At 57.7% G+C, this 57,671-nt stretch carries 45 protein-coding genes (2 of these 45 cut by a window edge); 18 read left to right on the top strand and 27 right to left on the bottom strand.

Annotated elements, in window-relative coordinates; all coding sequences use genetic code 11:
* From I5L79_RS15765 to I5L79_RS15810, 10 genes are all read right to left on the bottom strand, one after another.
* Positions 1–530, bottom strand: partial view of a DnaB-like helicase C-terminal domain-containing protein gene (locus tag I5L79_RS15765; RefSeq protein WP_196956030.1) — the 5' portion only. Its footprint begins 481 nt before the window's first position; only the first 530 of its 1,011 coding nucleotides appear in the window; it begins with the start codon at positions 528–530; its stop codon lies off the left edge, out of view.
* Between the two features lie 180 nt (positions 531–710).
* Entirely contained in the window at positions 711–1,565 is an 855-nt protein-coding gene (locus I5L79_RS15770) for a hypothetical protein (RefSeq protein WP_196956031.1), read from the bottom strand.
* A 55-nt stretch (positions 1,566–1,620) separates the two neighbouring features.
* Complete coding sequence (locus I5L79_RS15775) at positions 1,621–2,598, bottom strand: site-specific integrase (protein ID WP_196956032.1); 978 nt, start codon at positions 2,596–2,598, stop codon at positions 1,621–1,623.
* Positions 2,595–3,554: a hypothetical protein gene (locus I5L79_RS15780; RefSeq protein ID WP_196956033.1), complete on the bottom strand. Its 960-nt coding sequence runs from the start codon at positions 3,552–3,554 to the stop codon at positions 2,595–2,597. Before I5L79_RS15780 ends, I5L79_RS15775 begins: the two co-directional genes overlap by 4 nt.
* A gap of 138 nt (positions 3,555–3,692) precedes the next feature.
* A complete protein-coding gene (locus tag I5L79_RS15785) occupies positions 3,693–4,235 on the bottom strand; it encodes a hypothetical protein (RefSeq protein WP_196956034.1) in 543 nt (180 codons plus the stop codon).
* Positions 4,236–4,508: 273 nt separating this feature from the next.
* Positions 4,509–4,982: a hypothetical protein gene (locus I5L79_RS15790; protein WP_196956035.1), complete on the bottom strand. Its 474-nt coding sequence runs from the start codon at positions 4,980–4,982 to the stop codon at positions 4,509–4,511.
* A gap of 14 nt (positions 4,983–4,996) precedes the next feature.
* A complete protein-coding gene (locus I5L79_RS15795) occupies positions 4,997–5,908 on the bottom strand; it encodes a hypothetical protein (protein WP_196956036.1) in 912 nt (303 codons plus the stop codon).
* A gap of 134 nt (positions 5,909–6,042) precedes the next feature.
* The gene (locus I5L79_RS15800) at positions 6,043–6,342 is read right to left on the bottom strand and encodes a hypothetical protein (protein WP_196956037.1); all 300 of its coding nucleotides are present in this window, start codon (positions 6,340–6,342) and stop codon (positions 6,043–6,045) included.
* Between the two features lie 28 nt (positions 6,343–6,370).
* Positions 6,371–6,670, bottom strand: coding sequence for a hypothetical protein (locus tag I5L79_RS15805; RefSeq protein ID WP_196956038.1), 300 nt, complete (start codon positions 6,668–6,670; stop codon positions 6,371–6,373).
* 64 nt (positions 6,671–6,734) lie between these two features.
* Positions 6,735–7,319, bottom strand: a complete 585-nt coding sequence (locus tag I5L79_RS15810) for a hypothetical protein (protein ID WP_196956039.1) — start codon at positions 7,317–7,319, stop codon at positions 6,735–6,737.
* Positions 7,320–7,629: 310 nt separating this feature from the next.
* Between I5L79_RS15810 and I5L79_RS15815 the strand changes: the two genes are divergently transcribed.
* From I5L79_RS15815 to I5L79_RS15825, 3 genes are read left to right on the top strand one after another with little or no spacing between them, the layout of a single operon-like run.
* Positions 7,630–8,664 carry an alpha/beta hydrolase gene (locus I5L79_RS15815; RefSeq protein WP_196956040.1) on the top strand — a complete coding sequence of 345 codons (1,035 nt, stop codon included), beginning with the start codon at positions 7,630–7,632 and terminating at the stop codon, positions 8,662–8,664.
* 3 nt (positions 8,665–8,667) lie between these two features.
* Positions 8,668–9,177 carry an RNA polymerase sigma factor gene (locus I5L79_RS15820; RefSeq protein ID WP_196956041.1) on the top strand — a complete coding sequence of 170 codons (510 nt, stop codon included), beginning with the start codon at positions 8,668–8,670 and terminating at the stop codon, positions 9,175–9,177.
* A 5-nt stretch (positions 9,178–9,182) separates the two neighbouring features.
* Positions 9,183–9,851: a hypothetical protein gene (locus tag I5L79_RS15825; RefSeq protein ID WP_196956042.1), complete on the top strand. Its 669-nt coding sequence runs from the start codon at positions 9,183–9,185 to the stop codon at positions 9,849–9,851.
* Between the two features lie 112 nt (positions 9,852–9,963).
* Here the strand turns inward: I5L79_RS15825 and I5L79_RS15830 are convergent, their stop codons facing one another.
* The 4 genes from I5L79_RS15830 to I5L79_RS15845 form a co-directional block, all read right to left on the bottom strand.
* On the bottom strand, positions 9,964–11,469 hold the full coding sequence (locus tag I5L79_RS15830; protein WP_196956043.1) for a Tn3 family transposase: 1,506 nt from the start codon (positions 11,467–11,469) through the stop codon (positions 9,964–9,966).
* Positions 11,470–11,487: 18 nt separating this feature from the next.
* Positions 11,488–12,564: a hypothetical protein gene (locus I5L79_RS15835; protein ID WP_196956044.1), complete on the bottom strand. Its 1,077-nt coding sequence runs from the start codon at positions 12,562–12,564 to the stop codon at positions 11,488–11,490.
* Positions 12,565–12,767: 203 nt separating this feature from the next.
* Entirely contained in the window at positions 12,768–13,016 is a 249-nt protein-coding gene (locus I5L79_RS15840; protein WP_394368812.1) for a transposase, read from the bottom strand.
* 878 nt (positions 13,017–13,894) lie between these two features.
* Positions 13,895–15,772: a hypothetical protein gene (locus I5L79_RS15845; protein WP_196956046.1), complete on the bottom strand. Its 1,878-nt coding sequence runs from the start codon at positions 15,770–15,772 to the stop codon at positions 13,895–13,897.
* 135 nt (positions 15,773–15,907) lie between these two features.
* Here I5L79_RS15845 and I5L79_RS15850 point away from each other — a divergent pair, with 135 nt between their 5' ends.
* Positions 15,908–16,060 (top strand): hypothetical protein, encoded by a 153-nt coding sequence (locus I5L79_RS15850; protein WP_196956047.1) that lies wholly within the window; start codon positions 15,908–15,910, stop codon positions 16,058–16,060.
* Between the two features lie 837 nt (positions 16,061–16,897).
* On the opposite strand, the gene I5L79_RS15855 is transcribed toward I5L79_RS15850, so the two are convergent.
* The 4 genes from I5L79_RS15855 to I5L79_RS15870 form a co-directional block, all read right to left on the bottom strand.
* A complete protein-coding gene (locus I5L79_RS15855) occupies positions 16,898–19,945 on the bottom strand; it encodes an ABC transporter permease/M1 family aminopeptidase (RefSeq protein WP_231403144.1) in 3,048 nt (1,015 codons plus the stop codon).
* 696 nt (positions 19,946–20,641) lie between these two features.
* Positions 20,642–21,574, bottom strand: coding sequence for a carboxypeptidase-like regulatory domain-containing protein (locus I5L79_RS15860; protein ID WP_196956049.1), 933 nt, complete (start codon positions 21,572–21,574; stop codon positions 20,642–20,644).
* Between the two features lie 16 nt (positions 21,575–21,590).
* Positions 21,591–25,205 (bottom strand): ABC transporter permease/M1 family aminopeptidase, encoded by a 3,615-nt coding sequence (locus I5L79_RS15865; protein WP_196956050.1) that lies wholly within the window; start codon positions 25,203–25,205, stop codon positions 21,591–21,593.
* Complete coding sequence (locus I5L79_RS15870) at positions 25,202–26,113, bottom strand: ABC transporter ATP-binding protein (protein WP_196956141.1); 912 nt, start codon at positions 26,111–26,113, stop codon at positions 25,202–25,204. The genes I5L79_RS15865 and I5L79_RS15870 overlap by 4 nt, the downstream gene beginning before the upstream one ends.
* 277 nt (positions 26,114–26,390) lie before the next feature.
* Here I5L79_RS15870 and I5L79_RS15875 point away from each other — a divergent pair, with 277 nt between their 5' ends.
* The 6 genes from I5L79_RS15875 (at position 26,391) to I5L79_RS15900 (ending at position 36,932) form a co-directional block, all read left to right on the top strand.
* The gene (locus tag I5L79_RS15875; protein WP_196956142.1) at positions 26,391–27,416 is read left to right on the top strand and encodes a sensor histidine kinase; all 1,026 of its coding nucleotides are present in this window, start codon (positions 26,391–26,393) and stop codon (positions 27,414–27,416) included.
* 123 nt (positions 27,417–27,539) lie between these two features.
* Positions 27,540–27,836: a transposase gene (locus tag I5L79_RS15880; protein WP_196956051.1), complete on the top strand. Its 297-nt coding sequence runs from the start codon at positions 27,540–27,542 to the stop codon at positions 27,834–27,836.
* Positions 27,837–27,863: 27 nt separating this feature from the next.
* Complete coding sequence (locus tag I5L79_RS15885; protein WP_196956052.1) at positions 27,864–28,763, top strand: IS3 family transposase; 900 nt, start codon at positions 27,864–27,866, stop codon at positions 28,761–28,763.
* 472 nt (positions 28,764–29,235) lie between these two features.
* Positions 29,236–30,345: a tail fiber domain-containing protein gene (locus I5L79_RS15890; protein WP_196956053.1), complete on the top strand. Its 1,110-nt coding sequence runs from the start codon at positions 29,236–29,238 to the stop codon at positions 30,343–30,345.
* Between the two features lie 474 nt (positions 30,346–30,819).
* Positions 30,820–34,626: a T9SS type A sorting domain-containing protein gene (locus I5L79_RS15895; protein WP_196956054.1), complete on the top strand. Its 3,807-nt coding sequence runs from the start codon at positions 30,820–30,822 to the stop codon at positions 34,624–34,626.
* 107 nt (positions 34,627–34,733) lie between these two features.
* A complete protein-coding gene (locus I5L79_RS15900) occupies positions 34,734–36,932 on the top strand; it encodes a CARDB domain-containing protein (protein WP_196956055.1) in 2,199 nt (732 codons plus the stop codon).
* 1,116 nt (positions 36,933–38,048) lie between these two features.
* Here the strand turns inward: I5L79_RS15900 and I5L79_RS15905 are convergent.
* From I5L79_RS15905 to I5L79_RS15920, 4 genes are all read right to left on the bottom strand, one after another.
* Positions 38,049–39,323, bottom strand: a complete 1,275-nt coding sequence (locus I5L79_RS15905) for a HEPN-associated N-terminal domain-containing protein (RefSeq protein WP_196956056.1) — start codon at positions 39,321–39,323, stop codon at positions 38,049–38,051.
* Positions 39,324–39,603: 280 nt separating this feature from the next.
* Complete coding sequence (locus I5L79_RS15910; RefSeq protein ID WP_317191388.1) at positions 39,604–40,284, bottom strand: recombinase family protein; 681 nt, start codon at positions 40,282–40,284, stop codon at positions 39,604–39,606.
* 201 nt (positions 40,285–40,485) lie between these two features.
* A complete protein-coding gene (locus tag I5L79_RS15915; protein ID WP_196956057.1) occupies positions 40,486–42,300 on the bottom strand; it encodes a WG repeat-containing protein in 1,815 nt (604 codons plus the stop codon).
* A 79-nt stretch (positions 42,301–42,379) separates the two neighbouring features.
* Positions 42,380–43,516, bottom strand: coding sequence for an energy transducer TonB (locus I5L79_RS15920; RefSeq protein WP_196956058.1), 1,137 nt, complete (start codon positions 43,514–43,516; stop codon positions 42,380–42,382).
* Positions 43,517–44,027: 511 nt separating this feature from the next.
* Between I5L79_RS15920 and I5L79_RS15925 the strand changes: the two genes are divergently transcribed.
* The 5 genes from I5L79_RS15925 to I5L79_RS15945 all read left to right on the top strand — a co-directional run bounded on the left by I5L79_RS15925 (position 44,028) and on the right by I5L79_RS15945 (position 49,240).
* Positions 44,028–44,732 carry a formylglycine-generating enzyme family protein gene (locus I5L79_RS15925; protein WP_196956059.1) on the top strand — a complete coding sequence of 235 codons (705 nt, stop codon included), beginning with the start codon at positions 44,028–44,030 and terminating at the stop codon, positions 44,730–44,732.
* A gap of 1,274 nt (positions 44,733–46,006) precedes the next feature.
* Entirely contained in the window at positions 46,007–46,915 is a 909-nt protein-coding gene (locus tag I5L79_RS15930) for a TIGR04255 family protein (protein ID WP_196956060.1), read from the top strand.
* 31 nt (positions 46,916–46,946) lie between these two features.
* Positions 46,947–47,588, top strand: a complete 642-nt coding sequence (locus tag I5L79_RS15935; RefSeq protein ID WP_196956061.1) for a hypothetical protein — start codon at positions 46,947–46,949, stop codon at positions 47,586–47,588.
* Complete coding sequence (locus I5L79_RS15940) at positions 47,585–48,247, top strand: hypothetical protein (RefSeq protein ID WP_196956062.1); 663 nt, start codon at positions 47,585–47,587, stop codon at positions 48,245–48,247. Before I5L79_RS15935 ends, I5L79_RS15940 begins: the two co-directional genes overlap by 4 nt.
* A 252-nt stretch (positions 48,248–48,499) precedes the next feature.
* Complete coding sequence (locus I5L79_RS15945) at positions 48,500–49,240, top strand: hypothetical protein (protein WP_196956063.1); 741 nt, start codon at positions 48,500–48,502, stop codon at positions 49,238–49,240.
* Positions 49,241–49,257: 17 nt separating this feature from the next.
* Here I5L79_RS15945 and I5L79_RS15950 read toward each other — a convergent pair whose 3' ends face one another.
* Complete coding sequence (locus I5L79_RS15950; RefSeq protein WP_196956064.1) at positions 49,258–50,127, bottom strand: IS3 family transposase; 870 nt, start codon at positions 50,125–50,127, stop codon at positions 49,258–49,260.
* Entirely contained in the window at positions 50,124–50,426 is a 303-nt protein-coding gene (locus I5L79_RS15955) for a transposase (protein ID WP_196956065.1), read from the bottom strand. The genes I5L79_RS15950 and I5L79_RS15955 overlap by 4 nt, the downstream gene beginning before the upstream one ends.
* Before the next feature lie 719 nt (positions 50,427–51,145).
* Here I5L79_RS15955 and I5L79_RS15960 point away from each other — a divergent pair.
* The 3 genes from I5L79_RS15960 (at position 51,146) to I5L79_RS15970 (ending at position 54,315) form a co-directional block, all read left to right on the top strand.
* Positions 51,146–51,529, top strand: coding sequence for a hypothetical protein (locus I5L79_RS15960; protein WP_196956066.1), 384 nt, complete (start codon positions 51,146–51,148; stop codon positions 51,527–51,529).
* Positions 51,530–52,149: 620 nt separating this feature from the next.
* Positions 52,150–52,626, top strand: coding sequence for a hypothetical protein (locus I5L79_RS15965; RefSeq protein ID WP_196956067.1), 477 nt, complete (start codon positions 52,150–52,152; stop codon positions 52,624–52,626).
* A gap of 489 nt (positions 52,627–53,115) precedes the next feature.
* Entirely contained in the window at positions 53,116–54,315 is a 1,200-nt protein-coding gene (locus I5L79_RS15970; RefSeq protein ID WP_196956068.1) for an alpha/beta hydrolase, read from the top strand.
* On the opposite strand, the gene I5L79_RS15975 is transcribed toward I5L79_RS15970, so the two are convergent.
* The 3 genes from I5L79_RS15975 to I5L79_RS15985 form a co-directional block, all read right to left on the bottom strand.
* Complete coding sequence (locus I5L79_RS15975) at positions 54,310–55,872, bottom strand: hypothetical protein (protein ID WP_196956069.1); 1,563 nt, start codon at positions 55,870–55,872, stop codon at positions 54,310–54,312. The two genes, I5L79_RS15970 and I5L79_RS15975, sit on opposite strands and share 6 nt — an antisense overlap.
* 202 nt (positions 55,873–56,074) lie before the next feature.
* Complete coding sequence (locus I5L79_RS15980) at positions 56,075–57,001, bottom strand: YecA family protein (protein ID WP_196956070.1); 927 nt, start codon at positions 56,999–57,001, stop codon at positions 56,075–56,077.
* 39 nt (positions 57,002–57,040) lie between these two features.
* A protein-coding gene (locus I5L79_RS15985; RefSeq protein WP_196956071.1) for a hypothetical protein crosses the window boundary here: on the bottom strand, positions 57,041–57,671 show its 3' portion. The gene runs 230 nt beyond the window's last position; the window shows 631 of its 861 coding nt (coding positions 231–861); its start codon lies beyond the right edge, outside the window; the stop codon is at positions 57,041–57,043.

Below are 57,671 nucleotides of genomic sequence, written 5' to 3' on the forward strand. Positions count from 1 at the left end.
ACCTTTGCGGGCACCTTCAACCGGTGCAGATTGTCAATCAGAATCAAGGACACTCCTCGCCCACAGAGCTGCCGCGCCTGGGCGCGAATCTGGTTTAAGGAGGGGGCCGGTTCGTCTAGGATGTAGAGCTTATCAGCTGCTATGCGGTCCCACTGTTGCACCTTGTTTGCCAGCTCAGCAAAGGTGTAGTCGGGCAAACCGCTCAGCAGCTTTTCATACGCCACCTCTCCGAGTGCACATAAGCACTTGCGGATAATCTGCTCCTTGGAATGTTGCAAGGAGAAGAGGGCGACTTGCTCGCCAAAATACACTGCTGCCTCATTCATGCAGCTTACTAAAAAGGATGTGCAGCCCATGGAAGGAGCTGCTGCAACAACCGTCAACGTACCCGGCTGCCAGCCCCTTGTTACGCGGTCCAGCGCAGCTAGGCCGGATGGCACCCCATGCCCCTTGCCTTGGGCCGTGTACCTATCCTCCTCTAATTGAAAAAACATTGGCCCCCGGCCGGTATGGGAAGTGTTTTCCATCATGTACTACAATTTTCAGTAAAGCCCTTCGCTAGGCTGGCTCCGTGCGTGGAGTGCCTTTTCAGCTTCACACGCCGCCCAATCTTCGGTGCGTAGCACCGATTGAATATAGGCGTAATTATGGGGCAAAATGCAGATGAGCATTTTGCCTCAGCATATCTGGGGTGCGAGCGAAGTAACAAGTTACGTGGTGGCAGCCCGCTTTTTCAACTTACTGAGTAAGTGCGTACGGCTATCATACATCTTGGCTAGCTCGAATTTGACATTATCCTTAATGCTGCTGTCTCCCCCTGGTCTGCTTTCCATTTTTCTCCTGGAGAAGGAGGGGGAATAAGCCCTATCGTGGGCAAATGTCAGCAGTAGATGATCGTCTTTGACATACAGGGATTCACAATTCTTCCGTAAGCCGTCCAAGATGATCTTTTGCAAATACGGGTCATTCGTTACTGCCCGTACCTCAGCTTCCTCCCAAAAGAAATTATCCTTCCCCACCACATTCCGACTGTTTTCAAAGAACTCGAACTGTAACGAATTGATCGCTCTTAACAGCGTAGATCGATCATCCTCACGCGGTTCATATTGGGTAAAAGCATCCAGGTTCAGTTGCTCCAAGGGGTTACCAGCATCTACATACAGGTTAATTAGATTGAAAATGCGATTGAACTGCATGTAATCTAATCCGGTAGAGCCAGTGTTAGTCAGCACTAGCCGATGGCTTATATGATTAGCTAGGCTCTGGTCATATACTTCTATCTGAGCTTCTACGCTTGTTCTGCGGGTGTAACCTTCTCCACTTTGCTGCTGGGTAATCTGGTACAGCTTCATATACATGATGCGCAGTGGACAGGGGTAAAAAATATCCTTATCCAAATAGCCAGGCAGCAGCAAGAAGCCCTCATTTTTGCCCTCTACGCTCTTCACTTTGAGCACTGGTTTAAGCATCACATCGTAAAACCGCCTACTGCCATAGTGAGCTGTATACTCACCTAGCGTATCAACTTTTTCGATGGTTAAATAGTCAACTCTGTTCAGAGACATGGTTCTCGAATTTTGGCTACTAAGCAACTGATTGATTAGGCGTGCAGGTAATTGCTCACAGGCCTAAATCGTTGACAGCGTTGTGCTGGCGCACATTATCGATGCGGGTATAGCGCCGGATCATGCCCGTGGTCTTGTGCTTGGTCTGGTTCATGATTTTGGAGTCGTCCGCCCCCCCCAGCTTGGCAATGGTCACAAAGGACGCCCGCAGGGAGTGAGCGGAATACGCCGCGCCCAGGTAGCGCTGGACCAGCTCATTGATCCAGACGCCGCTCAGGCGCTTGCGGCCCAACCGCTGACCTTTGTTAAAGGACAGGAACACCGGGCCGCTGTGGCGCCCGTTGGTTTCCAGCACCTGCAGCCAGTCTTTCAGGGCGCGCACGGGGCAGGTCCGCCGGTCCGAGGAGTACACCACGGCCTTTTCCTCGGCCTGGCCCTGCTGGTTGGTTTTGCTCTCGCGCAGCGTGATCAGCAGCCCGTCGTCGTCGAAGGTCAGATCCTCTACCAGCAGCTTCACCAGCTCGTCCCGGCGGAAGGCACCAGCAAAGCCCAGCAGCAGCAGCGCCCGGTCGCGCACGCCGTCGGGCCGCTCCTGGGGAATGGCCTGCACCACCCGCTTGAAATGCGCCAGGGTAAAGGCCTGGGCCTGCTTGGGGCGCACTTTCTTTTCCAGGGCAATGCCTTTGAGCAGGTCCTTCACCGTCTCGTCGGCCGCCGGGTTCGGCAGCTTAGCCAGCCTGTGGGCCTTGCTGATGGCGGCCAGGTGTCGCTGCACCGTGGACACTTTTTTCTCGCGAGCCAGGTGCACCAGGAAGGCCCCCACGGTAGCCGGCTCCGCCGGCAGGCTTATTCGATCGTAGGCCCGGCACCAGGTTGTGAACCGCTGCCAGTCGCCGGCGTAGGCCCGCTGGGTGTTCACGGCCCCTTGCTGGCTGCGGATCAGGTAGTCAGCCGCTTCCTGGGTGAATTCGTTGACGCTGCGCGCCGGGCCGACCTGGTGCGCGGCGGCTGGCTGGGGGAATTGCGTACTCATGCTAGGGAGGGATCAGACTGGGGAAGCTCGTCCGTGAAGCGCTCCAGGAGGTTGGCCAGCAGTTCGGGTTCGGCCCGGGTAAAGTCCGGGCCGGGGTAATATTCCATCTCAGCCAGCGGGCCTAGTTCCAGGGTAATCGTCTTCTTGCGCGTATTTAGCCAGCCAGTGTAGGCGTAGCGGGTGCCCGGGACCAGGTGCACCGGCGCCGCGACAACAAACGCGCCGGCGAAGTCCGGCAGGTAGTGCGCATGCTTGCTGGGCACCGGCACTATTTCCAGGCGCAGCTGTTGCCCGGTCCGCGGGTCGGGCTTGAGGGCGGGGTCCGGTGTCCAAAGCGATTCCAACTCCGGCGCATACCGAAATCCAGTAATGGTTCGGTCATAGGCTCGTTCCGTGGTCACCAGGTGACGCGCCTCCAGACTATTGATCAGGGACCATACCTGTTGCGGGTTCTGTTGCAGCTGCGGCTGCAGGTGCGCAAAGATGGCCCGCTTGGTTTTCAGCTGAACGATCGTCCGGAGCAGGGCCAGCTCGGGCTCCGGCAGCTGCTCCCACCGCCGCAGGGCCTGGGCATTTTCCCCCAGCGGATTGCCCACGTGACCGGCGGCCAGCCGGCGCTCAAATTCCTGCCGTCGTTCCCAGCGGGCCTGACACTCGGCGCAGCGCCGGGGGGCGAACTCCTGCAGGGCCTGTTGCAGCTGGTGGCGGGAGTGCATGGCCTGCACCAGGTCGTCCCCGCAGCCCAGGCAGTTGCCCAGAAATACGCGTACGTGGGCATACTGCCGGCTCACTTTCTGCAGTTCATGGAGGGTCATGCCATGAGCCGCTGCCAGCTCGCCGACTTTGTGCACGAACGCCCCGTTGTCCAGGGACCAATAGGCTTCGACCAGGGGCCGTTGCTCGGCCGGGGCGTCATCGGCCAGCAATAAGGTAAAGTAGATGGGCTGACTCATCATTGAGGTGGAGCCTGGCGCTCCTTAGATGCCACTAGGTACGCTCGTACGACAGCAAGGCGGGCTAACGGCGAACCAGGCGGTTTCGTGTACGCTAGGGTGAAAGTGCAACAGCGCCGACAACAAGCAGCGCGCGTACCGCTACGTTGTTGCCCATTGATAGCCGCGGCGGTACGCCCACAGCACCGTATTCGGCGCAACGTCTTCCGTTAAACGATAACGCGAATAGGTGTAGAGCGCAAACAGGGCCGGCACCACCCAGACCAGTACCAGGTGCGTCACGTGGGCAGTATGCACCACGAACAAATGCAGCAGCCAGGCCGGCACGAGGCAGGCCACCAGCAGGCAGATGGTGAACGGCAGCAGCCACAGCCGGCTACCGCGCTGGCGCAGGCCGATGGCCACGCCCTTGACCAGGTAGAGCAGCGCGTAGAAGCTGTAGGCCAGCACCCCGATGCAGAGCAGCCGAGCGAAGCCGAAGCCGGGCCCGAGAAATTCCAGCTCCATGGCCAGGACCAGCCCCAGCACCAGGAAGGGCGCCAGGACCAGCACCTCGACCAGCAGGCGCAAGCCCAAACCCAGCACGGTGGCCAGGCCCTTGCCGATTGCCTGACCGTTCTGGATGGATTGGCGGATGTTCGGCGCATTGCGGCCGGCTTCGTAGCCCTCGTCGTAATCAGACATAGTATTCGGTCAGGGTAAATGGAGCGATACGAAACGAACGAATGATTAGGCCGGCAAGGTAGACAATTGGTTACGATAAGTAAACGTTATCATAACTAATGACCGGAAAAAACTACTTTTACCAATTAAACACAATTAATATTTATAGTGCAGTAATTACCTATATAAGTACAATTTATTAGAGAACTCACTGAACCATCTCGGTCTTGGCTACCTAGGCCCCTCCGCGCAAGGGTACTTAACGTAAAATCCTCCCGTTGGGAAGAGTCCACGTTAGACAAGCCGCACAAACCAGTTTCGGCCGACCCGAGCAACCAGGTTGCGGCAGTCGTTTACTTGCTGCCGGTACTGGGCAGCCCGTTGCTCACCGAGCGCTGTTGCCGGCTGGATTTGCGCCAACGTAGATTCCACCCAATCCGTTGAGGCAGCCAGCAGGCGCTCCACGTCCAAAGGTGCTACCGCTGTGGGTTCACTGGTGCGGTACTGGTGAAGGGACGGATAGGCGTGCAGCATTCTGTCCAGGGTAGTGGCGTTTTCCTTTTTGCTTACCCGATAACAGTCCCCGATTGCACGGTCACGGAAGCTCAGATACCAAATCCCCCAATAAAGGTCTCTGCAATAGCATTCACTATTTGGGTCTAATACTTCACTATCCAAATCAAAGTCACGAAGCAGCCGATAATGTGCCTGCACCAGCTCAGCCAGGGAAGTACCAGCATAAACAAACTGGCCTTTATGTTCAGACATAGTATGCAAGTGGGTTAAGGCGTAGCCACGCGGTAGCTTAGCGCGAGCTTGAATGCCGGGCCATTATTGATGTGAGGGTTCACCGGCGTGGGCTCCTGACCCAGGCCGATGTAGTCGATGGTCGCGGGCCACTGGTCGTTCTGCTCGAATACATCGAGGCGGCGGGTCACGGCGTAGGCCGCCGTGGCCCGCAGCGCCCAGTGCGAGCTGAGGTAGGTTTCCGCGAACAGGCCGTAGTGCCCTTGCTGGTACTGGAAATAGCGGTTGCTCGCCTGCAGGCGGTAGGCCGTGTTGATGCCGTTGAGGTTGAAGCCGACGGCTACCCGCGGCGAAGCCGCGTAGCTCAGGGTAAAGGTCGTGGGCAAGTCGCCAAAGGCCCGCCAGCGCCGGCCGAGTTGCCAGTCCAGACCGAGCAGCACCACATACTGGGGGCCATAGAATTGCTGCCGGTATCCCAGGGTAAGGCGGTACGCTCGGCGGGCATTGCGGCGGTAGCCGGCCCGCACCACGCCGCCCCAGGTAAGGTCGGCCGCGCGCACGTGGCGCAGGTCCGAGTTCAGCGCCGGCAGCGCCAGGGCCGTCAGCTCCAGCTGCGGCGACACGCGGTACCGGTAGCCAACCAAGGGCAACAGGCCGGTTACGCTGGCCACGGGGAAGCCAGGGCGTTCCCCGCTGAAGCGCAGGTGCTCCAGACTCAGGCCGACCAACATACTCCGGCTGCTGTCGGCCGACGCCAGCACCGGCAGTATCAGGTTGGCCCGGTACACGTCGGCACGGAAGGAGCGAGGGGCATCGCCGGCCAGCTGAAGTGGCAACACTTCATAACTCAGGCCCAGGCCTTCGGCGTAACCTTGCGCCTGGCTTGCCAGGGGCAGCAGGGAGCAAAAGGCGGCGCTCAGGCAACCCGCAAATCGAGCTACAGTCATGGAAAGATTAGACACCTTATTATAAGGAGTAGTGACGGAGGTAACGGCCCATCCCGGGCGTTTGGATTCTGAGCAAAGGTAATGGCAGCCTACCTATCTCCCAGGCGGGACCAACCCGCCTGGGAAAGCCCGCGCTAGGACTCGTCGATATAAAAAAGGTGATTCGTACCAGGCAGAAAAGCCCGGCCCGGCCGGGTCTTTACCCGAAACAGGTCAATGGCGCCGGCGCCGGCTTTTCGGGCGGCGTGGTAGAACTTCTCGTAGTCCCACCCTGCGGCGGCATCGTGCAGCACCGGGTTGTGCATGCGCACCTGGCTGTTCATGATGCGAAACGCCTGGCTTTCTTCCCACGCCGTGAGCTGGCGCAGCGGCTCAAATGTGAAGCCACGAAAGCGAAACGGCAAAGGCTGCTGTACTGGTTGGTTGCTATCCATATTTGAGAAATAAGGAAACTGGCCGGCTTTAGGCGTTGGGGTTGCGTTGCTTACGGGCCTGCATGAGGTCCTTCATCATTGCTTCGAGTTCGTTGGTACCGCTGAATAATGCCAGGTGAAAGAACGTGGGCTTCAGCCCATACAGATGCTGCATTTCCTTGAATAGGGCCTTGGCTTTGCGCGGGCCAGCCTTGAACTGGTGAGCTACATCCTCGGCAGTGATGTACTGCCCGGACGCAATGATGAGCGCGTTCTGGCTCAGACCCGTAGCCGTTGGCTGCTGGGTGGTAGCCGGGTTTAGCTTCTGGTTTTTTACACTAGATGGCATACTGAACGTGTTGGTTTACTGTTTGTTGGTATATGTAGCCTGCTGCCTGCTACTTGCGCCATAGCTAGTCTTCTGCTTGGACTACTTCCTCCTGCGGGTATTCCGGTATCCAATCGGTTGGGTCTAATATTCCGCCCAGTAGCTCCTGTACCCGGGCCTGTCCTTGCTCCTGGCCCAGGTCATCGAAATCGACAATTTCCACCTGCACCCCCGGCCGAGTCGATACCACTTCTGCCGCGCCCCCAGATACGGCAATCACTACATCGGGCTGCCGGGCCACCAGGTCGAAAGCTTCCACGGTTTCACTGCTTACCTCTACGGCCGGGTCACTGGGACGCCAGAAAATGGGCAGCGGGGAGAAATCAAGAAGCCACGTCGGCTCGACTTCTTCGGTAGCGTCCTCGCCCAGGGTATCGAGCTTTTCCAGGTAAGGCGTCACCAGCTCGCCCAGCAAGTCGGCTACGCTGTCGAGGTGGTCGATGAGAAACGCCGGGGCGGCCTGCGTCTCCAGCGTGGCGCTCAGCTGACGCAGCAATTGCTGCTGGCGGCGCACCAGGGCCAAATCGTACAGACTGCGGGCCTGAGGAACTAGCGGCGGCATTTGCTTGGCCCAGGCCGGCATGGAGGCTGGCAGGGTGTGGGGTCGCACAATAGTAGGAACGGAAAACAACGGTAGGGAAATTCAACGAGCTATTTTTAGGCTCTTTACATCAGCGGGGGCTAAAACTGCTTTAAGCCCTTTGCGGCCCGCTGTGTTAGTTGAGCGGTTGCTCAGACGTGGTTTCTCGCCGTATTGCACATTGTATTGACGAAGCGATGACCCTGCGCACTACCGCGGGTGCCGCGTCGTGGCCTAGTGTCAAGCCGCAGCCTGCTGGAAAACATTTTTTGCGGGCTGGTGTGATATAGCGACCGGGAGCGCGAACAATTAGGCAGAACACACCAACCTGCCTGCCCTTATGATGTCGTCCAAATTCGTCGCCACCTTGCTGCTGGGCTTGGGCCTTAGCACGGCTGCCCAGGCCCAGGATTTCCTGGCTTACTTCCACGGCAACCGTGACAGTCTGGTGGCCGCCGCCACCCGCATGGTGCACACCCCGCCCCCAGCGTTTACCGCCCCGCCGCCCCCCGCCGCCCTGGCACCGGCAGCCGCCTACCCACTGCGGCACCGCTACTTCAAGGCCCGCGACGGGGGGCGTTTGCACACCGCCCGGTACGGCCGCCGCTCTCCCCACACCATCCTGTTGCTGCACGGCGTGGGGGCCAGTGGTGCCGCGCTGCACGAGGCCGCCGGTCGACTGCAGCAAGCGACCGGTGCCGAAGTGTACGCCCTCGACCTGCGCGGGCATGGCCGCTCGACCGGCCGGGCCGGCGATGTGGACTACATCGGGCAGTACGCCGATGACGTAGCCGACGTGGTGGCGGCCCTCCGGCGCGACAAGCCCCAGGGCAAGCTCGTGCTGGCCGGGCACAGCATGGGCGGGGGCATTGCCCTGCGTTACGGGCAGCAGGCCGGCCCCCGGGTAGACGGCCTGCTGCTGCTGGCCCCGCTGCTGGGCCACGACTCGCCGGCCTTGGCCGCCGCGCCCCGGCCGGCCGGCCCCGCCACCGCCAGCGGCCCCGATTTCATGCGCGTGCATATCGGGCGTATCATTGGGCTGAAAATGCTGAACAGCGTGCAACTGCACCAGCACGATAGCCTGCCCGTGCTCTTCCTCAACGTCCCGCCCGCCGCGCCGCTGCGGCACTATTCGTATCGCGCCAACGCCAGCATGGCCCCCGAGCACTACGCCGCCGGCCTGCGGGCCGTGACCGGGCCCCTGCTGGTGCTGGTGGGCGGGCAGGACGAGGTGTTTGCCGCCGCGGCCCAGCGCCGGGCCGTGCAGGCACACAGCCGCGGACAGGTGGAAGTGGTGGCCGGGGCCAGCCACAACGGCCTTTGCCGCGAGGCCCGCACGTTCCAGGTGGTCCGGGAGTGGTTTGCCCGCCTGTAGCCCATGACAGCTGCCCCCACTCCGCAGCAGTTCCCGGCCTGGCTGGCGCAGCACCGCGGCATCTTGCACAAAGTAGCCCGCGCCTACTGCCGGGACGAAGACGACCGGCAGGACTTATTACAGGAAATGCTGCTGCGGCTGTGGCAGGCGCTGCCGCGCTACAACCCGGCCCAAGCGGCCGCCTCCACCTGGGTGTACCGGGTGGCGCTGAACACGGCCATCTCGTTCTACCGCCAGCACGCCGCCCGCCACGCCGCCCGCGCCCCCCTGCCCGCCGAGGTGCCTCAGCCCCCCGAGGCGGAGGCCCCCGAGCGGGAGCAGCAGCTGCGCCAGCTGGAGCAGTTCATCGACGAGTTGCGCGAGCTGGACAAGGCGCTGATGCTGCTGTACCTGGAAAGCAAGAGCCACGCTGACATTGCCGACATCCTGGGCATTTCGGTAAGCAACGTGGCCACCAAAGTGAGCCGAATCAAAGAGCACCTGCGCCAACGCTTCGCGCGCCAACCCGCCTGACGACCATGCAAAACGACGATTTTCAACACCTCTGGCAGCAAACTCAGGCCGCTGCCGATGCTCCGCTGCCCGCCCTGCCCCCGTCAGCAGCGGTCCTGCCGCCTCTGGCCCGCGTGCTGGGGCCGCTACGGCCGGCCAAGCTGGTGGGCGTGCTGCTGGGCCTGGTCTGGGTGGCCGCCGTTGACCTGCTGCTCTACCGCGTCTGGGCCGTCGCCAGCCCATTTTTCCTGACATCAGCCGCCGTGCAGGTGCTGCTGACCAAGCTGATGATGGGCCTCTATTTGTATCAACTGGTGCTTGTGCAGCGCGTCGATGCGGGGCAGTCGGTGATGACGGCGCAGCGGCGGGTGGCCCGACTGCAAGCCTCCACGCTGTGGGTGGTGCGCCTGGGCTTTCTGCAGCTGCCCGCCTGGACGACGTTCTTCTGGACCGAGGGGCTGCTACGGGCGGCTGCCCCCTGGCAACTGGCGCTGCTGCTGGGCACCACGCTGCTGTTCACCCTGGCCGCCGGCTGGCTGTTCGTCAACGTGCGCTACCAAAACCGTCACCGGCGCTGGTTCCGGCTGCTGTTCCGTGGCCCTGAGTGGGACCCACTCGTACGGGCCATGCACCTGCTCGAACAAACCGAAGATTACCCAGCGGACCCTTCGGCCAACCCCAGCCGCCAGGGCTGACGGGCAGGGAGCGCCCTGGAGCTGACATCGGAGGCTGGCGTGTTGGGACCGGGTAGTGCCCGTTGCCACCGGATACGGGGACGCACAATAATAGTAGGAACGGAAAACAACGTTAGGGAAATTCGACCAGCTGTTCCTGCCAGTTGGCCAGGTTGCGGAGCGGCCGTAGCTCGCCGGCGGCCACGCGTTCGGGCAGCGTGAAGTCGTAGCGGCCGAGCATGTTGACGTGTTCGTGCAGCAGGGGTGAGAGCCGGGCCACGTCGCCGGGTTCCGGGGCTTCTTCTGTGGCTTGGTGCTCTTCCAGGGCTTGTTGCAGATACCGGGTGTTCCACAGCACCACGGCGTTGACGACCAAGCCGAGCGCCCCCAGCTGGTCCTCCATGCCCTCGCGGTAGCGTTGGCGCAGTTCGCCCTTCTTGCCGTGAAAGACGGCCCGGGCCACGGCGTGCCGCCCCTCGCCCCGGTTGAGCTGCACCAGGATGCGCCGGCGGTAGGCCTCGTCCTGCACGTAGGCCAGCAGGTACAGCGTTTTCTCCACCCGGCCCAGTTCCGCGACGGCCCGCCCGAGGCCCGAGAGGGCACCCGCCCGCTGCAGGGTACGCATGACGGCGGTGGCTTTGACCTTGCCGAGTTTGAGCGAGCCGGCCAGGCGCAGCATGTCGTCCCAGTGCTCGGCGATGAGCCGGGCATTGACCACGTGGCGGCCCAACTCGTTGAGGGGGCCGTAATCGTCTTCCTTTTCCAACCGCCAGAAGCGCTGGTCCGCCAGGTCGGCCAGGCGGGGGCTGAAGCGGTAGCCCAGCAGCGCAAACAAGCCGAACACCACTTCGCTAAAGCCGTGCGTGTCGGTCATGATTTCGCGCGGGTCCAGGCTCGTTTGCTGTTCCAGGAGCCCGGCCAGCAAGAACAGGGAGTCGCGCAGGGTGCCGGGAATGACGATGCCGTGGAAGCCGGAGAACTGGTCGCTGGTGAAATTGTAGTAGGTGATGCCGCGCTCGGCCGCGTAGTATTTGCGGTTCCAGCCCGCGTGAATCGTGCGCACGGGCACCACGAAGCGCATGCCGTCGGCGGAAGCCACTTCCCCGCCGCCCCAGTGCTGCGCCAGGGGCAGCTGCGCCTGGGCGTCGACCAGCCGGGCGTTGGCGGCCGTGAGCGTTTCCACCCGCAGGTAGTTGTGCTGCACCCAGACCAAGTGCGGCAGTGTCAGGGCCGGCACCTCGGGCCGGGCGACGCTTTTCAGGCCAATGTTGCAGGCCTGCGCCAGCAGGACCGCGCAGAGGCTGAGCGGCAGGTCGGCCGTGGCCGGCTGGCCATCTGCCAGGTGCGTAAAGGCTCCTGTAAAGTCGGTGAAGGCCGCCACTTCCAGCAGCAGGGCCGCCAGCTCGACGGGCGGCAGGCGGGCACTCAGTTGCTGGCGCAGGCGCGTGAGGCCGGCCGATTCGGCTTGCGCGGCCAGGGGGGTGAGCACGATGTAGGGTTGCCCGTCTTCTTCCAGCACCTGCAAGGCGGTGTTGTCGGCCAGGTTCGCCCCCACTTCTTGGTAAGCGGCGCGCACCTGCTGGCGAAGGCGGTCCAATTCCACGGCCGGGTCGGTGGAGCGGTCCAGGGCGCGGGCCACGGCCTCGCGGGCGGATTCCTAGGCCTCGCCGCGCAGCAATTCGGCCCGCGGGTCCCCATACCGCTCACTCGCGGGCGCAAAGACCTCGCGACGGCGCAGGGCCTGGTGCAGTCGGTCGAGTACGCACAGGGTATATGCCTGCGGATTCACCTCGCCTTTGGCCGAAAAGACCCGCCGCGCCCAACTTTTGGGCACCACCGCACGCGGGGCCGCGGCCCACTTGGGCCGGCACCGGCCCCCGGCTTCCTGGGCTTGCAGAAAGTGCCAGGCCGCGAGCAGGGACTGGGCCGAGGGCGTTCCCTGCAGGGAAATGCCAGCCAGCAGCGCCGGCAGAAAGCGCCGGACCGAGGCGTAGCTGCCGCTGAGCACTTGCAGGGCGGGGTCCTCGTCGCTGGCCAGGTGTTGCACGACCTCGGCGGCGGCCCGCAATTGGGCTTCGCCCACGGTGTCCAGCACCTGCTGGCGCAGGGACGCGGCCGGCACCCCGTCGTCGAGCAGCAGCTGCACGGCCTGCTGCAAGACCAGCGCCGCCGCGTCCAGGTCTTTGAGCGTGCGCAGCCGCTCGCGCCGGCGGCGGGTCTCCCCGCGCAGGGCCAGCGTGGTCATCAAGTTGTCGAACAGGTCGAGCACGTCGTCGGTGGCTGTGCGCTCCAGGGTTTGCACAAACACGAGCAAGGTGGCGTGGCGGCGCTCTTCGCCCAGGCGTCCCAGCGGCTGCGCCCAGGCCAGTTGGGCGTGCCGGGCCAGGCGCGCCAACCGCGCTTCCGGCAAATCCTGGACCGGCACCGTGCTAACGCCCACCGCCCGAATCTGGTCCAGGCGCCGCAGGGCGGCCACCAGGGCCGGGGCCGACACGCGGGTGGGCGAAGTGCGCAGCACCTCCAACGGGGTCAGCCGCTCCCCGGGCGAGGCAACCAGCAGCGCATCCAACTGGTCGCGCTGCGCACCGCTGAGGCGCGCCTGCAGCTGACGGTAGAGCGACCGGCCCGTGCTCTCCCGCACCCGCGCAATGAGCCGGGCCAGCAACGAGACGCCCGGCAACACCACGGCCTTCTTATAGCAGCCGGGGGATAAATTTACTGTAAGCAATTTCAAGCCAGGTTCAAAAAGCCGTAACTTATTGGTCCTTTAGAAATTAGAGCCTGTCAATCTAATAACTCAAAAAAATGAGGTTCAGAAAGGCAGTTCAAAAACAAACAGCTCTTTGGGTTATTGGGCCTAACTTTTTGACCCACACTAGAACAGCAAATGTTTTATATTGAGCCACATGCAATATAGGATATATCCTTAGAGTAAATTTATCCCCCGGCTGCTATAAGAAGGCCATCATAGCGGGTGGCTACGCGGCGAAACTGCTTGAGGCGGCTGGTGAGCTGCTCGACAGGATGGCGCTGGGCATAGCGGACCGCGTCGTAGGCGCGTGGGTGGAGACGCTTGCGCCGGGGCGTAATTAAGGTGCATGTCCTGTGGGTGGCCAGGGCCGCGACAAGCGGGTCAGAATCATAGCCGCGGTCAGCCACGAAAAGGCCCGGGTAATACGCGACCACTGGCCTTGGTTAAAAGTTTGGTACAAAGGTTAAACGGCCGAGCTTTGAGTGGAATGGGTGCCGCTACAGGAAGCGTTCCTGTTTTACATAAAAGCACGTATCGGACCGCTGATAGTCGACTCCTTCCAGCTTGTCCGCTTAGGTAGTGCCGGACTCCGGGTGGGGTAGGGAAGAGGCCGCCGATTCAACCCGAATGAAAGCAACTGTTTAAATCTCCTTCTTCAACCAGCAGTCTTGTCGTCGAAGAAAGGGAATCGGTGTAGCTTCCGATCTAATACGCCTCTTCCTGTCTTGTATGCTGTGCACACTCACTGCGTGTATCGCCGCGGCCACACATAGTTCCGCCCCGCCGCCATCAACTTGCCATGTATTGCTCGCGAAGGGCCTGAGCGTCTACACCGCAGCAGCTAGTACGCCCGACTACGCTGCCCTACAGGACTTCGCCCGGGAGGTGGGCACGCCTTACGCCTACCGACGAGCAGGGCAGGTGGATAGCTCGACCTTTACTAACCCGGCGCTGGCCAGCCTGCTGAGGACGCCAGCTGGACACTTCAGCACCCTATGCACAGATTACAGCTCTGTAGACCATAACCAAATGCTCTGGGTCAAGCAAGGATCCAACACCGCGTTAAGCTTGGCTAGCTAGTTCGCGGACTTGAAGCGATCACTCTCACCGGCCCAGCCCTGCAGCAAGACAGCATGAAGGTATCCGATGCTTGCAATCTACCGACAGGGTCCTACTTTAACCTGCGTTAGACCTTTTGCATGAGGTAGAACGCATAAAGTGGTGGTAATCTAAAAAACGCAGGACTATACTGAATTTACCCATAGCTCACAAGAAAAAGGCCTGTGTTGATGCGGGAAGGTAGGAGACGCCCTTATCGTACTATGTTGAACCGACCTATATACTCCCGTGACATCTGCCCCGGCGTTATGTTTTCGAGCCAAAAAGTATAAGGCCCAGCTGGCAAGTTTGGAATCCAATCGTTTTTATAGTCCCGGTTATCATAGGTAATGCCATTGCCGAATTGAAATGGAATTGTCAGGCGCCACTTACCGTCCCTGAGGTTATTGAAAACCAATTTGTCGTCGATGCCATCGCCGTTAGGTGTAATAATAGATGCGTCCAATGACACGTCTTCGTATTCAGTTTCCACCCAGACCTGGTTGCCCACGGCTGAAAGTTCGCTCATTGCGCGTGGTGATAATCGCATAGTAATGCCAGCCTTCTTATCTTCAGTTGAAACTGGGCCAATGATGTAAACACGCACCATGCCTCCGTTAGCAACATTGCGCACATACAAAATTGATCCACTTGGTGCTGTTGCATGGCGTCCGCTGTATATTTCTGGCGGGGTAGGTTCATCCACTAAGGCCGCCAGTTCAAGAGGCGGTAATCCCACCAGGCCTGTCCCATTCATACCCGAAGGCAGAGGGCTTCCTGGCCTATTGCTGGCGGGCACCGATAACCCGTTGTTTCCGCCTTGTGGCTGCGGGCGTTGTATAGCTCCTTGCTGTGAGGCAATAGTTTCTGCAATCTGTTTAGTTAACGCAGCATCGGTGCCCGTGTAGGTAAGCACGATGGCTGGGAAAATAGTGGCTTTGTTGGCGGCAGCGCTCATCCCCCAGCTTACAACCCATTTGTCATGGAACAGACCCATCGCGTTCATACCCGGCACCTTTGCAACGGCGCGCATAAGTGTCGATTGGTCTGATGCCATGGGTATTGATGTGCCAAATTGTGGTGGGTTATTGGGGTCTGAACCTATACCCACGAAGGAAGCATTGCGATTGAGGCGCGAGGGGTCAAACTGAAGTTTGCCGTCTGGGTCCCTAAAATATGCATTCTTTAATGAGGCACACGACGGATCGCTGGGCGACATACAGTAGGGATCGCCCGTCGCTGGCGAAGTATCCAATGGTTGATTCGTATAATTCAAATAGGCGTCCTGCACCAATACCATCCCCCCACCTTTTATAAAGCCATCGCGTATGTCGTCGGCATCACCGCCACTTGCTGCGATGGCAAAGCCCCCAATGGAGCCGGCTAAAACTGCTTTCTTGGTAGCATCAACAGGCATTGCGCCTACACCTTGCATGCTGTTGCTGGTTAGGCCCGCAATAATACCCGCGCGCAAAGCGAGTTCCGCGTTGCCACCAGTTGCTTTGTAAGTCTGCCACGATGCATAAGCGGCTGCTCCGGCAGGCCCGCCGTACGCACTTGCAGCTGTAGCCCCTGCCGTGTTCAACCAACCGCTTTGCTGCGTAGCTAGAAAAGCAGCCTCCTCCTGTTTCGTTAGTGGATCGAGGGCAACATGAAACATGGCGTCCAAAATTTTACCCTCACGAAGTCTATTTTCTGCATCACTCAGGGTTTCAACAGTGCCGCTAACGTTGCGCTCCACGTACATGCCCACTGCTTCCCCCAAGTCGATTGTATGGTGCCCCACCCTGCCAGTCTCAGCAACTATGTCCTTGCCCGCTTTGCCTGCAGTTCTGGTTGCGTCTTGAAGCCCATTTTCAACCGTTCTAGTTGCGACGGCTGCGGCTTGACCTGTTGCTCTTCCTACTTGGTTGATGGCAACGCCAGCTGTGTTTTTGACGTCACGCACCCCTTTCTCTACAGTTTTACCTATATTCTTTCCCCCTCTCTTAAGCTCTCTAACGACATTGTTAACAAACTGCGCTTGCACCGGGCAGCTGTTTATAATAACTAACCCGATCAAAGGAATAGTAATTCGCCAGTGGTTTTTCATAGTGGAATTAGCATGATATTACATACTGAAAGCCGCTCAAAATGAGTTATAAATCCAAATTAAGCAATGACTTTGTACATAAATATTAGCACTTTGCTCTGTTGATTAATCCTGAATCAATAGCTAGAGCGTGTTATGAACTTTCCAGCCAATGAAGGCACATTCTTCGCCTGTTTTTGCAGCTATGGAATGATTCAACAGGCCAACCTGTCGGCGAAAGTGCCACAGCGGGTTTCCTTTGGCGTTAGCCGTTTGGCCGATGCCGCAATTTTTCCTTTAAGTGCATAACACGCTCTAGGTGGATGGAGGCGTGTAGAAACCTGTATGCTCGCACGGGGAAGCGGTCGTTTCAGACGTTCTGAGCACCACTACTGGAACCGGTTGCGGCTCGGTAGCGACTTGGCGCCGAACGGAGGCGCGCGCGCCCGCGCGAGTAGCCTGCCTAAATTGGATTTTAGACGTACTAGCCAGAGGTAATCACGGCAAGTTCCAGCTAATTTTCGTCCCTTATCATAATTGAAGGTACAGGACTGGCCTTGGAATATGTGCAGTTTATCACCACATGGGCGCTAACCTGAATTTGTAGGACTTAGGCAGGAAAGATATCATCGTTCTTCAGCTGACAGAGCAGATACAGTAATACCCCCTTACTGGTCAGCGACAGGATGGCATGTAAACGACTTAATTCGTATAATATGTGCAGCTCATTGAACCCGTAATGCTCTCCTACTTTCCGATCCCATGCCCAGCTAGGGTAGGTGCACTCCTAGGTTAATTCATCCGAGTCAAAGACCTGGCGAAAGTCGTCGCTGCCAGGGTATACACAGTAGCCGGAATATGGTAATACACGGCTGTTCCCGCCAGCAAGTCGGCTGCTGACACCTTATCTCACTCAACCTGGTCGTAGTCGATTTCCTCCCCTACGAACGTTGTCGGCTCGAATAACTGCAATAGCAACGCGACTACCGCTGCTGGATCTCCTTTGGAGAGCACATACCGCAAGCCCTCGTAGGTTTTGTTAAATCCTTCGGAGATCACGGCAACCGACTGGTAGGTAAAAGAGGCGGGGGCGCCGCCAAGGAGGAAAACTTCAGTAGATCAGCGAGCCAACACTGCTTCAGAATATCAGGGCTTTACATCTACTGTATTATTCCCCAGTTCTAGGTCAATGAGCAACATGCGTGGGTCGATGCCGGCCAGGACCGGCTTGCGCGGCACCGTCACAGTGATTCGTTGCGGGCCGGATTGGAGGTGATGCTTCCGCACATAAATCGGCGAGCTCAGCCGGTCGTGGCCTTCCTTGGCAGCAGCATATACTCCCACTTCGACCCAGTCGTTGGTCGGTACCTCGGTTTCGACGCCCGCATGGTCGTACACCCGCTTGCGGGCCTGCACGTCGAGTGTTACCCGCCAAGTGCCTGCGCCGGCAGGGGTGGCTACAACCCGCTCCGTCTTCAGGTTCCAGTAGGTATTCACTTCGAACAGGTCGTGGAGCAAGTACTGCAGCGAGTCGGGCGTCGCGGCCTGCAACTCTCGGTACAAATCGTGCGTCGTCGCCGGGGGCGCTCCAGCCGAATTGTGCTGCGCAATCAGGCGCCGTAAAGCCCCGTTCACCCGGTCCGTACCGATGTACTCGCTCAGGGCGTAGAACGCAAAGGGTCCCCGACGGTATGCCAGGTACGGGTCGAGCGCCTGCAGCAAGGATTCGCCGCGACGAATCGGTTGGAACGGGTAAGGCTGCCGCATGAACGCCAGCAACTGCCGCAGCTGGTCCGTTCCGCGCGAGGCTCGCACTACCTGCAGGGCGCTGTACCAAGCAAAACTCTCACTCAGCAAGGGCGCGCCCTCGGCAAAGGCGTAGCAGGGCTGAAACTGGTGGCCCATCTCGTGGGCCATCACCGCGTAGGGCTGGTCTAGGTCCCGCTCTTCGTCCTGCGGCTTCCAGAAGGGAAAACCCTGCCCGTGCCAAATCATGCCGGCCTCGGCATGCAGCGATGAGCCGGGACGCTCGGGGTGCTCGATGATACTCAGGTGTCGATACGGGTAGGCCCCGAACTGCCGGCTGTTGTAGTCCAGCGATGCCTGCACGCTGCGCAGGGTGCGGGCCAGGTGCGCAGTGTGTGCCGGGTGGTGAAAGATGCGGATGGCTACGTCGTGCCACTGGCCTTTGTACACCGCGTATTGGGCGGAGAAGAAGGCCCACTCGCCCCCAATGGGGGCCGAAGTTACGTAGTGGAAATAGCGGCGTTTCCCCTGGGTCCAGGTCCGGCGCAGGGCTCCCGGCGCCACTGCTACCTGATCCGCGTCCGTCCCCACGACGGCTTCGAAGGCGGTCCCGCCGCCACTCGCCGCGGACTCGCCGCTTTCCGGGTCGTCGAGCGATGGAACGACCGGGCGCGGCGCGAGTCCATACGCCCGCCGGTCGGCCGCGCCCACCAATTCCCGACTCGGCTGATAGCCGACCATGGGAAACCAGGCCGCACTAGTGAAGGCGCTGCCATTGGCTACCACCGAGGAAATAATGCCCCGGTTGGTAAACCCCTGCGGCGCGGCTCTCATTTCGAAGTCGAGTTGCAGCGTGTCGCCGGGCGGCAGCGGGCGCGCCAACGTGTACAGTCGGTAACCGTACGCGTCGTCGCGGACGGCCAGCGTGGCCTGGCGGTCGAAGCGCAGCGCCCGGGTGTCCACGCCGGTCGTGCCCGTGGCCACGTGGATGGAGTCGATAGGATAGGTGCTACTGTTCACCAAGCGGTAGGAGCCGCGCACTTCCACTGCTAGCCGTGCCGGATAGATTTCCACGCGCAAGGTGGTGGCCACTAGCCGCGGTTGCGGGCGGTGCTCGTAGCGGCGGTAGCGTCGCTCGTACTCGGCGCGCCGGGCCGTGGTTTCAGTAGCAGAACGGTACGGGTTCAGCACGTTCGTGTTGTAGAAGATGAAGCCCCCAATCGCCAGCACGAGCCCCACGGCTGCGGCCGCCACCCATGAGGTGGAATGCGTGAGCCGTCGGCGCGCCATCTGCATGCGCGCGACGAGGCCGGCTTCCCGGCTGCGTACCCAGAGCAGCCGCGCCCCCACGGCGAGCAGTAACGCCCACGCGGTCCAGTAGAGCTTGAACCACAGCCATGGACCCAGCGACGCCCCAAAGCCTTGCATAGGGGTGTAGGACCAGTTCGGGCCAGCCCCGTAGACGAGTAGGTGGTGCTCAATGTCCAGCATCGTGGCCAGCACGGCAATGAACGCGTAGGCCAGCATCGTCACCAGGTGTCCGAGGTACTTCTGGTGCACCAGCACGTGTACCACCAAGGCGAGCAGGGCAAAGAGCAGGTATTCGGGCAACTGCAGCCCAAACAGCACTTTCACGTATAACCCGGGCTCAAAGTCCTGATAACCCAGCACCAGCTGGGCCACCATGCCGGCCGCCATCTGAAGCGCCGTGAAGACGACGAGCATCAGGCCGAGCCCCGCGAACTTGCCCAGCAGCGGGGCCCAATCCGACCCGGGCAAGGTGTCGGTCAGCTCGCCCAGCCGGGCGTCGCGCTCCCGCCAGATCAGCTCGCCGGCGAAAAATATGAGGAGCAGCGGGACAATCACCCACCGGCTCAGCTCGGCCGACAGCGGGGCGGTTAGTTCGCTCAGCACACGGGTGGTCGTGGGGGCCAGCGGGGTACCCATGGCTTCCATTTGGTCGACCACAATGGCTACCGTCAGCATCGGCACGACCAGCAGCAGCGCCAGGCCGGCCCCGCTCGTGGCCATCGTGCGGAAAGAGGTGCCGGCGATAGCTAGCGCCTGCCGCGCATGGAAGGCGAGACCAAACGTGCGGGCAAACAGCGGAATGACGATGGGCTCGTCCCGCAGCACGTCGCTGTCCACTTCCGCTGGAGCGGGCGCCGGGCGCCGGCGCAGCGGGCGCCACCACCACATGCGCTCCTGGCGATGGGCAAAGCCGAAGCGCAGATAGCTGAGGGCGAGGGTTATCAGGCCGACTCCCAGCCAGAGCAGACGGTTCAGGAGGACATTGCCCTCTAGGGCCAGCAGGCGATATTTCCGCTCGGTCGTCGTCCATAGATGCGCCAAATCTTCTACGACGAAGTTGATGCCGACTGGGTCCAGCAGCATCCCCAGCCGCTCCAGGAACACGAAGCGCACGAAGGTGGAAACGAACCAGCCCATGAAGACGAGCAAGAGGCTGCCCAGATAGGCGGCCATCGGCCGGCCGCTGCGCAGCGCCAGCGCGAACTGTAGGGCCGTGCCAACGAAGGCGTTCGGCAGCGCGATGAAGGCATAGGCCGTCAGGTAGGCCGCCGGCCGGAAAGGTGCCACGGCGGCGGCATTCATGTCGGGCGAATAGACCGCTAGCAGGACGCCCGCTGGCACGGCGAGCAACACCAGCGAATTGAGTAACAGCGCAGCCAGAAATCGTCCTCCAAGGTAGTCAGCTTTGCGAATGGGGGCGGTATAGGTCAGCGGATACATGCCGGTGGCCACGTCCCGCGCCCCCGCTTCGCCGGCGATGACCGGGGCCAGCACCAGCCAAAATAAGGTCCCGATGACCGTGGTCGTCGCGATGGCAAACGGCGAATTGACAAAAAAGTCTTCGTAGAGCGCGTCGGCCAGGGCGGAGTCCCGCGTCGTCAGGAAATTGAAGGCAAGCAGGATACCGAAGGCCAACCAGGGCCAGGGACGGCGTACTTGGTAGGCCAATTCGAAGCAAAGAATGGTCCGGAACTTCATGCCTGTAGTGGTTTACGTGGTTGCTGCCCTGTTTGCATTATTGCTACCCTAGGCACTTGGTATGCTTGGCATGTCTTCGTCTTCCACGATAGGGGTTGAGAGAATGACCAGGCTGGGCTCGCAATGCGGCGACTCTTATTTTTCGCACTGTACCACCACGTTCATCCCCATGCCCATGGGGGGCAGTTTTCGCCAATTCCCCTGGCTCGTGTCTTTGTGGTAGATAGCGTGGAAGCCAGGCAATGCACCGGGAATAGTCAGGGATAAGCTTTCTTCCTTGGGCAGGCAGTCTATCCATTCCAACGCAAGCACGAAGTCCTGCTCGACATACAGGTTGTAGGGCGCCAGGTCGACCGCAATCCAGCCCTGTTGCTTGTTTTGCACCGTGACGTAGATGTCTCGGGGGGAGACGTTCTCGAAAGGCACACCCGCGTTGACCGAGTACACGTTGACCCGGAATTTAACCATCTCATACGGATTGCTCGATAAACAGAAATTCAACTGCTGAAGGAAAGCAAGCCGGCGGCCGCTGTTCATCCGGATACCCATTTCATTGCCGAAATTCTCCTGAAGGGGCAACTGAGAAAGAGCGAAATCATGGTGAATCATGGCCCTTTGGCCGGCATGGCCCCCCAGGTTCTTCGTCTTCCACTTAGTGGCTTTTATGTTTACCTCCGCCAATTGCACCGCTTGGGGCACCAGGGCGATGCGAACGGCCTTTTGGGCAGCCATCGCGGTCAGTAGTTCCCCTACCTTCAACTCTTGGGGCTGGTAGCCCAGCGCGGAGCACCGCACCGTTTTGCTTTGCAGTGAAGCAGGAACCCTAAACGAAAACTTCCCGGCTTCGCTGCTGACAGTACCGGGTACTTCCCCAACAATACCAATACTGGCATAAGCAATGGCTTGCCCGGTACGCTGGTCTACTACCTCCCCGGCAATGATGTGAGTTTCGGGAGCCTGCCGGAGAACAGAAGCCGCAGGGGAAAGCATTGGAATGCACAGCCCAAACAGCAGGCAAACCGAGCGTAGTGCACGTCTAAAACGGTTCTTAACAGTAAATTCCTTCATAAACGTTTTCGGTGGCTTACCGGGACTGAACTTGACTTGTCATCTTCACCGCTTTGTCGTTGTCAAGCGTGTTCCAGTCAATTAGGAGGTAGTTGGGGTCAATGGCTGCCTGGGCAGGTTTTCCCGGTACCGTCACGGTTAAGGACTGCTGGCCGGATGTGATGAGGTGCTTCTGCAGGTATAGCAGCTTCCCTTTTTCCTCGCTCTCCGGTGCCGCCGCGAAAACGCCGATTTCTACCCACTCTTTCATCGGTTGCTTTGTCTCGGTGCCGGCGCTGTCCACCACCAGTTTGCTGGCCTGCACGGTGAGCGTTACCTGCCAGCGGGTTCCTGTGAGCGGTTTGGCGGTGGCGGTTTCCGTCTTCAACTCCCAGAAGGTGTTGGTCCGAAATAGGTCGTGCAGCAGCGGCTGGAGCGAGTCCGGCGTGGCCGTTTGCAGTTCCTGGTAGAGGTCCAGCGACGTGGCGAAGGGGCGCGTGCCGGGGCGGTGATGGGCCAACAACTGCCGGAGTGCGCCGTTGACCCGGTCCCGGCCGATGTATTGGCTCAGCGCGTACAGCGCCAGGGGGCCTTTGCGGTAGTTCTGGTAAAAGTCGTCGGCCTGCAGCAGGGGCTTGGCGGCGCGGGAGCGCGGGGTCTCGTTTTCTTCCCGCAGGAAACTCAGCAGCCGCCGTAGGGGCTCCGGGCCATACTTGTTCTCTACCACGCCCATGGCCGAGTACCAGGCCAGACTTTCGGAAATCAGACCGGCACCCTCCACGTAGGCCTGCTTGAGTTGGTTTCCCCACCACTGGTGCGCCACCTCATGCGCCACCACGGCCGTCACCAGGTCGAAGCCCCGCTTATCTTTCTTCGGGTTTAGGAGGAAAAAGCCCTCGTTCGCCGTGATGTCGATGGGCGAGGCGTGGTGGCCGAAGCCGTAGCTGGGCTGGGCCACAAAGCGCAGCTGCCGGTGCGGGTAGGGCCCGAACTGCTTCGAATAATAGTCCAGCGACGCCTGGGCGCTCCGGACCATGCGCACCGGGTTTTCGGTGAGCCCCGGGGGATAGTAAATCTGTATGGCCACGTCCTGCTTCTGCTCAGGGCCGCGCCATGTCCCTTCCTGCACGGCGTAGTGGGCCGAGAAAAAGGTGTACTCATTGCGGATGGGCGCGTCGGTGGCGTAGTGAAAGTAGCGGCGGCCCGCGTTGGTCCAGGTCCTGCGCAAGGTGCCCGGCGCTACCGCTGTCTGGCCGGCATCCGTGCCCACAATGGCTTCGAAGCGGATTAGCCCGGGAAAGGGGGCGTAGCGGCGCGCCGCCGTATCGTAAAGGGAGTAGGTGGCGGGCCGGGGGGCCAGACCGTACGCTTTGCGGGCGCTGGCCTCGTCCAGCTCCCGGTATTGTTGGTACCCGATGACCGGCAGCCACTCCCTATTCCCGAAGCTGGTGCCGTTGGCCAGCACCAACGCGTCAGCGCCGTCGTTGGAAAAGCCCCGCGCCCGGTGCGTGATCCGAAAGCGCAGGCGCAGCGAGTCGCCGGGGGGCAGGGGCCGGGCCAGAGCGTAGATGCGGTAGCCTTGCTCCGCGTCCACGAGCACGGCTTTGGCCGGCTGGTCGAAGGCAAGGGCGGCGGTTTCTACCCCCATTTCCGTCCCCGTCGCCACATGCACCGAGTCAATGGGCACGGGGCTGTGGTTTACCAGCAGGTAGGTGCCCTGTATCGCCGCGGCCCGCTGCGTCGGATAGATTTCCACGTGCAACTTGACGGCGGTCAATTGCGGCTGGGGCCTATTCCGGTACCGGCGGTAGCGCAGCTCGTAGGCGGCCCGCTGCTTCGCGGTTTTGGCGGCGGGCGTATAATCGTGCAACACGTTGGTATTGTAGAAGATAAATCCACCGAATAACAGAATACCTGCCCCAGCCACCCCCGCAAACAGGACGGTAGAACGCGTAAGGCGCCGCCGCGCGAGCTGCAGCCGCGCCGCCGGACGCTCCTCCCGGCCCCGCACCCAGAACAGCCGCGCCCCCACCGCCAGCAGCAGCGCCCAGGCCACCCAGTAGGCTTTAAACCACGGCCACGGCGCCAATGTCGACCCAAAGCCAGCCATGTCGGTATAGGTCCAGAGCGGACTGGCGCCAAAGAGCAGCAACTTATGCTCAATGCCCAATTTCGGAGCGAAGACGATGAAGCCATAGGCCAGCAGCGCCACCAGGTGCCCCACGAATTTCTGATTGACCAGCACATGCACCAGCAAAGCCAGCAGGGCGAAAAGCAGGCAGTCCACCAATTGCAGCCCAAAGAGCATTTGCAGGTACAGCCCGATTTCTGGAGTGCCCCCCAGGGCCACCTGCGCCACCACGCCGGCTACCATCAGCAAGGCCAGCCACACCACCAGCACCAGCCCCAGGGCCAGAAACCGGCCGCAGAAGAGCACCCATTCCGGCACCGGCGCCGCGCCTCCAATGTCGCTGAGGCGGGCTTCCCGTTCCCGCCACACCAGCTCGCCGGCGTAGAAGATGGTGAGCAGAGCCACGAGCATCCACAGAGGCTCTACGTCCGTCAGGGGAACCGTTAGCTGATGCAGCACAACGTCGGTGCGGGGCAGCAAGGGCGTGCCCCGGCCCTTCAGATTGCCGCGCAACGTCAACCCGAACACCAGGGCCAGGCCGGCCAGCAGGGGCAAGCCCGCCTTACTTGTCACGAGCTGCTGAAAGGCTTGCCCCGTGAGAAAGCGTAACTGGTGCAGCTGCGTGGCCCAACCGTACGTCCGCCGCACCAATGGCCGCGCCTCCCCGGTGCCTCCGCTCAGGCTTGCCTGGAGCGTCACCGGTGATTTCGGCTCGCTTGCCGGCTCCTGTTGCCTGGATTCGGGCAGCGCGAACCGAAACCGGAAATACGTAAGCGCCAGCAGGCCCAGCGAAGTGGAGAGCCACAGGAGGCGGTTGAGAAGGAAGGAACCTTCCAGCATAACTAGGCGCGTGTTCCGCTCCAGCGTACTCCACTTCGTCATCGGGGTAAACCCCATGACGTCCACCAGATGACGCCGTTCCCCGGCCTCGGGCAGCACGTAGCCGAGCAGGTGAGTCGCCGCCAGGAGGATGATGGTGCCCAGATAAGCGCCCATGGCCCGGCGGCCGAGCGCCGCTACCGAGAACTGAATGGCCGTCCCGAATAGGGCGTTAGGCAACAGGAAAAAACAACAGGTGGTCAGGTAAGTCGCCAGCCGGAACGGACCCAGGACTTCGTCCTCCACTCCGGCGCAGTACACGGCCAGCATAACGCCGAGCGGCACTGCCAGCAGCAGCAGGCTATTAAGGGCCAGCGCGGCCCCGAACCGTCCGCCCAGGTAGGCGGCCTTGCTGGTAGGGGCCGGGTAGGTGAGCAGGTGCATGCGGGTCTGCACGTCGCGCGCGGCCGCCTCGCCCGCCACGGAGGCCCCAATCACCAGCCAAAACCCGCTGCAGACCACCGCCACCGACGCGATGACGACGGGCGCATTCGCTAAATAGTAGCCGTCGCGCGCATCGGGAACATAATTGGCCACGATAATCAGAAATGCGAGGACCAGCAGGGCCCCGAAATAGAGCCAGGTCGTGGCCCGGCGCAGCTGGTAGCGGAATTCCAGCGCAAAAATTGTTTGGAGCTTCATCGCGCTTGTCCCTCCGCTTGCTGCTGGCCAGTCGGGCCGAAGCAGCCCGCCATGGTGCTGAAATAGACATCTTCTAGGTCTGGCTCTACCGCATCGAACCCATTGCCGGGCCTTTCCGGGCTGTAGGCATGCACCAAGGTGCGGCCGCTGAGCAGTTTGGCCGAAATAATCTGGTGCTCTTGCTCCAGGGCCGGCAGAGCGCTTTTGTCGGTCAGCTTGCGCCAGATGTAGCCCTTCAGCGCGGCCACAGCCTCCAGTGGCTGGGCCTCCAACAGAATCTGTCCTTTGTTGATGATGGCCATGCGGGTACACAGTTCCGCCACATCTTCCACGATATGGGTGGAGAGGATGACCACGCTGTTTTCGCCCAATTCGCTCAACAGGTTGAGGAAACGAACTCGCTCGGCTGGGTCTAGGCCCGCCGTGGGCTCGTCTACAATCAGGAGTTGCGGGTTGCCCAGCAAGGCCACGGCCACCCCGAAGCGCTGCTTCATGCCGCCTGAGTAGCCGCCGAGTTTCTGCTTGCGTTTGTCCCAGAGGTTGGTTTGCCGGAGCAGGGCCTCGGTGGTGGCGCGGCGCTCGGCCCGGTTGGTAAGGCCTTTCAGTACCGCGAAGTAGTCCAGCAGCTCCTCCGCGCTTGCTTTGGGGTACACGCCGAACTCCTGAGGCAGATAGCCAAGCGTCTGGCGCACGGCTTCCTTTTGGTTGACCACGTCGATGTCGCCCAAGTGAATTTCGCCCGCGTCTGGCTCCTGCAAGGTGGCCAACGTGCGCATCAGTGTGGATTTGCCGGCGCCGTTCGGCCCGAGAAGGCCGTACATGCCCGGCGGAATGTCCAATGACACATTATGCAGGGCTTGCACGCCATTCGCATACTTTTTGGAGACGTTGCGGATAAAGAGGCCCAAAGGATGCTTTCCCATTTTATCGGTTTTGCTTCGGTGAATTTTAGATAGTAGAAAAGTCAAGCACCGTAACTGGCACCGCTTCCTCTATTTCTACACGAAGCACCTGTTGCCAAATCGGAATGCGAAAACGGATATACTGATGCGCTAAACCAATCTACCAGACAGGGATTTGCTTCCATCAAAGCACTGGCAGGCTCCTTTTGCTATCTCGTAGATTAGCCTTCGAAGCTGGTCGAAACAGTGGCCCAGGCCGCAGTCTAAAAGCCACCTTTGTGTGATGGAGCGCGTCAAAAAAATCTTCTGGTTGATTCACCTGGTCGTCTGGGTCTTGTTCACCTTGCTGGTGGTCTTGCAACTAGGGGGGAAAGGGGATGTCCACTGGCGTAGCACCACTGCGGGGTTTATCGCGAATTGCCTGTATGTCTTTTACAGTCACTTCTATCTTCTAACCCGCTATGCTGGCAAGAGGAAAGGAGGAGGCTACTGGCTGCAACTGGCGGGAATCGTATTAACTGGGCCTCTTCTCTTTTTGCTTTTCCACCACGGGCCGTTTGAATTCGACTATTATGCCATGCACTTGGTTACTTCCGTGCCCATCTTTCTCGTCCTGGGCTTGCTGGCCCGCGTCACCGAGACATTAGTGCTGAATACTATCCGGAAAGAGCAACTGGAAAAACAGGCAGTGGAGACCGAACTCAATTACCTGAAGTCACAGATCAACCCGCATTTTCTGTTCAATACCCTCAACAACATCCATACGCTGGTTTACAAGCAAGCACCCGCCGCCCCGGAAGCCGTTATGCAGCTGGCCTCTTTGATGCGCTATATGATTTATGAGTCGAACGCGGCTACAGTACCGCTGGCCCGGGAGCTGGACTATTTACGGGATTATGTGAGCTTGCAGCAGCTGCGCTACAAGAACAGTCCGGTGGTCGACCTGCAGATAGCGGGGGAGACAGCAGCCTGCTCTATTGCCCCTTTGCTGTTTATCCACCTACTGGAAAACGCCTACAAGCACAGCCCCGCACGGCTGGAACCTGGCGACCTGAAGGTTAGGGTGGAGATACAAGAAGATACGCTGGCCTTCAGCGTACACAACCCCATCGGCAGAAAACCTGATGTTGTGCTGGAAGCGCCCGGCGGTATTGGGTTGCCTAACGTCCGAAAAAGGTTGACGCTATTATACCCAGGCCAGCATACGCTGGACATTCACAGCACCGGCGACATTTTTACGGTCACGCTTACCATCCACGGTCTTCACGCTCCGGCGCATGAAAGACAAGCTCAGCTGCTACATTATTGAGGAAGAGCATCTGGTCCAGGAAACCCTATAATAATACACCTGAATTGCACCGAAAATAACTAAGAGTACGCATGAGGTGGTCGGGTAAATGTGGACAGAATAGGGCCTTATCTTTCGAACGTCATGAAAGACAGCCCCCAACCTAGCAAACGCCGGCGCTACGATGCCGCCTTCCGGGCCGAGGCCCTGCGCCTGGCCAGTGAAAGCCGCTCGACCCAGGCCGCGGCACGCGCCCTGGGTATTGACCCTAAACGCATTTATAAGTGGCAGAAGGAAGCGCTGACCCCAGTGGCCGCCGCTCGTGGGGCGGAACTGGACCCGGCCACCGCCGCCGAATTGCGCCAACTGCGGGCCGCCAATCGGCGGCAGGCGCAGGAACTGGAAATTTTAAAAAAAGCCATTGCCAGTTGCCTGCTATAAGCGCAGGCTCTCACAGACACCGGACCAATGAGCCGCTACCGTTTCATCGAGGCGCAGCGGGACCAGCACCCGGTGCGGCTACTCTGCCAGCTGGTGGAAGTGCCGGCCAGCGGCTACTATGCGTGGCAACGGGCTCAACAACAGGTTGTAACTCGGCCGGAGCCGGCCTGGGAAACGGCGCTGGTCAAGGTCTTCGGGGTTCACAAGCGCTGTTATGGCACGCGCCGCCTCCAGGTAGCGCTGCGCAAAAACGGGCACCGGGTGGGGCGTCAGCGCCTGCGGGCGGCCATGCGCCGCCGGGGCCTGCACGCGCTCCAGCCGAAAGCCTTTACGCCGCGCACCACCGATTCGACCCACGGGCTGCGGTGCGCGCCGAACCGACTGCTGGACCAGCCCAAACCCACGCAGGCCAACCGGGTCTGGGTCAGCGACATCACCTACCTGCCCTTGGCCAACGGCGAGTGGGCTTACCTGTGCGCTTTTCAAGACATGGCCAGCAAGCAGGTAGTCGGCTGGCGGGTCGGAGCCACCATGCCCGAGGAACTGGTGACCAGCGCCTTACAACGGGCTTTTTGGTCCCAGCCGCCCACACCCGGCTTGCTCGTCCACTCGGACCGTGGCGGGCAGTACTGCGGCAACGCCTACCGCCAACTACTGCACGACCACCAGGCCCTGCGCTCGCAAAGCCGCCGCGGCGACTGCTACGACAACGCCCAGGCCGAAAGTCTGTGGTCGCGCCTCAAAACGGAGGTCCTGGAAGTCCGTGAGCGGCCCGTTTTTGCTGACCTGGCCGACGCGCAGACCAGCGTCGCCGACTATTTTGACTATTACAATCATGAGCGCCTGCACTCCAGCATTGACTACCAGACGCCGTATCACGCTCACCAACAGCTTCTTCAATTTAGTGCCCTAAACTGTCCAGCCTAACTGGACCACCTCAGCATTGTATACTTAGTAATGCACTCTGTTCCCGGCTCATTTCCCGGCGTTTTCTCCAGCCAACACCCCGGCCGATAGCCACTAGTACTCCGGTCGCGCTCCGGAGGGGCTCCGGCCAAATTTCCCTGTAACCAGCAAAATCGACAAAGCTGCCTTTGCAGCGAATTAGCCGGAGCGCGTCCATAGAACAAGGCACCGGTGGCGCTCCTAAAAAAGGTCATTTTCAGCCAACTAGCATACAGAAGGATAGTAACCTACATGCCGGTAGATACTAGCCGTATAGCACCTCTGCAAATGAAAATCTATGTAAACTGACCCAAGCTACCAGGCTTGGCCGGGGCGAGTACTCTATTGACTGGCTTGAATTGCTAACATAGCCGCATGGCCTATTCAAAATCGCCACTGCCGCCTGTAAGTCCATATATTTGAGATTATTGCCACAACTCTAGCCCCTCTTGCTATGATGCTGTCCACTACTCGGCTTTTTCGCTGCCTGCTGCTAGTTACGGGTGCGCTACTCCCGCTTGCCACCCAAGCTCAGTCAGGAAGCGTGGGCATTGGCACCACCACGCCGGACGCTTCAGCAGCGCTTGAGGTGCGTAGCACTACCCAAGGATTGCTGCTGCCGCGCCTATCATTGGTCCAACGCGATGCTCTGGGCACCGGTAGCGTGGCTGCGCCGGTGGCAGGCCTAGTGATTTACCAGACAGATAATACGCCTGGCCTTTACGCCTACGACGGCGCGGGATGGGTGCGCCTTGGGGCCGACAACCTGGGCAATCATATTGCCACCCAGAACCTGAACCTGGGGCCAAATCAGCTGGTGGGCAATGACGGCAGCCAGGGCCTGCGCATCAGCGCGAGCGGCGATGTTGGCTTTGGTCCTGGTACCCCAAGAGGCCATCTTGATGTGAATGGCGGCGGCGACGCCTATCTAGTAGACGACCCTGCCAATGGTACGGAACAGAGTGTGTACCTACCCGGCCAACTGTTGCTAGCACCCTATTCTGGCACCAGTGGCACCGCCTACGTGCAGGCCAGCGTGCCTACCCCCAACACGGACACCAACATCGCCCTGCAATTCCGGACCAGCAACAGCGGCAACCTGGTCGATGCGTTGCTCCTGAACGCCAACGGTTCAGGCATTTTCAAAGGCAGTGTCACGGCTACCAGCCTCAATCTAACGTCAGATGCCCGCTTTAAAACCCAGGTTCGCCCGTTAAGCGGGGCGCTGGCCCATGTACAGCTGCTGCGTGGCGTGCGTTACCGCTGGAACGCGTTGGGTGTTCAGCATGGCGGGCAGCCCGGCGATGAGCAGGTGGGCCTGCTGGCTCAGGAGTTGGAGGCAGTCTACCCGGAACTGGTGCGCACCGACGAGCAGGGTTACAAATCCGTCAATTATGTGCAACTCACGCCTGTGCTCCTTGAGGCGATTAAGGAGTTGAAGGCGGAAAACGATACGCTCAAAGGGCAGGTCACTATATATAAGGCGCAGACCACCTTAGCACTCGAACGCCTGGCCGAACGTCTGCGCGTAGTGGAGGCGGGCAGCGAGCAAGCTCAACGCTAGCTTAAACGGTGCTTACTATACGTATCACGCGTGGCTCTATCGTACACTCAGTAGGCTTTCCACTATCGAAACAGCCGCATGCTCCCCTCAAGGAGCCGGGGGTGTTTCAGAGTATGGTCGCTCATGGCCTATGGCTATAATTACAGACCTCGCTACCCTTGCCGATAGCGCCACAAGGTCACCTTATGCAGCGGATTGCCCGCTAGCTCACCGTAGTTGGCTCCTGCTCCCGACGCTCATCGTCTTGTCTGATTGACCAAACAGCGCCTCTTTCAATGTGCATGGCACAGCTAATAATCAACGGCCTACTACCTCTCCTGCAGCCTCACACAGGAGCTCGAGTGTATCAATTATATTTGCTTGGCAAGCAAGAAACTACCGGCAGATTGGCAGACCAGCGTTATCCTGCCTCTTGAACTCTGTAACACCTGGCATATGGTTTATCTCTACTCCTTTGTCGCTCGTCCCAAGTCGATGAAACCTCAGTCTGGCTTGTCTTACTGCCTGCTGTTGGCTTTATGTTGGCTGGCCCTGCCGGCTGCTTGGGCCCAGGCCCCGGCCTGGAACGACGCCACCATTGGCAGCAGCACGCAGAACAGCGGCACCTCCTGGACCCGGGGCATAGCGGTAGATGCCGCCGGCAACGTTTTCGTGACGGGTACCATCGGCGGGCAGGTCACATTTGGGAGCACCGTGCTCACCAGCTCGGGCTCCGACGATATCTTTATTGCCAAGTACGTGCCCAGCACCAAGACCTGGGCCTGGGCTGTGCGGGGTGGCGGTACCGGGGCCGACATGGGCTTGGGCATTGCCGTGAGCGGCAGCAACGTTTACATCACCGGTCTGCTCGATAACGACGCGGCCAACAGCCGCAACGCGCGCTTCGACACAGGCGCGGGCAACGCCACGGTGGTGCAGCCCGGCGCCAGCACCGTCGACGAGTTTGACATTGTGGTGGCCAAGTACACCGACAACGGGACTTCGGCTACCCTGGGCTGGGTGCAGGTGGGCGGCGGCACGGGCGTTGACATCGGCTACGATATTGCGGCCAGCGGCACGAGCGTGTACGTGACCGGCGTCATCACCAACAGCCAGGCTGACATCAACCGTGTACGCTTTGGCGGCACGGGCAGTACACCCGGCGCGCTGGTACAGTCTGGTGCTAACGCGTCCACTAGCCGCGACATCGTCCTGGCGAAGTACACCGACAATGGCAGCTCCGCCGACGTGCGCTGGGTGCAAGTAGCCGGCGGCAGCAGCTCGGACCAGGGCACGAGCATCGCCGTGGCTGGCACGGGCGTATTCGTGACGGGCTACATCACCAACAGCCAGGCCGACGCCAACACCGTGCGTTTCGGCAGTACGGCAGCGCAGGCCGGGGCTCATGCGACCAGCACCCGCGACATCGTGGTGGCCAAATACACCGACAACGGCGCTACGGCCACGTTTGACTGGAGCCAGGTGGGTGGCGGTACGGGTGGCGACGAAGCCTTTGGTATTGCCGTGAGCGGCGCCAATGTGTACATAACGGGTGCCCTCACCAACACCCGGACCGACGCCAGCAGTGTGCTATTTGGGGGCAGTGGGCTGACGCCCGGTACGGCAGCGCAGTACGGGGCCGGCACGAACACGGCCCTCACCGGCAGTGGGGCGGATATCTTTGTAGCCAAATACACTGACAACGGCACTTCGGCCACCTTGGGCTGGACCCAGGTGGGGGGCGGTAACCAGTACGATCAGGGCAACGGTATTGCTGTGAGCGGCACTGACGTGTACGTGACCGGGGGCATCTCCAATACCAGCGCCAACGCCAGCGCTGTGCTATTCGGAGGCAGCGGCACCACGCTCGCGACGGTGCCACGACCGGGGGCCAGCAGCGTGTACACCGGTGACGTGGTGGTGGCCAAATACACCGACAACGGCAACTCGGCTACGCTTGACTGGACCCAGGCCGGTGGTGGTTCCCGCGCCGAGTCGGGCTACGACCTGGCCTTGCAGGGCAGTACCCTCTACGTTGGGGGGCAAACCAACGCCACCGTCACCGGCTTCAACTTTGGCGCAGCCAACACCGCGGTGCTCAACAGCACGCGGGACGTGCGTGCGCTCATCAGCAGCCTGGATACGGGCACCGGGGCCTGGCAAACGGTGGCCTCGTCCGCGCATGGCGGGGTGAGCACGACCCGCGCCGTGGCCACTGACGCGGCTGGCAACGTCTTCGTGACAGGGTTCTTTTCCGGCCAGGTGGCGTTCGGCAGCACGGTGCTCAGCGCCGATGGGGTGGGCGAAAGCGGGACCATCGGCAACGACCTGTTCGTAGCCAAGTATGTACCCGGCACCAAGACCTGGGCCTGGGCCCTGAGTGGGGGTGGCAACGGCGATGATGGCGGCAACGGCATTGCCGTGAGTGGCAACAGCGTGTACGTAACCGGCGCCTTCTTCAATAGCCGCAACGATGATAACCGCGTCCGCTTCGGCGGCACGGGCGCTACAGCCGGCACCGTGCAGGTGAATGGACTCAATAGGAACAATGACGCCGCCAACTCTGACCTGATCGTGCTCAAGTTCACCGACAACGGCACCTCGGCCACACTGGACTGGAACCAGACCGGCGGTGGCTACGGCAATGACCAGGGCTTCGCCATTGCTGCGGAGGGCAGCAGTGTGTACGTGACCGGCCACATCAACAATGACCTGAACGATGCCTGCAACGTGCGCTTCGGCGCCAGTGGCACCACACCGGGCACCGTGCAGCAAAAGGGTGCCAGCACGAGGCTTTACCCTTACACCACCGATATGGTGCTGGCCAAATACACCGACAACGGCGCCTCGGTGACCTTAAACTGGACCTTGGTGGGCGGGGGCAAAGAAACCGACGCGGGCTACGGCGTGGCCGTGAGCGGGGGCCGCGTGTACGTGACGGGCCATATCACCAATAACTTGAACGACCTCAACGTCGTGCGCTTCGGCGGCACAGGTGCCATGGCCGGTACCTGGCAGCAGAATGGGGCCAGCACCAACGGAGCTATCGACAATGAAGGCACGGGCCGGGACCTGTTCGTAGCTCAGTACACGGACAATGGCAACTCCGCCACCCTGGGATGGACGCAGGTAGGCGGCGGCAACCTGACGGACATGGGCTACGGCGTTGCCGTAAGTGGAACGAGCGTGTACGTGACGGGCTTTATCACGAACACCACGACGGACGCGCGGTCGGTGCGCTTCGGCGGTAGCGGCACGACGCCCGGCACTGTGCAGCAGAACGGGGCCAGCACCACGAACAGTACCGACCTGGTGGTGGCCCGGTACACGGACCTGGGCAATGCCGCCACGCTGGACTGGACCCAGGTAGGCGGCGGAACCGGGGCCGACAAGGGCTATGCCATTACCACGGATGCCACGGGCGTCTACGTAACCGGTTCCCTCACCAACTCCAGCACGGACGCTAACCTCGTGCGCTTCGGGGGCAGCGGCACCGACGCCGGCACAACTGCCCAGCCTGGCGCCAGCCCCAGCGCCGGCAAAGATCTGCTGGTGGCTAAGTACGTGGATGACGGGGCGGCAGCTACGCTGGAGTGGCTCCAAGTAGGCGGGGGCGCCGGCACCGACGAAGGCTACGGCATTGTCGTGTTCGACGAGAAGCTGTACCCAACGGGAATGACAGTACCCACAGCCACCTTCGGCAGCTTCGTGTTTACCACGCCGGCCGCCGGCCAGACCGATTTCCTGGGCGAGCTGCCAACCATCTACATTCCGCTGCCGGTGACGCTGACGCTCTTCACCGCTGCCTTGGATGGGCAACACGCCGTGCGTCTGACCTGGGCCACGGCCCTGGAGCAGAACAGCGCCTTGTTTGAGGTGGAGCGTAGCACCGATGGACATTCTTTTAGGCGAGTAGGCAGCCGGACTGCCGCCACTACGAGCAGTGGTCCACGGCACTACAATTTGCTTGACGAGCAGCTTCCGGCCGGTGCAACCTTTCTGTACTACCGCCTGAAGCAGGTGGACCAGGACGGCACCTTCACCTACTCGCCCGTGCGTAGTGTCCTGCTGACCGCCAAATCTTCTCTGACCCTCTTTCCTAACCCGGCAAAGGGCACCACGACGCTTACCGGGAGCGTGCCCGGCACAACGGTGCGGGTGTTCGACACGCTGGGCCGGCAGGTGCTGGCCACAACCGCTGATGCCACTGGCGCGGCTACCTTAACGCTACCACCCCGCCTGGCTCCGGGTGTGTATGTGGTACGGGCCGGGGCCACTACCCGCCGTTTGGTAGTCGAATAAGCTGTCGTTTTATGAACCGCTTCTGCTTTCCACGCGCCCATACCTAATAGAACAGGCATGGTGCAAGGCATTTACTTCATTTGCTTTCGTAATTTTCCTCGCTCTCTATGATGCACCTGTACCCATTTCCTGGCCGACTAAGACGGGCTGCCTTCTGCCTGTTGCCCCTGGCCGCACTGCTGAGTTACTCCGCCGCCGCCCAAACCTACACGGTACCGGTCTCCGGCAACACGGTTATCAGTGCCTGTGAGGGGACGCTGTATGACAATGGCGGCACAGGCAATACGAAGCCTGACGCCGACGGGTCCATTACCATCAACCCCGCGCAGGCGGACAATAAGGTAACGTTGATTTTCTCGAAGGTGACGTCTAACTTCGTCGATAACCTGATTATCTACGACGGCCCGTCTACCTCGGCACCGGTACTGGCCGAGTTTACGTTCACTACCTCTTCCAACCCTGGGACAATATCGGCGACGAATGCCAGCGGAGCCCTCACGGTGCGGCATGTCACCGGTTTTTCCGGCAGCGCGGGCTTCTCGGCCAGTATCAGCTGCGCGGCCCCCGCGCCCAAGCCCGACCTGCAAGTGCAGGGCGCCTCAGCCAGCCCATTGTCGGTCATCGTAGGCGGGGAGGTGGTGGTTTCCTCGTCCATCCACAACGCGGCGGGCCTTGCGGCCACTAGCAGCACCCTCGGGTATTACCTTTCCACCGATCCTATCCGGGATGCCAGCGACGTGCTGTTAGGCAACTCCGCGGGAGGCGAGCTGGCGGTGGGCAGCTCCGACGCCCGGGAGGCAACCGTGACCATTCCGGCCAGCACTCCTCCGGGCTCTTACTACCTGCTGTTTGCGGCCGATTACCTGGATGCCGTCAGCGAAAGCAATGAGCAGAACAACGTGGCCAGTGTCGCCCTCACCGTGAAGGCAGCCCTGCCGGACCTGCAGTTCGTGACTGGTACCGCTACGGTAAGCGCCAGCTCAGTAACGGCTGGTGGTACCCTGGCCAGCTCAGTAACCCTACGCAACAACGGTCCGGCCAGCGCCTCCGCCAGCACCATCAGCTATTACCTCTCCCCAGATGCTACGTTTGATGCCGCTGATCTGCTACTACAGACCGACACGGGCGGCGCATTGGCCGCAGCCACGGAAGCCAGCCGCGCGGCCGCCCTCTCTATTCCAGTAACTACAGCGGCCGGCAGCTACTACGTGCTGTTCGTGACCGACGCCCCGGGCACTGTGCTGGAAGAAGATGAAACCAACAACCTAGCCAGCGTAGCCCTGAACGTGAATGCCGCCCAGCCAGACCTGGAGTTCACCGCCGCAACGCTGGGCAGCGCCACGGCGGTGGCCGGCACGAGCGTAACCGTTTCTGCTACTCTGCGCAACAGTGGCCCGGTAAGCGCCCCGGCCAGCACGATTGGCTATTACCTGTCCACCGACGCCACCTTCGACGGCAACGACGTTGCCCTGCAGACGGTAGCCGGGGAAACGTTGGCTAGTGGCGCCACGGATACACGCAGCGCTACGCTCACTATCCCGGTGGGCACGGTGGTCGGCAGCTACTTTATCCTGTTTGTGGCTGACCCTGCTACGGCCGTGGAGGAAAGCGACGAAGCCAACAACCTGGCCAGCGTAGCCCTCGAGGTAACGGAACCATTGCTGCCGGATCTGGCCTTCGTGGCTTCCGGTACCACGCTCTCAGCAGCAAGTGCCACGGCTGGATCTTCGGTGCTGGTAACAAGCGCCATTACCAACGCCGGCAATGGCCCGGCCACGAGCATTCCCTTCGCGGTGTACCTTTCCACGGATCAGAGCCTGGATGCCGCCGATATCCTGGTGGGCAGCAGCGCTGGCAATACCCTGCCCAGCGGCCAGACCAGCCAGCAGCAGCTTAGCGTTACGATTCCGACAGAGGCTGCTGCCGGCAGCTACTACCTGCTGGTTGTGCTGAACCGCGACAATGCCCTCACGGAAAGCAACGTCGCCAACAACCTCACGAGCCTGGCTTTCCAGGTAGATGTAGCTACGGCCGGGAAAGAGCAAACAGCGGGACTAAGTGTTGGGGTGTATCCTAACCCGTCACGTACAGGCTACTTCCTGGTAGAACTCATGAGCGCCAAGGCCTCGACTGGTACGGCTACGCTTACACTCTTCAATAGTATTGGGCAACGCGTTGAGCAACAAGTAGTGACCAGCCGCACGGGTATAACCAAGTTCGACACGCGCAACCTGAGCCGGGGGGTCTATTTGCTGCACCTCACTGGCAAGGGGCTTTACGTGGTCAAGCAGGTAGCAATTGAGTAACGGGTAACACCGTCCATTTTCACTGGCGGTATGCAGCGAGGGCTTTTGGGCCGGCTGTATACCGCCAGCATTTATTTAGGGGGTAGCCAAACAAACAGCGGCTTCGTCAGCCGATGGTGCAGCCACGGCTTATTGCCCGGAATACGAACAACTCGCTTTGGTAATTGTGGGAGACGTCCAGCGCAGGGCCGGTGTCCTCCCCGATGGGATTGACAACGGCACTATCATTCAAACATGTGGCCACTATCTGCATCCGGTAACGCTTCGGTCCGGGCAACAAGGTATCGCCTCGTTCCACCACAGAATCCAGCGGCCGATACGTGCACCGTTGCACAGGCGAGGCAGCTGGGCTCTAAACGATAGGCGGCGGCTCTAATGGTCCTGCTCCTTGAAAGGACAGCCCGAAGCTATTGCAAAGCTCGACAGGCCGATGACGAATAGCTTCATACCGCAAGAAACATGCGGTTACAACTGTTTACAAAAAAAGTAGGGTTTGCTCGATTGACTTCAACTATTTTGCTTTGTCACGTTTGTTAAACGGTCGCTTAGGAGATGCGACATCGCTAGTACTGTCTCCCAGTACCGCTCCTATCCGTTGCAAGCAGTTGATCTTATCCTCCCCCGCAATTGGTCCGATGGTGTCGGACCAATTGCCCCGGGCGCCGCCTGTGAGACTGATCCTGTGCGCCCCAAAATGACACTCTGTTACAAGTAGATTCGAACAGGGTGACTTGGTCGATACACTGACTCCGATTCCTGCTCAACTTAGTACCGATAATGCCTGTCACAACGCTGAACATCGACACTCGACCTTGGGCTATCTCGCCCCATTCAACGGGTGGTATTTAATGTATATGTCTGGTTCTATTATGAAGCAGCAAGTACAGCCTGATCCTAGCTTTAGCATTTCGGTACTTTATCGGTCTGACAACCCCTTTAGGGAAGATATAGAAGAGTATTTTTAGATTCTCATAGTTTTAAAAAAGCCCTGACCCACACAGGCCAGGGCTTTTTGTTCTGTATCGCTGGCCTCAAATACCGGGTGGCAAGCAATAACAAGAACGAGTTTTATCTCTCTAAGGCACCATCATTGTATGGCTGCGGAGGCTTTTAAATTCATATTAAGGAGCTTAGTTGTTCACCCACTATCCGTTCAAACTCCGCTTGCTGCTGCTCAAGCTGCTTTTTTCGTTGAATACGCAACCTTCGAATGGAGTTGCGCACAACTGACTTGCCCAGGAGCACCAGCTTCGGCGAGTCACTCCCGTGGGAAAGGGAATGCCCTACTGGTATCATCGCAGCAAGGCTCGCTTCGTCGATTCCTTGCTTGTTATCAACAAAGAGCACGACGCACCGACCACCCGGATTTTTCACGCTTCCATAGATAAGCCCGTCCACTTGGCCACCTGCATACATGTATCGCAGGTATTCGCATACAACCTGAGTAGGGACGTATTCGATGTATGCATCCTTGTTAGAGAGAGGTTGTTGCAGGTCATGAATGAAGTTCTGTAGAAAAATGACCCCCTCCCGCAAGTATTTTGCCTTGCGGTTATAACTTGGATTAAATATACTAGGTCCTTTAAGAGGCTTTGAAAAGTCGATCAGTCGCAGCGTCACTCGGTTTGTAAATTTGCCGGACGAGACGGATGAAGTGCGCCTCTCATAGTCTGTCACTTCGGCTATACAAGTATCCCTGTCGAAGGACCCATAAAACATGGAAATACCCTCTGGGCTCATGCGGTTGGCCTGCGCATACTCTATGGGGGGAGCACCTAATGCTGCGGCCGTGTGAACCTTCTCATTCTGTTTGTGCTGCCTCGCCCGGAATAAGTGAAGTTCTCCAGGCTCGAAGCTGGTTGTAATACCTTGAGCCTTGATGAGTTTCCCAACTTCTTGTAAGACACTCTGTGGGTGCAGGCGATCCGACTCGTTTTCAGAAATGAGATGGTGATTCTTCTCGCTAAAGAAGACGAACCGCATTCGGTGCTTGACCATCATTCGGAACTCTTGCCAGCCGTAGCGCATGTAGTCCGACTGTGGCAGCTGCCAATCTAAACTGGCCCATTCGCTATTGTCGATTTTCTGGCAGATAGCCTCCACTACTTCGTATGGTTCTATGGCTGCCTCGCGTTCAATCAATTCATTCGTTTCATATTGACTGCCTCCTACTAACTCTCCCTCTTCACTATCATACGAAAAGCCCGCCCCCCACGGATCATCAAATTCCCTCCGTAAGTCCCCCTCGATACGCTGCGCGATCTCGTTAACACTGACGCAGTTTCTTACTTTATCGCAAACGTCGCACTGTGTGCGGGTGCCCGTACTATTGATGAACGATTGAAGGTATCGGTCCCCGAAATGCTTACTGCATATGTTATAAATGTCCATATGGAAGGTAACTGAAAACATGATTTAATAAATGGTGGCAAGAAGGTATCATGAATAAACGAATTATGGACTAATGACAAACAGATTCTCGGTGCTGGTGTCAAGAGCGAGACATTTTTAGAATCCTACTACCAAGTAGTAATAGCCTATTGCAAACTTCCATCTTAGTTAGGTGGGGCCTTATTATCAGTATTAATTAGAACTACTGTACTATCAAATATTAGGAGTTCAGTAATCTGTATCCATGCTGATGCGGACTCCTAAACAGCTGATTGGGACGCTAGGCAGGTTCCGTTACGGGTAATAAAAGCCCGAGCACCAAGCGGCGGACGCCGGCGGCCGTAAAGTGGCAACCCCGGCGGGTCCGATAGCCCGAGGCCGTGAGCTGGGCGGCAATGCGCCGGTAATCCCACTGCAGGCTGCGGTAGAGCCGGGCCAGCTCCGCCGCCTGGCGATTCGCGAGACTGGCTTGGGCATTGAGTTGGCGTTGCTGCTGGCCCTTGACCCGCGCCTCGGCCGTCAGGTTTGCCGGCGTGCCTAACTGAAATCCCCGCGCCTTCTTGGCCGCTAGCGCATCCTTGGTCCGAGTGGAAATAGCTTTGGCCTCTTTCTCGGCAACAGCGCCCAGCACATGAATCGTAAACTCATCGGCGGCGGGCATGTCCACGGCCTTGAAGCGAACGCGGCTTTCCATCAGGGCCGTGAGAAAGGCCAGGTTGCGGGCCAGCCGGTCGAGCTTGGCCACGAGCAGTACCGCGCCGGCCTCCTTGGCCGCCTGCATAGCGGCCGCGAGCTGAGGCCGGCTGTTCTTGCGCCCACTCTCGATTTCGATGAACTCGCCCACGATCTGTTCCCCGAAAGAGAGGAAGGTACGCACAGCCGCTTGCTGCGCTTCGAGCCCTAAGCCGGACTGTCCTTGGCGAGCAGTACTGACGCGGTAGTAGGCAACGTAGTCGGGCACGGGGAGGAACAGGTAAAGATGAGTAGCCCAAAACTACCCCAAATTCTCTTCTGTATCATTACATGAACGTGCGTTTAGAAAATGATATAGAAGACAAGCGTAGGGATAATGATCTTCGGGGGTGGTTAGTCAACTAGGGTTAATCCCAACGATGGTTTCCAATAACTAAGACTTATCGGCACGGGTAATAACAGCGTATCCTTACTTCTTTACTTCGGGCAGGGGCACTTGGATAGCCTTATCCTCGCGATCCGTAACGCGTAGCAGATTGTCGCGTACGGCCGGGATCATGACCTCATCCAGGCTATTCTCGTCGCTACGGACGCGGCTGACGAAGTGGTGATCGCCCGGATACGAGCCAACCGTGGCAATGCTTTTGTATTCAGTCGGCACCAGCAACTTGCCCTCCCGGTTCACAAGCCCGAACAACCGGCCTTGCCGCACGACGGCCAGCCCCTCGGGGCCAAAGTAGGATACCAGCACATATCCCCCCACGGAGGCAGGCTTTCCCTTGGTGTCAATCATATACGCCTCATGGTTTTTGCGAACGGAAGCATAACCTCCCTGAAATGGCCCAACCCAATCAAAGTAGTCGCTGATGCGCTTCCCATTCGCATCGATAAAGGCATACTGGGTAGCCGAGCTGCCACCGGCCCCACCCACGGAGTAGGTAATCTGCGCGCTTGGGTACTGGCCCCGCGAGGCACCTGACACGCGCTTGCCACAAGCGGCATAGCCCTCATGAAAAGGAGAGAGCAACTCGAAGTCGGGCACGAGCAGGCGTACGCCGCCCTGCCGGTCCAGGTAACCGGCACTATCGCCCTGAAAGAAAATATAACCCTCGCGTGTCTGGGCCAGCATCTGGTACCGCAATGGGGCCACCCAACGGCCCGTACGCGGATCCAGTAGACCGTGCTTCCCCGTCTTCTTGTGTTTAAGGATCAGCGGCTGCTGGGCCAATAGCGTGTCGCTGTTGTGTCCGCTGAGGTAGTAATCGCGCAGCTCAATCGCAGGATGACCGGCGGGAGGCAGGAAGCGCTCCACTCCGCCCTGGGCGCCATAGATCAGAAAGGTACCGCGACCGGTATACCTGATCGATCCCTCGTGGATGAGGGGCACGATCACCTTGCCATCGCGGTCAATCACACCGCTCTTCCCCTGGCGAGAGACAGCAAACCAGCGGTTATGGGGTCCCATAGCCTGCACATGCTGGTACCGGTAGCTCAGCGAACTGATCGGCCGCAGGAGCGTATCGGTGACGATCGTGTAGCGGAGGCCCCATAAGTAGATCAGTTTAGGCCCGGCATTCACCACCGTGATGGAATCAAACAGGACCCGGCCATTGCGATCCAGTACCAGCCGTAGAGATTGTTCCGGGCGGACGCCTTCTGCCGGGCGGGCAGGCGGGACGACCTCGAAAAAGGGCAGCAGGCGATAGCCTTTTCCCAACGGGTATGCGATGGCCTGTGCCTGCTGGGCGGGTCCTGTGTAATACACCTTGCCTGGGTCCTGCAGCCCGACCAGCTTTATGCGCCCCCGGGACGGCGGGGTCTTGCGGTAGTGGACGATCAGGCGGTCGACTGCTGGAAAGGCTGTAAAATGGACGTTGACAATGCTATCGCGCAGCAGCTCGCGGCCCTGTAGGTTGTAAAGCAGTGTGGCCGGCCCCTGTCGGGCCATGATGTGCTCGCAGCTGGCCGAGCTCACTTCATCATACGCTACGGGCAGGATCAGCTTGCCTTGTCGACCGACGACTCCCCACTTCAGGTTACGATGATCCGTGCCTTCAGCCACCCGGACCAGATCACGGGTCAGAAAGACAACGGCCGCGTACTGGTAGGGTGTCAGCGCCTGCCCTTGCTCATTGACGACCGCATAGCGGCGCTCAGCGTCGTGTTTGCCCTGCAGCCCTAGCGTATAGCACTGCTGCGCCTGCGCCTGAAAAGGCGTCAGGATACTGTTAGAAGCCAGTAGGGCGACAGCCAGGAAGAGCCAACTAAAGCGGGAAAAGAACATAGGTGGTGTATAAGGAAGAGCTGGGGGATGAGCCGAGCTAGCAGTAGCGGTGCAGAATAGAAAACCACTGTGAATAAGACTACTTGGGGGAGCGTCGGGCAGGGGGGCGGGGGGCGGGGGGGGCGGTCAACTCCTCCAGAGCGAAGGGAACGGTGATCGTGGTCTCCTGCGCAACCGGTTCTCCGTTCTGCTGGGCCGGCGTAAAACGTTCAAGGGTACGTACGACCCGCAGGGCCTCTTCGTCACAGCCGTCGCCGAGGCCCTTGACCACGTGGGCAGCCGCCAGGTCAGGGGTGCCGTCGGCCGCGATGGGCAGGCGGACGATCACAATGCCTTCCAGCTCCCGCCGCCGGGCAAGTGCCGGGTAACGGACCCGGCTGCGTATAGCCTGCTCCTGGGCATGCCTGCTGCCCCCATAGAACGGATAGGTCTGATGCCCGAAGGGAAACACCTGCCGCGGTAGCGCCGTGGTGGTGCCTCCAATGGGTATCATTGCTTTGTGCTCCATGGCCACTGTTCCGGCGTTGCTGGCCTGCCCGGGCACAAAGCGCGGAATTTTGCGAAGGGCCAGCAGCACGGCTTCATCATAGGGTGGGCCCATGCCTCTCTCAATTTTGGCGTCCCGTACGCGTCCGGCCGGATCTACCACAAAGGCCGCCAGGATCTGACCGGTAGGCGCTCCAGCGGGTAAAACCAAGTGTTGCTGTAGGGCAGCAGCAAACGCTTTATTACCACCGGGGAAGTAGGGAGGCATTCCGGTGTAGGTAAAAAGCGCATCCTCCCCCTGTGCGGGCCATAGCTCCGCATTGGCGGGTAGCGGAAACGGCACATGCAGGTAATAGTAGACCCCTACAGGCTGGTTTCCGGACACACCAGGCTTCCAGGCGGGCATGCCCCGCACCACACGCAGCGCTTCCTGATCCGTTGCCGGACTCAGGCTGCGCGTTACTCGTGCGCTGTCCACGCGACCGTCCGGCCGCAGGATACAGCGCACCAACACCTCTCCTTGGATGGCTCCACTGGTCACCTCGGCGGGCTGCTTAATGGATTTGACGAAATATGCCTGTAGAGCTTGGGGGCCACCAGGAAACTGCGGGTTGTTCTCGCGTTGCAGGTGGCGCAGCGGAAGGACAGCGGTGCGTCCAGCCTGCGCCCAGCTAGGCCCAGACTTAGTAGAGAACAGGCAGATACTTAGAATAAAGAAAGAAAGGCGCATATGGGAAAGCAGTAGTACAAGGTACTGACAAATGCGAGAAGCCGTCCTGCACCCTGTGTCGACCGGTGCGCTCTCGGCGCCAGTGCTTTCGCGCGGGTCACATATGGATTTGATCGACGGGCGGTAAGCAGAAAATGGTTAAGTCAAAAAGGTAACTTGGTGTCAATATGCATCCTTGACAAGGACTGATAACTGACCCATACTTCGTCGGATCTTAAGTCAACTAAGAGTCATCTGGCACCTTACTTCAATGACCGTTTAACTAATGGCCTTGGTTAAAAGTTTGGTACAAAGGTTAAACGAGCGGGCTGTCTGGTGGCTCCTTTGTTAGGAACTAGAAGTACTGCACGTAAGGCCGCAGCGGTGCAGGCGGGGCACGTGGTTAAAACTGCATACGGAGAGGGACTGAAAGGAATTCAGGCACTGATTGAGAACATAAGTTGATGAACAAGTGGGGTTGTTTTGCTGCTAGGTCAGGCAAGCCGTTACTTTTGACCCGACCCTGCCCCCGATGAACCCACTACCTGCCGAACAAGCCTCCCTAGCCCAACTCGTAGACATCCCAGGCGGCCGCATCGACCTGCGCGACGACCGCACCCAGCAGCAGTGGACGGTGGAGCTGCCTCCCTTTCAACTGGCCAGGTTTCCCGTCACGCAGACCCAGTACGCGGCCGTGACGTGGCAGCAGCCCAGCACCTTCGCCGGCGCCACCCATCCAGTGGAAACCGTGAGCTGGCTGGACGCCGTCACATTTTGCAACCGGCTCTCTTCCCAGGCGGGCCTGCCCCCGTGCTACACCGTGGGTGAGGACGGCTCAGAAACACATTTCGATGCCGCAGCCGCGGGCTTTCGCCTGCCCACCGAGGCCGAGTGGGAGTACGCCTGCAAGGCCGGCACACCGGGCGCCCGCTATGGCGAGCTGGAAGCCATTGCCTGGTACAAAGCCAACGCCGGCGGCAGTACGCAGCCAGTCGGGCTGAAAGCGCCTAACGCCTGGGGCCTGCACGACATGTTGGGCAATGTGTGGGAGTGGTGCTCCGACATCTACGACGCCACCGTGTACGGCTCCTACCGCCTGATCCGGGGCGGCGGCTGGGCCGACGAGGCGCGCGGGTGCCTGGCCACTAATCGCCGCCGTAGCCACCCTACCGCGTTTAAAATCGATGACCTAGGCTTTCGGGTGGCCCGCAACCTGCCGGCAGCCCCGGCAAAATAATGAGGTCACCAGCCCTAACACCGGGTTCCCTTGTGGGACATTATTGCCAATATGAGATTGCCCGGCGCCAACACATCTTCAAAGTCACTCTCCTCAAGTACTTACGTTACCGTAAAGTGGTCATCTATGCCCACCGCAAACCAGTACCGGTCAACCTGCCCGATTAACTTTTGTACCAAACTTTTAACCAAGGCCGAGATTGCCGCGCGGCTCAATGAATCCGGGTATCGGACGCGACGGGGAAAGGCATTTCACCCCATGGGCGTCAAGCGTCTGCTGCCGAATACAGTGACTTCGGCTTTAGTGCAAGAGAAGGCGTGAGACTCTACTGTATACCAAAGCAATCACATGCTCATTGATTTTTTATACAATTCATGTAGTTGTCTATCAGACGGTTAATGTTATTTGTTACAGATTTGCGCTACAAAAATTTGCACAGCTTAACATTGCGCTTTAGGCAATAATCTTTAAAAAATACAAATCATTGAGGCACCATATTATGCATCCTTTGACTTCTAAATATATGTTAGGTAAGTCACCAATACTTTGGGCTTAGTCGACTCTATAAACTGTATACCTAATTATTGCCTAGCTAACAACAGCAACGATAACAATAGCCGCTGCATGGCTACTTTCAACAAACCAGTTCATCTATTAACTACCTCTCATTGATAGCGAGATCAGTTGAGCCAGACACAACTTGTAGAGACGTGAAGCATTATGGGACTGATAGGCCGACAAAACAGCTCTATCGGATACATATCTATTGCAAAGGATGTAAGCATAAAAGCAGATGTTTAGTCTCATACTATGCAGCGACTAGATACGCTAACTTTCATATGGACTTGAATCAAATTTCTCGTTAGGCATGACACGAATAGGATCAGTTTTGTTGTTCACTAGGTCCCTGCCTATTTGAGAATATGCAAAGCATTTTTTTGCAAGTACAAACATGTCAATGCATTGGTACACAGAATCTTACACAGAAGCTCCGTATATCAATTTTCTCTACTCCATCTACTCGCTATTGGAAGTTGATTGAAGAAGCTCTAAGTTTCCGTTCATGCGACTCAGTATGGAGAGTGTCACGTTTTAGCTGCGCGCTGCCTCCTTAGCCTACATACCCATAAAAGATGCTTTCCTAGTCGCTTCGCTCCAATTTACGTATGTGCAACACCTACTAGAATCTTAAAGGTTATATTTAACTATGTAACACTTAGCTTTGTAGGAAAAATTTAACGAGACAAAGACAGCAGATAACAGCTAAGTCACATATGACACTGCCTGTTGCGCCCATAATAAACCAGGGAAACAAAATGACTTTTCAAAACCCGAATGCAGCTCCGCTACCTTTTAAACCTAATAGTGGTGCACATTCCGTTAAAGAAGCTTCAGCGGCAATCTTCGTTTCTTCAGAAATAACACCAATCAGAGAATTTATTTCTTTGTCTCAAGATGTAAAAGAAATAAATGAACTCTATCCACAGTATCAACTAATAATTAAAACAGAGTCTACATTTGATTCCGTTTCTGAAGAAGAAAGCTCGAAACAAAAACAAGATGAGTCTTCTACTCCCTTGACAACTGATCTCGAAGCTGGCTTTGCTCTAGCGTTCGTAAATGAGAACTCAGTAGCAACCAAAATATTCCAAGGCGTAAATGAAGGCGAAGGAAGAGTCTTTTTTTCGTATCATGACATGGAATATGTTCGTTGGATTAACTTCAAAGAACGCCTTTCGAAGACGCTTTGTCTCTTTCAAGAGCAATTGAGCAAGTACACTCCCGAGGCTATAGGACTTACTTATATAGACGAATACCTTTGGGAAAAAGAATCAAAGATCGATTACAACAAAATATTCAGTAAAGAGACAGACCAATTACCTAAGTCATTTTTCCAAGAGGGCAACACCGATTCAGAAATTACTACTACCTCAAATTTCAAAAAGAATGGGTATAGTTTTTTTGTTCGTTTGCATATAAACCCTACTTATAGTGAAGACAGCAATGTATTAAGAATAACGCATAATGCTGTCTATATAGATGACAATATTTCCTTAGAAAATTTAGAAAGCCAAGATAAAAACAGCGTATTGGACATCCTACAAGCATCGCATGAATTAAATAAAGATATCCTTAAATCAATATTGAATAAAGAGACCATTGATTTAATTAAATTAACTTAGAAGTACTTCCCACCAATTCTAAGCTCTCGCCATGCCGCTTACCATAGAAAGCCACAACTTTGTACACCCACCACAAGTATATTTTCCAAACGCTCTGCCCAATGCTAATCTGGCAAGCTCAGTGGATATAAAATTAAAAAGCTACTGGATTAAGGAAGCGGCCCGGAGAGTATGCATTCAGTTCGTTGAAGTTAATACCTTCAAAAGAACTCACTTTAGTGCTTCTATAAAGTCTCAAGGGCCAACTGCAGAAGTAATTGCCAGTGCTGCTCAGAATGCTAAAGTGAAGGAAGCGGCTGCGAGAGCAGCTTTGTCTGCTCGTATTCGCAGTTATGCGAATTTGCAAGAAGGATGGGACGGGTATAATGCCAATGCCGTTCATGAATCAGCAATTATCAACTGCGAGGCTCTTGTTAATAATCTGCCTTTCGATATAATTGACAAGTTTAGCATCAATGACATTTACCCAACACCCAATGGGACGATAACTATTGAAATTGGCGACTCAGAAAACTATTTTGTCATTGATACAGGTAAAGCTCAAGTACTATATTATTTCAGATTTGAAGACAACCTGAAAGGATTAGATGAGGCTGTAGACTTCACCGCTGATGTAGTTGAGAAAATATCCGAGCTCTTTACCGAGTTCCAGTCGTGCTTTACTCCCGCATGAACAATACAGAATTCATAGAGCGAAACATCGGACTAGATGAAACCTTTATTAGGGTAATCAAAACACCAACCCATTTTAAAGTTTCTTCTACAACAGAGCTAAAAGCAGCTAGCCTTTTCATGCCAGCTTCTAAGAACGGTATTCTAGATGGTGTTTCAGTTGATCGCGCTATTTATTCAACTACTCTTCAAACTAAGTTAAGGGCTCACGCTCATTTTCCACGCAAACCAGAAGATGAAGTAATTCCATACGCAGGCTTGGCCTTTATTTCTGTTGCTAAGATTCTTAATTTAAATAATCTTAGCATGAAGCAGCTCATGCCTAGTGCAGCAAAAGATCCATCCAAGGTTGAACAAACACTTGCAGATATAAACAACCTATTGGCGGGTTTTGACACTTCATGTATGGCTGATTGCCCATATTGTGGAGTTATTGCAACTCCAATGAATGAATCAGAGCGCGTCCCGCCTCCAACTAATGTTTCTATTTCTGAAAGCGGCAACCCTTCGCACGCTGAAATTTTTTACATGGTACGGCCTGCAAGACCCGCAGATCCACTCGCAACTATAGTCCAAGAGTTGGCTCGACATATGAACAGGTCTGCTATTATTCGCCTAGACCCCAATCCGGATTCAGAGGATAACGCCCCTTCACTATAGGAATAAATCAAAAGGGATTGGACTATGAACTCCAGTCCCTTTTGATTTATTGGAATTTTCAACAATACTTAATTAACTATTTGCACGGAAATATGGTATTAAACCGGCCAATATACTGTACTACCATTCTTCACTTGCATAAGTAATAACGGCCATTAATAATTAGTATGACACTATTTTCCAGCATTTGTATGCAATTAGACTAACTATCATTGTAAATATGCCACTTTATGCATCATTACAACGACACACATGATTACCAACCTGCCTAATAGTGAAGAATTTGAGAGTCTTGCTAAAAACTGCTTAGTCCAAGCTTTCGATCTTATTTTTGCTACTGATAAAGCAGTTTTCGATTTCGGTGAAGAAGCACTGAAAGAGGATGTATGGAGGTATTCCCAAGGAAAGCTTAATACATCTGTAGTATTGATTCATCAAGCAATTGAGTCATTTATGAAGGCTAGTGTTTGCCTCACTAGCCCACTACTACTCTTAGAAGGAAGGCGTAAAGACTGGCCTGTGCTTCCTGATCAAGAGAATAAAGACTTTAATGAGTTCTATACTACACCTGCGGAAGCGTTACTTCGCACTTACGCTGCGACAACCAAAATTCCATTAAGCCCTGATGTTGTCTCACACATAGAAGCAATACGCACTTTACGTAATCAAATTGTGCATGGCATTTCACGAACTCAATTGACTACCAAAATTTTAGTCGAAAATATATTAGACACCTTTCTTTTCTTCCAAGGTAAAAATGCATGGTGGGAAGCCTTACTAACTGAGTTCATTCAACATCCTTTATCACATGCACCTAATCAATTATTTGGTGTAGAGCTAGCACTATTTGCTGAACGGCTGGACTATGTTGAAGCTATTATTGGGAAGGCAAAATTTGCTAAGCAGTTTACTATAAATACTAAATCAAGAAGATACTACTGTCCCTTCTGCAAGATTCAATGGAGTCGCGAAATGGACAATGGGGTGGTCTAGTAAAAACAGACGCTGAGCTAAGGTAGGTTGGTTTTGAGTTCTTGTTCGAATTGATGCGGCGAGCGGTAGCCCAAGGCCGAGTGGCGGCGGTCGAGGTTGAAGTAGGTGTCGAGATAATAAGCGACCTCGAGCCGGGCTTCTTCCAGCGAGGCAAAGGCGGTGCCGCCGGGCAGCAGCTCGGTTTTAAGTGTGCTCCAACCGGCTTCGGCTTGTGCGTTGTCGTACGGATTACCGGGCCGGCTGAAGCTGGCCAGGGCCCCGGCTTGCGCGACGCGGGCCCGGCACGCGGCGCTGGTGTACTGGCTGCCGCGGTCGGCATGGACGATGAGCCCTGGCGCCGGCTGACGCAACGTTAACGCCTGTTCCAGGGCCAGCAGCACGAGTTCGGTCGGCATCTGCGCGGCCAAGTGCCAGCCCACGACCCGGCGCGAGCAGGCATCGCGCCACGTGGCCAGGTAGCACCAGCGCCCGCCTCCCAGGGGCAGATAGGTGATGTCGCCGACCCAGACCTGGTCGGGGGCAGTGGGGGCCGGCTGGCCGAGCAGCCGGTTTTCGGCCACGATGGCTGCGGGGTCGGCAACCGTGGTGCGGGGGCGTTGGGGCCGGGTGCTCAGGGCCCGCAAGCCCTGCCGGTGCAGCCACGAGCGCAGGGCGTAGCGGCCGATGGCGTGGCCTTGGGCGCGCAATTCGGCCCGCAACCGGCGGGTACCGTAGCGGCCGGCATGGCGCGTAAAGGTCTGCTGGGCCGCCTCATGCCAACGCACCGGGGCCGCAACGGGCCGCTGTCGCCACCGATAGTAGCCAGCCGTGCTCACGGCCAATAAGCGGCAAAGCACCTGCACCGGCCACGGCTCGGTACAGGCCTCAATGAACTCGTAACGCCTCATGATTGAGGCGGTTGCGCAAAGATGGTCACGACTTTTTTTAAAATATCGCGCTCCATTTCCACGCGCCGCAACTCGGCACGCAGTTGCTTGATTTCGTCCCGTTCGGCGCTGCTGGGCACGGCTTGTTCCAACGCCTGGCGCTGCCAGCGACCCAGCAGCGCGGGCGAAATGCCCTGGGCGCGGGCCACATCACTTTGCCGGGCTCCGGCGGCCACTTGGCGTACGCACTCAGCTTTGAACGCCGACGTATATTTCTTGCGGGTGGCGGGCTGCCCGCCAGGGTGCTGTTTCTCAATCATGGGCAATGGAAGATAAGACTTCTCACTGTCCGTTTTAGCTAGACCACCTCACAATTCAAACTACCCCTACTTGTGGGCATTTTTAGACAATTCTGTCTCTGATGCTCCTCTGGTTTGTTGTCTGAATTGTGGTGTGAAATCAGCCGTTACTAGGGAAGCATGCTATTACACAAGCTGTAAAGGTAGCGTCAGATATTATGGAGATGAGGCCCATGAGATTTTGTGTTTGACTTGCGGGGAACGTCAATATTCAGGTACCCAAGCAGAAGATGAAGAAATCGAAAGGCAAGAGGCATTTAAGAGAAGCATTATCGAACGACGCGACCATTTACCAAATGAAGGCAGTAGTAAAGACACTGATATAACTTCATAATGCTCATAACACTAATATAAGGTTGCTTCAAAAAACGGTCGTTTTCTGAGTCATTCATGTAAGTGCGAAAAAGAACCTTGAAAGCGCCCGTTTAATGTCGCTTTTTTTAGTCTCTTTAATCAATGCACAATTACCCTCGCCGATACGCCCCATTCAGTACCGACAAGTAAGTATTACCTACACTGAGTCGAAGCTTACATCGCCGAAACATCTGTCCCCCTATAGAGTCATCAGACACCTTACTTCAATGACCGTTTAACTAATGTGACAAGGCGGAAGCAAGGAAAACTTTTAGCACAAATACTACCCTTTCGTTATACTGACCACGAAAATAGCATTTGCACTCATGATGGATTTTCTTTTGCAACATGCGGTGGAACCAGAGCGAATTCAAGTAGCGCTGGCCACCTTCTACCGGGAAAGGGAAGCGCTGGAGCAAGAACCGTGGACCGGGCAGCAAGCGTATCACACAGACCCGTTGACTGGTGATTTTGCCCTGCGCATTACAGTGTACCGAAGCGCCACGGTGGAACCCGAATTGGCCGTCTACTTAGCCCGCAAACTGCACACAAAAGTCATCATTTCGGATGAGTCGCTTTACCCCTTCAGCTGGCTATTGATTGATGAAACGGGGGAGCAACATGCCATCTATGAAGATGTTGGAGATGAGGAGCCCGGCCATTTTACCGTCGACAGCCGACACCGTTATTTGCTGACCCCTCGCAAGTAGGAGTCAGCCAGAGCATACTACCTAGCTGATTTGCGCACTAGCTGTATGCATGCTCTTGCTTTTTCAACCGTTTTGCTGAACCCTATTCGCTCCTTCTACCAGTCCAAGTTTAGCGATTTGCACTTAGGACAAATCGCCTCCCCTGCTTCCAGTTCTTGGTAGTTACATCGGTGGCAATGCTGAAGCCGACGAGTTAGATGAAGAGCTACGGCCTTCGCTTCTAACAAGCCCAGACTAGTCCCTTGAGTAAGTTGCTTAATGGCGGCCATTGGGCTTCCTTGTCTGTAAAGAGAAGCTACCGCATGCTTTTTTTCTTCTGTAAGATCTACAGTAGGCACGATCGTTTTACAGTGAATACAATAGAGGTTTTCCATGGTGGGCGTATAATCACACTCGTTTTTGAACCGCTGTCTATAGGTGCCGATAAGCACTGCAAACCCACTCTACTGCCCAAATTGCGTTCAATAAACTGGTTCAGTTACCTAAGTATAGAAAACCCTACGAGCAGATCAGTTTCGTGAACTTGTGCAATAGGGAACAGTAAAGCAAAACGAGCGTTTCTTTACAAGTTCCTAGTTTTTCAAGGTATACATTAGACTTGACCTCAACGCGCATTACGGATGGCTTCTGCTTTATTAACCAGGGATGAACACTTAGAAGCCTTCTATAAGTCGTTTCTGGCCAAACGATATAGGAAGAGTGCGTTAGAGGAACTAGAACGCGAAAAGAAAAAAGCGAGCAAAAAGCCGCTTGCCAAAGCCGCTACGGGTCCTAGCCTAGATGCCCTGGGTCGTCTCTTAGACGAGCGTTTCTGCCAGTTGCTGCCCAAGGGAAATGCGCGGCAAGACCAAGACTTTGTCCGCCGGGCCATTGCCAAATTTAAGCTAACGAACTGCTACGTCTTGTCCGAAGACGAGCGTTATGACCAGCAGTCCATCAGTGTTGAGGTGGCGTTAACAGAAATTGTCAGCGTGGGACCGACCTCCCTCATCTTCTTTATGCCGAGCCAAGTGGCTTACTTGGAGGGGCATTCCCCCGGAGAGCGGTACTTATGCCTACGAGAAGGTGAAGCCAGTGATGCTTCCTATATCCGGTAGACCTCAGCACAAGTGCTTATCGTTCACCCAAACGATCATGGGTTGAACCTTATCGAAAGACCACATCTGCGCTTCGGCTCCGCAACTCCCAGTGCTTGGCCTTCTTATAGCAGCCGGGGGATAAATTTACTCTAAGGATATATCCTATATTGCATGTGGCTCAATATAAAACATTTGCTGTTCTAGTGTGGGTCAAAAAGTTAGGCCCAATAACCCAAAGAGCTGTTTGTTTTTGAACTGCCTTTCTGAACCTCATTTTTTTGAGTTATTAGATTGACAGGCTCTAATTTCTAAAGGACCAATAAGTTACGGCTTTTTGAACCTGGCTTGAAATTGCTTACAGTAAATTTATCCCCCGGCTGCTATAAGAAGGCCTGGGTGTTCACACCTCAAATTATGCTTCCCTCTGGTTCCTCCCCTTCGCTCCAGCAATTGTTGAAAGACCTAAATGAGGCTATTGAAGTCGGTGACCGGAAGTTAGCAACCATTTTGGAACTGGCTATCCTGCGTTTTTTGGCGGCGGAGGCTGCCGAACGGGAAGAGCTGGAGCGGAGCGTACGGGCCCGGGTAGCAAGACTGGGCAGTGGGCGGTCGATGATGCCCTCATTACCCCGACCTCAGGACTTGTTCAACCTGCGGGGGCCTGCTTACCGGAGCGATGAGCCGGCAGAACCGACTGCGACGGTACGGAAGGGAGTGCTGTACCCCGTGTGGTTTGCCACCAACCGGCGGGCAGCATCCACTGGAACGGGGTTTCTGCCCGAAGGCCGTAGTGCGCACGTTAGCTGGGGACGGGTAGACGTGCATGTGCCCGAAACGCACCGCTTCGGTGAAACCGGCAGCAGCTACTGGCAGCGCATGCGGCGGCAGCACAGCCTGAGGCCGGCCGATGACCACCTGCGCATAGAAGCGTACACCAAGCTAGCAGAAGCGGCATTTTATGAAGCCGTGCGGCAGGAGCTTGCCAATGCGCAGGCAGCCGGCGCAGAACCCCACGCGCTGGTGTTTTTGCACGGCTATAACACCAGCTTCGAGGAAGCTGCCATCCGGGCCGCTCAAATTGGCTGCGACCTGAAGGTGGCCGGCGCCACGGCATTCTTCAGCTGGCCTTCCGCTGGCTCGGTGCAGGCCTACCCCGCTGATGAAGCAGCCATCGAAGCCAGCGAACGGGCCATTGCTGATTTTCTGGTGGCCTTCGCTACGGAATGTGGGACAACCAAGGTGCACATCGTGGCGCACAGCATGGGCAACCGCGGGCTGCTGCGGGCCTTGCAGCGCATCGCGGGCAATGCCGAGACGCGGAGCCAGGTACGCTTTGGCCAGATTTTTCTCGCTGCTCCCGACGTGGACCACGACCTTTTTCTGGACTTGGCGGCTCTTTATCCAGCCTACGGGGAACGCACCACCCTCTATGCTTCGCGTCATGACTTGGCCGTACATGCCTCGGCCCGCCTGCACCGGGCCCCCCGAGCTGGCTACTACGAACCCTACACTATTGCGCCGCACATCGACACCATTGCCGTGCCCGACTTCGACCTGGACCTGCTGGGGCACGGCTACTTTGCACAGGCGGCGGCGCTGCTACATGACCTCTACGACCTGATGCGTCACAACCAGCCCCCGGGACAGCGTCAGCGCCTGCAGCTCCCCCTGGTGCCAGATGGTGGGTTCTGGCAATTGCAGCTATGAGCCGGCCGGTGCTATCAGCGTGAATTCCTGCGGAGCCACCCCAAAGGCTTGGTGAAATAAATCGGACGCCCAGGCGGCCATGGCCTCGGGCGTGTGGCGTTGCGACAGCCAGCTGTAATCAAAGGTGAACGGCCCAGAGGATACCACCCACTGCCGCACCAGGTCGTAGGTGCAGTGCCAGGCGTAGAACTCGTCCCGGGTGGCGGCTAGCTGCCGCTCCGGTACGCCCGGCATCCGCAGTGGATAGATGTTCCCGTGCTCATCATCGGAGAAAAAAGCCTGATGACGGCTAAACAGTGACTTGACTTCCAATAAGCTCGGCTTCTGCCCGGGCTGGTCCACCAAGTACATGCCTGGCCAGCAGAAGAAGTGCGGGTTATCCAGCTTGTCCTGTTGAAAGCGCAGGTATTTGGAGAAGAGCAGCCGGATGGGAAAATTACCAGGCTGGTAGTCGCAAGCTGCTTCCTCGCTCAGGAGCTGGTGCAGGCTGACTTCCTTAGCTATCCACTCATTCACGCGGGTACTACTTTCGTAAGGCGAGTGGCAGGCAATTAGCCCGGCCAGGTGGCCACTCACTTGCACGTACTCCGCTTTGTCGTAGCGCACGATGCCACGCTTCAACTCTGGAGACCTGAGCATTAGATACTGGCACAACAGCAGGAACCGATGTCCTGGGTCGTTGGTGAAGACAAACGACTCGTGGTGCGTGATGTCAAAGGGAAAGCCGTCGGTAGGATTGAGGGCAATGTCGCAAATAAGTAGAAACAAACCGACTAACGGGTCAGTGGCTGAGGTTGGTTGCTCTTCGCGCAGCACTTCCAGGAAAATCGCGAAGGCCTCGCCATACACCCCTTCCAGCATGCCTGTGGCTGCGTAATCGGCTAGTGAGCGGCCGGTCGCGTGGTGCAGGTATTGCAACTGACAAAGCCGGGCCTGACCTTCGTAAATAGCCTGCGTGCCGAGCGGAGGAATACGAATCTTGGAACCCTCAAAGAAACCCTCTTCCTGCCGGGCGCTCAACTTATTAAATGGTTCGCTCCAGAGGGTGACGTTGGGTAGAAAATCAAACGCCGGGTCGAACGTGGCTGCCAGGGTCTGGACAACTGCTGACCACCACATATGGAAGCAATGACCGGTATTCAGAAAAAATGGGTTCGTATTAGACGTAAGGGCCGGGGTGCGTTTAGGCTCTTCGGTCAGCGCGCCGGCTGTTTCCAAGTCGAACCAATAATTAAGCGCACGATTCAGGTGCTGAAGCAACTCGACCGGCAGGTCGGGGTTGGTGAAGGCGTACTCCACCAGTGACTTGACGCGAATGCCTGCGGCCAGCAACTCCTGCAGGTTCACGTGCAGCATATGTGCCTGCGAGGGGTATTTTAGGGTAGTAAGCAACCCGAAGTTAGACCCAATGTGCTGCCACCAATGCACGGTTTCGTGCAGCAGCGTGGAAAAAGCTGCTACCTGCGCGTCGGTGATGGCTGACCGCTGATAAATACCCGCTGGCAAGATGTTGAGCTGCGCGTGTATGTCAGGGCGCAGGCGGAGCACGAATCGCATGGGTTCGTACAAGCCCGCGTCGGGAGTGCCGGCCAATGGTGATTCAGCCAATGGCCAACTGCCGTAAAATAGGGCAATTAGCTCGGCAACGGGGTCTGGGATTGGCATCCTACTAATCAGATGAGAAGAAAACTAGCTGAGCAGCTAATGTAGCTTAAAGCCCAGCTTCCAGTATAGAGTCATTTAACAGTGAACTAAATGGCTACCGGCCGTGGCACTTTTTCCATTTCAGGCCCGAGTTACACGGGCACGGGTCGTTGCGCCCAGGGCTTTTAGCTAGGCCAGCTAAGTCCTCTGCTTTTCCAAAAACAGGCTGCCCCATTCGTAGGCTTTCGCGCACATCCCTTAAAACTGGCTTGGTAAACTGCCGGCTTGGCGCTGGCCCGCCGTTGCGCAAGTGAATGTATAATTCGTCAAAAAAGTCCGAGTAATGCGGGTCCAGCGGCATTAAGTCGACGCGAGCATCGAGGCCAAACGTTAGGTTGCCATGCCGGATAAAGGCCCCAGCAAATTCCAGTTCATCGCTCCCTACCATAAGGCCCTGCACCTGCTGACGCTGGCGCAAGTAGTCGCGCAGTCTGGAGAAATCCCAACCCAAGAAATCCCAGGCATTGGCCAAGGCTTCCAGGTCCAGAATGTTCACCGCCCAGGGATATGGCTCCGTTGGTGTCTTCTCCAATAGCAGGCTCAGGTTGGTGGCCAGGTGGCCGAAGTTGTCGCGCGTCAGGCAGATGCAAAAGCACTCAGTGTGCTGCTGCGGGTCGAGGGTCACAACTAATTCTCCCGTGCGCGAGTAGAGCGGTACCGATTCGCCGGCCGTCAGCCGGCGTTGTAGCCGGGCGGCCTGCTCAAAGCCTTTCTGAATGCCTGTATCCTTGCGAAAGCTTTGTCGCAACCGCTCGAATGCTCGTTCCGGCAGCCGCGATGGCTCGATAGGCGGACTGGCTTTGGCCTCAACCACCAAGACCGTGGAGCCCACAATGACCAGCAAATCGTGTTCGTAGTGCGCCTTGGGGGTTTCAAAAACGGAGCTGACCAGCTGGGCTCCCGGGCCGGCCAGCCGCCGAAATTGTTTCTCACCTTCCTGCTCCAGCACCTTGTCGCGATGCTTGAAAAACTGCCTTCGCACCGAACTCTCCGCCAGGGCCTTCTCACAGGACCACAAAACTTATTCGAATAGGCTGTTAGTAGAAGGAATGCTTACGTCCGCCTCGTTGAGTATGAGCAGCGGCTTGGTATCAAAAATGGATTCTTCCGTAGGATATTGTAGCGCCGGTCCTTGTCCGCGCTTGATGGCATAGCGCTCCCAAAAGGCTGCTGCCTGGGTAGGAAAGGCTGCTTCAACTTTTGCTCGGCTTACTAGGCCTACTCGCAAAAGGTTTAGTTGATAGTTGTAGAGAATCGGGTAGTGCGTACGGTAAAACTTGGAGAAATCCGGGTCGTCGCGGCGACGATAGTCACCGGTGTGGAAAAAGCGCTCCTTCTCCTCGTCCTGTTTGGGACCGAGTTGCGCCATCACCTCCAGGCTTTGCTTCAACTCGTCGATGATGAAGTCCATCATGGCCAGGGCATCGCTGGCCGATAGCCCGGTGGCCTGCACCAATTCTGCATCGAAAGGGACGCAGTACGCACGGATACGGTCACAGATTTGCTCAACGGAAGCAATCAGGCCCGTACTAAAATAATGTAGGAACACCGGCCCGGCTACTTCGCGGGTCCGCCACCACTCGTCGCTCTGGTGGCCTGGGTGCTCAGGCATAAAGAGCCCGGCATACGTTTCAAACGCTTCATTGAGCAGG

It is taken from the genome of Hymenobacter guriensis (assembly GCF_015773195.1).
Classification (GTDB): Bacteria; Bacteroidota; Bacteroidia; order Cytophagales; family Hymenobacteraceae; genus Hymenobacter; species Hymenobacter guriensis.

Excerpts from the sequence above, each read along its gene's own strand:
- I5L79_RS15915 (WP_196956057.1), bottom strand. The coding sequence starts at position 42,300 with ATGTTCTTTTCCCGCTTTAGTTGGCTCTTCCTGGCTGTCGCCCTACTG.
- I5L79_RS15890 (WP_196956053.1), top strand. The coding sequence starts at position 29,236 with ATGATGCTGTCCACTACTCGGCTTTTTCGCTGCCTGCTGCTAGTTACG.
- I5L79_RS15795 (WP_196956036.1), bottom strand. The coding sequence starts at position 5,908 with ATGACTGTAGCTCGATTTGCGGGTTGCCTGAGCGCCGCCTTTTGCTCC.
- I5L79_RS15920 (WP_196956058.1), bottom strand. The coding sequence starts at position 43,516 with ATGCGCCTTTCTTTCTTTATTCTAAGTATCTGCCTGTTCTCTACTAAG.
- I5L79_RS15775 (WP_196956032.1), bottom strand. The coding sequence starts at position 2,598 with ATGAGTACGCAATTCCCCCAGCCAGCCGCCGCGCACCAGGTCGGCCCG.
- I5L79_RS15905 (WP_196956056.1), bottom strand. The coding sequence starts at position 39,323 with ATGGACATTTATAACATATGCAGTAAGCATTTCGGGGACCGATACCTT.
- I5L79_RS15875 (WP_196956142.1), top strand. The coding sequence starts at position 26,391 with ATGGAGCGCGTCAAAAAAATCTTCTGGTTGATTCACCTGGTCGTCTGG.
- I5L79_RS15935 (WP_196956061.1), top strand. The coding sequence starts at position 46,947 with ATGCCGCTTACCATAGAAAGCCACAACTTTGTACACCCACCACAAGTA.
- I5L79_RS15815 (WP_196956040.1), top strand. The coding sequence starts at position 7,630 with ATGATGTCGTCCAAATTCGTCGCCACCTTGCTGCTGGGCTTGGGCCTT.
- I5L79_RS15940 (WP_196956062.1), top strand. The coding sequence starts at position 47,585 with ATGAACAATACAGAATTCATAGAGCGAAACATCGGACTAGATGAAACC.
- I5L79_RS15855 (WP_231403144.1), bottom strand. The coding sequence starts at position 19,945 with ATGGGCTGGTTCGTTTCCACCTTCGTGCGCTTCGTGTTCCTGGAGCGG.
- I5L79_RS15975 (WP_196956069.1), bottom strand. The coding sequence starts at position 55,872 with ATGCGATTCGTGCTCCGCCTGCGCCCTGACATACACGCGCAGCTCAAC.
- I5L79_RS15895 (WP_196956054.1), top strand. The coding sequence starts at position 30,820 with ATGAAACCTCAGTCTGGCTTGTCTTACTGCCTGCTGTTGGCTTTATGT.
- I5L79_RS15845 (WP_196956046.1), bottom strand. The coding sequence starts at position 15,772 with ATGAAAAACCACTGGCGAATTACTATTCCTTTGATCGGGTTAGTTATT.
- I5L79_RS15865 (WP_196956050.1), bottom strand. The coding sequence starts at position 25,205 with ATGAAGCTCCAAACAATTTTTGCGCTGGAATTCCGCTACCAGCTGCGC.
- I5L79_RS15945 (WP_196956063.1), top strand. The coding sequence starts at position 48,500 with ATGATTACCAACCTGCCTAATAGTGAAGAATTTGAGAGTCTTGCTAAA.
- I5L79_RS15925 (WP_196956059.1), top strand. The coding sequence starts at position 44,028 with ATGAACCCACTACCTGCCGAACAAGCCTCCCTAGCCCAACTCGTAGAC.
- I5L79_RS15965 (WP_196956067.1), top strand. The coding sequence starts at position 52,150 with ATGGCTTCTGCTTTATTAACCAGGGATGAACACTTAGAAGCCTTCTAT.
- I5L79_RS15930 (WP_196956060.1), top strand. The coding sequence starts at position 46,007 with ATGACACTGCCTGTTGCGCCCATAATAAACCAGGGAAACAAAATGACT.
- I5L79_RS15770 (WP_196956031.1), bottom strand. The coding sequence starts at position 1,565 with ATGTCTCTGAACAGAGTTGACTATTTAACCATCGAAAAAGTTGATACG.
- I5L79_RS15960 (WP_196956066.1), top strand. The coding sequence starts at position 51,146 with ATGATGGATTTTCTTTTGCAACATGCGGTGGAACCAGAGCGAATTCAA.
- I5L79_RS15825 (WP_196956042.1), top strand. The coding sequence starts at position 9,183 with ATGCAAAACGACGATTTTCAACACCTCTGGCAGCAAACTCAGGCCGCT.
- I5L79_RS15780 (WP_196956033.1), bottom strand. The coding sequence starts at position 3,554 with ATGATGAGTCAGCCCATCTACTTTACCTTATTGCTGGCCGATGACGCC.
- I5L79_RS15785 (WP_196956034.1), bottom strand. The coding sequence starts at position 4,235 with ATGTCTGATTACGACGAGGGCTACGAAGCCGGCCGCAATGCGCCGAAC.
- I5L79_RS15955 (WP_196956065.1), bottom strand. The coding sequence starts at position 50,426 with ATGATTGAGAAACAGCACCCTGGCGGGCAGCCCGCCACCCGCAAGAAA.
- I5L79_RS15800 (WP_196956037.1), bottom strand. The coding sequence starts at position 6,342 with ATGGATAGCAACCAACCAGTACAGCAGCCTTTGCCGTTTCGCTTTCGT.
- I5L79_RS15885 (WP_196956052.1), top strand. The coding sequence starts at position 27,864 with ATGAGCCGCTACCGTTTCATCGAGGCGCAGCGGGACCAGCACCCGGTG.
- I5L79_RS15950 (WP_196956064.1), bottom strand. The coding sequence starts at position 50,127 with ATGAGGCGTTACGAGTTCATTGAGGCCTGTACCGAGCCGTGGCCGGTG.
- I5L79_RS15900 (WP_196956055.1), top strand. The coding sequence starts at position 34,734 with ATGATGCACCTGTACCCATTTCCTGGCCGACTAAGACGGGCTGCCTTC.
- I5L79_RS15880 (WP_196956051.1), top strand. The coding sequence starts at position 27,540 with ATGAAAGACAGCCCCCAACCTAGCAAACGCCGGCGCTACGATGCCGCC.
- I5L79_RS15820 (WP_196956041.1), top strand. The coding sequence starts at position 8,668 with ATGACAGCTGCCCCCACTCCGCAGCAGTTCCCGGCCTGGCTGGCGCAG.
- I5L79_RS15805 (WP_196956038.1), bottom strand. The coding sequence starts at position 6,670 with ATGCCATCTAGTGTAAAAAACCAGAAGCTAAACCCGGCTACCACCCAG.
- I5L79_RS15850 (WP_196956047.1), top strand. The coding sequence starts at position 15,908 with ATGAACTTTCCAGCCAATGAAGGCACATTCTTCGCCTGTTTTTGCAGC.
- I5L79_RS15860 (WP_196956049.1), bottom strand. The coding sequence starts at position 21,574 with ATGAAGGAATTTACTGTTAAGAACCGTTTTAGACGTGCACTACGCTCG.
- I5L79_RS15790 (WP_196956035.1), bottom strand. The coding sequence starts at position 4,982 with ATGTCTGAACATAAAGGCCAGTTTGTTTATGCTGGTACTTCCCTGGCT.